This window comes from Butyricimonas hominis (genome assembly GCF_014287455.1).
In the GTDB taxonomy this organism is placed as follows: domain Bacteria; phylum Bacteroidota; class Bacteroidia; order Bacteroidales; family Marinifilaceae; genus Butyricimonas; species Butyricimonas muris.
Genome location: NZ_JACOOH010000007.1, coordinates 57672 through 115342, shown reverse-complemented (window position 1 = coordinate 115342; position 57671 = coordinate 57672). Strand labels below are relative to the sequence as shown.

Annotated in this window: 49 protein-coding genes, 1 tRNA gene and 1 other RNA gene (2 of these 51 cut by a window edge); 33 read left to right on the top strand and 18 right to left on the bottom strand. The window is 44.4% G+C overall.

Annotation, left to right across the window (positions count from 1 at the left end; all coding sequences use genetic code 11):
• The 3 genes from H8S64_RS15700 to H8S64_RS15690 form a co-directional block, all read left to right on the top strand.
• A protein-coding gene (locus H8S64_RS15700; protein WP_186977300.1) for an AsmA family protein crosses the window boundary here: on the top strand, positions 1-1903 show its 3' portion. 1172 nt of this gene lie to the left of the window's left edge; the window shows 1903 of its 3075 coding nt (coding positions 1173-3075); its start codon lies off the left edge, out of view; the stop codon is at positions 1901-1903.
• Positions 1904-1970: 67 nt separating this feature from the next.
• Positions 1971-2264 (top strand): nucleotidyltransferase family protein, encoded by a 294-nt coding sequence (locus H8S64_RS15695; protein ID WP_099290048.1) that lies wholly within the window; start codon positions 1971-1973, stop codon positions 2262-2264.
• A complete protein-coding gene (locus H8S64_RS15690) occupies positions 2257-2631 on the top strand; it encodes a HepT-like ribonuclease domain-containing protein (RefSeq protein ID WP_099289958.1) in 375 nt (124 codons plus the stop codon). The genes H8S64_RS15695 and H8S64_RS15690 overlap by 8 nt, the downstream gene beginning before the upstream one ends.
• Positions 2632-2692: 61 nt before the next feature.
• Here the strand turns inward: H8S64_RS15690 and H8S64_RS15685 are convergent, their stop codons facing one another.
• The 8 genes from H8S64_RS15685 to H8S64_RS15650 all read right to left on the bottom strand — a co-directional run bounded on the left by H8S64_RS15685 (position 2693) and on the right by H8S64_RS15650 (position 10766).
• Positions 2693-3871: an AIR synthase related protein gene (locus H8S64_RS15685; RefSeq protein ID WP_186977299.1), complete on the bottom strand. Its 1179-nt coding sequence runs from the start codon at positions 3869-3871 to the stop codon at positions 2693-2695.
• Positions 3872-4021: 150 nt separating this feature from the next.
• On the bottom strand, positions 4022-4705 hold the full coding sequence (locus H8S64_RS15680; protein ID WP_186977297.1) for a LytR/AlgR family response regulator transcription factor: 684 nt from the start codon (positions 4703-4705) through the stop codon (positions 4022-4024).
• A gap of 12 nt (positions 4706-4717) precedes the next feature.
• A complete protein-coding gene (locus H8S64_RS15675; protein WP_186977295.1) occupies positions 4718-5779 on the bottom strand; it encodes a sensor histidine kinase in 1062 nt (353 codons plus the stop codon).
• Between the two features lie 141 nt (positions 5780-5920).
• A complete protein-coding gene (locus H8S64_RS15670) occupies positions 5921-7141 on the bottom strand; it encodes an ABC transporter permease (protein WP_099289962.1) in 1221 nt (406 codons plus the stop codon).
• A 98-nt stretch (positions 7142-7239) separates the two neighbouring features.
• On the bottom strand, positions 7240-7998 hold the full coding sequence (locus H8S64_RS15665) for an ABC transporter ATP-binding protein (protein WP_186977293.1): 759 nt from the start codon (positions 7996-7998) through the stop codon (positions 7240-7242).
• A gap of 14 nt (positions 7999-8012) precedes the next feature.
• The gene (locus tag H8S64_RS15660; protein WP_186977585.1) at positions 8013-9170 is read right to left on the bottom strand and encodes an efflux RND transporter periplasmic adaptor subunit; all 1158 of its coding nucleotides are present in this window, start codon (positions 9168-9170) and stop codon (positions 8013-8015) included.
• Between the two features lie 18 nt (positions 9171-9188).
• Positions 9189-10529, bottom strand: coding sequence for a TolC family protein (locus tag H8S64_RS15655; protein ID WP_186977291.1), 1341 nt, complete (start codon positions 10527-10529; stop codon positions 9189-9191).
• 163 nt (positions 10530-10692) lie between these two features.
• A tRNA-Asn gene (locus tag H8S64_RS15650) sits at positions 10693-10766 on the bottom strand.
• 231 nt (positions 10767-10997) lie between these two features.
• On the opposite strand from H8S64_RS15650, the gene H8S64_RS15645 reads away from it, so the two are divergent.
• A complete protein-coding gene (locus tag H8S64_RS15645; RefSeq protein ID WP_186977289.1) occupies positions 10998-11330 on the top strand; it encodes a diguanylate cyclase in 333 nt (110 codons plus the stop codon).
• Positions 11331-11415: 85 nt separating this feature from the next.
• Positions 11416-12891, top strand: coding sequence for a catalase (locus H8S64_RS15640; protein WP_186977287.1), 1476 nt, complete (start codon positions 11416-11418; stop codon positions 12889-12891).
• 44 nt (positions 12892-12935) lie between these two features.
• On the opposite strand, the gene H8S64_RS15635 is transcribed toward H8S64_RS15640, so the two are convergent.
• Entirely contained in the window at positions 12936-13319 is a 384-nt protein-coding gene (locus H8S64_RS15635; protein WP_099289968.1) for an MmcQ/YjbR family DNA-binding protein, read from the bottom strand.
• Positions 13320-13358: 39 nt separating this feature from the next.
• Here H8S64_RS15635 and H8S64_RS15630 point away from each other — a divergent pair, with 39 nt between their 5' ends.
• Positions 13359-13496 (top strand): CRISPR-associated endoribonuclease Cas6, encoded by a 138-nt coding sequence (locus H8S64_RS15630; RefSeq protein ID WP_301332221.1) that lies wholly within the window; start codon positions 13359-13361, stop codon positions 13494-13496.
• On the opposite strand, the gene H8S64_RS15625 is transcribed toward H8S64_RS15630, so the two are convergent.
• The 3 genes from H8S64_RS15625 to H8S64_RS15615 form a co-directional block, all read right to left on the bottom strand.
• The gene (locus H8S64_RS15625) at positions 13489-13776 is read right to left on the bottom strand and encodes a hypothetical protein (protein ID WP_186977283.1); all 288 of its coding nucleotides are present in this window, start codon (positions 13774-13776) and stop codon (positions 13489-13491) included. The genes H8S64_RS15630 and H8S64_RS15625 overlap by 8 nt on opposite strands.
• A gap of 75 nt (positions 13777-13851) precedes the next feature.
• Positions 13852-14253: a transfer-messenger RNA gene (gene ssrA / locus H8S64_RS15620) on the bottom strand.
• A 116-nt stretch (positions 14254-14369) separates the two neighbouring features.
• Positions 14370-14924, bottom strand: coding sequence for a manganese efflux pump MntP (locus H8S64_RS15615; protein WP_186977281.1), 555 nt, complete (start codon positions 14922-14924; stop codon positions 14370-14372).
• Between the two features lie 99 nt (positions 14925-15023).
• Between H8S64_RS15615 and H8S64_RS15610 the strand changes: the two genes are divergently transcribed.
• Positions 15024-16010 (top strand): GSCFA domain-containing protein, encoded by a 987-nt coding sequence (locus H8S64_RS15610; protein ID WP_186977279.1) that lies wholly within the window; start codon positions 15024-15026, stop codon positions 16008-16010.
• A 49-nt stretch (positions 16011-16059) separates the two neighbouring features.
• Here the strand turns inward: H8S64_RS15610 and H8S64_RS15605 are convergent, their stop codons facing one another.
• Positions 16060-16590 carry an SPOR domain-containing protein gene (locus tag H8S64_RS15605; RefSeq protein ID WP_186977277.1) on the bottom strand — a complete coding sequence of 177 codons (531 nt, stop codon included), beginning with the start codon at positions 16588-16590 and terminating at the stop codon, positions 16060-16062.
• Positions 16591-16736: 146 nt separating this feature from the next.
• On the opposite strand from H8S64_RS15605, the gene H8S64_RS15600 reads away from it, so the two are divergent.
• The 5 genes from H8S64_RS15600 to H8S64_RS15580 all read left to right on the top strand — a co-directional run bounded on the left by H8S64_RS15600 (position 16737) and on the right by H8S64_RS15580 (position 23962).
• Entirely contained in the window at positions 16737-18023 is a 1287-nt protein-coding gene (locus H8S64_RS15600) for an L-cysteine desulfidase family protein (RefSeq protein ID WP_186977275.1), read from the top strand.
• Positions 18024-18026: 3 nt separating this feature from the next.
• A complete protein-coding gene (locus tag H8S64_RS15595) occupies positions 18027-18707 on the top strand; it encodes a TatD family hydrolase (RefSeq protein ID WP_186977273.1) in 681 nt (226 codons plus the stop codon).
• Positions 18707-19450 (top strand): tRNA threonylcarbamoyladenosine dehydratase, encoded by a 744-nt coding sequence (locus H8S64_RS15590; RefSeq protein WP_099289974.1) that lies wholly within the window; start codon positions 18707-18709, stop codon positions 19448-19450. Before H8S64_RS15595 ends, H8S64_RS15590 begins: the two co-directional genes overlap by 1 nt.
• A 372-nt stretch (positions 19451-19822) precedes the next feature.
• Positions 19823-23035, top strand: a complete 3213-nt coding sequence (locus tag H8S64_RS15585; RefSeq protein ID WP_186977271.1) for a golvesin C-terminal-like domain-containing protein — start codon at positions 19823-19825, stop codon at positions 23033-23035.
• 18 nt (positions 23036-23053) lie between these two features.
• Positions 23054-23962: an ABC transporter ATP-binding protein gene (locus H8S64_RS15580; protein WP_186977269.1), complete on the top strand. Its 909-nt coding sequence runs from the start codon at positions 23054-23056 to the stop codon at positions 23960-23962.
• A 45-nt stretch (positions 23963-24007) separates the two neighbouring features.
• Here the strand turns inward: H8S64_RS15580 and clpX are convergent, their stop codons facing one another.
• The 3 genes from clpX to H8S64_RS15565 all read right to left on the bottom strand — a co-directional run bounded on the left by clpX (position 24008) and on the right by H8S64_RS15565 (position 27276).
• Positions 24008-25225 (bottom strand): ATP-dependent Clp protease ATP-binding subunit ClpX, encoded by a 1218-nt coding sequence (gene clpX / locus H8S64_RS15575; RefSeq protein WP_099289977.1) that lies wholly within the window; start codon positions 25223-25225, stop codon positions 24008-24010.
• Complete coding sequence (gene clpP / locus H8S64_RS15570; RefSeq protein WP_099289978.1) at positions 25225-25902, bottom strand: ATP-dependent Clp endopeptidase proteolytic subunit ClpP; 678 nt, start codon at positions 25900-25902, stop codon at positions 25225-25227. The genes clpX and clpP overlap by 1 nt, the downstream gene beginning before the upstream one ends.
• Positions 25903-25974: 72 nt before the next feature.
• Positions 25975-27276: an alpha-L-fucosidase gene (locus tag H8S64_RS15565; RefSeq protein WP_186977267.1), complete on the bottom strand. Its 1302-nt coding sequence runs from the start codon at positions 27274-27276 to the stop codon at positions 25975-25977.
• A 256-nt stretch (positions 27277-27532) separates the two neighbouring features.
• Between H8S64_RS15565 and rbp the strand changes: the two genes are divergently transcribed.
• The 10 genes from rbp (at position 27533) to H8S64_RS15515 (ending at position 40069) form a co-directional block, all read left to right on the top strand.
• A complete protein-coding gene (rbp, locus tag H8S64_RS15560) occupies positions 27533-27859 on the top strand; it encodes an RNA-binding regulator (RefSeq protein WP_099289980.1) in 327 nt (108 codons plus the stop codon).
• A gap of 325 nt (positions 27860-28184) precedes the next feature.
• Positions 28185-28769 carry an RNA polymerase sigma-70 factor gene (locus tag H8S64_RS15555; RefSeq protein ID WP_186977265.1) on the top strand — a complete coding sequence of 195 codons (585 nt, stop codon included), beginning with the start codon at positions 28185-28187 and terminating at the stop codon, positions 28767-28769.
• A gap of 92 nt (positions 28770-28861) precedes the next feature.
• Positions 28862-30022 (top strand): FecR family protein, encoded by a 1161-nt coding sequence (locus tag H8S64_RS15550; protein WP_186977263.1) that lies wholly within the window; start codon positions 28862-28864, stop codon positions 30020-30022.
• A gap of 153 nt (positions 30023-30175) precedes the next feature.
• Complete coding sequence (locus tag H8S64_RS15545) at positions 30176-33379, top strand: SusC/RagA family TonB-linked outer membrane protein (protein ID WP_186977262.1); 3204 nt, start codon at positions 30176-30178, stop codon at positions 33377-33379.
• Positions 33380-33451: 72 nt separating this feature from the next.
• Positions 33452-34993: a RagB/SusD family nutrient uptake outer membrane protein gene (locus H8S64_RS15540; RefSeq protein WP_186977261.1), complete on the top strand. Its 1542-nt coding sequence runs from the start codon at positions 33452-33454 to the stop codon at positions 34991-34993.
• A gap of 11 nt (positions 34994-35004) precedes the next feature.
• Positions 35005-35748, top strand: a complete 744-nt coding sequence (locus H8S64_RS15535; protein ID WP_186977260.1) for a DUF4843 domain-containing protein — start codon at positions 35005-35007, stop codon at positions 35746-35748.
• A gap of 14 nt (positions 35749-35762) precedes the next feature.
• Positions 35763-37283: a hypothetical protein gene (locus tag H8S64_RS15530; protein ID WP_186977259.1), complete on the top strand. Its 1521-nt coding sequence runs from the start codon at positions 35763-35765 to the stop codon at positions 37281-37283.
• Between the two features lies 1 nt (position 37284).
• Complete coding sequence (locus H8S64_RS15525) at positions 37285-37830, top strand: TlpA family protein disulfide reductase (protein WP_186977258.1); 546 nt, start codon at positions 37285-37287, stop codon at positions 37828-37830.
• A complete protein-coding gene (locus H8S64_RS15520; protein ID WP_186977257.1) occupies positions 37827-39332 on the top strand; it encodes a hypothetical protein in 1506 nt (501 codons plus the stop codon). The genes H8S64_RS15525 and H8S64_RS15520 overlap by 4 nt, the downstream gene beginning before the upstream one ends.
• Before the next feature lie 224 nt (positions 39333-39556).
• A complete protein-coding gene (locus H8S64_RS15515; protein ID WP_186977256.1) occupies positions 39557-40069 on the top strand; it encodes a DUF4494 domain-containing protein in 513 nt (170 codons plus the stop codon).
• Between the two features lie 182 nt (positions 40070-40251).
• Here H8S64_RS15515 and H8S64_RS15510 read toward each other — a convergent pair whose 3' ends face one another.
• The gene (locus tag H8S64_RS15510; RefSeq protein WP_186977254.1) at positions 40252-41229 is read right to left on the bottom strand and encodes a hypothetical protein; all 978 of its coding nucleotides are present in this window, start codon (positions 41227-41229) and stop codon (positions 40252-40254) included.
• A 335-nt stretch (positions 41230-41564) separates the two neighbouring features.
• On the opposite strand from H8S64_RS15510, the gene H8S64_RS15505 reads away from it, so the two are divergent.
• The 9 genes from H8S64_RS15505 (at position 41565) to H8S64_RS15465 (ending at position 54206) form a co-directional block, all read left to right on the top strand.
• Positions 41565-42125, top strand: a complete 561-nt coding sequence (locus H8S64_RS15505; protein WP_186977252.1) for a DUF3575 domain-containing protein — start codon at positions 41565-41567, stop codon at positions 42123-42125.
• Positions 42126-42133: 8 nt separating this feature from the next.
• Complete coding sequence (locus H8S64_RS15500; protein WP_186977250.1) at positions 42134-43672, top strand: OmpA family protein; 1539 nt, start codon at positions 42134-42136, stop codon at positions 43670-43672.
• A 49-nt stretch (positions 43673-43721) separates the two neighbouring features.
• Positions 43722-45305 carry an Mfa1 family fimbria major subunit gene (locus H8S64_RS15495; RefSeq protein ID WP_186977248.1) on the top strand — a complete coding sequence of 528 codons (1584 nt, stop codon included), beginning with the start codon at positions 43722-43724 and terminating at the stop codon, positions 45303-45305.
• A 106-nt stretch (positions 45306-45411) separates the two neighbouring features.
• Positions 45412-46437, top strand: coding sequence for a FimB/Mfa2 family fimbrial subunit (locus H8S64_RS15490; protein ID WP_186977246.1), 1026 nt, complete (start codon positions 45412-45414; stop codon positions 46435-46437).
• A gap of 18 nt (positions 46438-46455) precedes the next feature.
• Positions 46456-47865, top strand: coding sequence for a hypothetical protein (locus H8S64_RS15485; RefSeq protein WP_186977244.1), 1410 nt, complete (start codon positions 46456-46458; stop codon positions 47863-47865).
• A gap of 19 nt (positions 47866-47884) precedes the next feature.
• Positions 47885-50197 carry an FISUMP domain-containing protein gene (locus H8S64_RS15480; protein ID WP_186977242.1) on the top strand — a complete coding sequence of 771 codons (2313 nt, stop codon included), beginning with the start codon at positions 47885-47887 and terminating at the stop codon, positions 50195-50197.
• Between the two features lie 18 nt (positions 50198-50215).
• The gene (locus H8S64_RS15475) at positions 50216-51880 is read left to right on the top strand and encodes a hypothetical protein (protein WP_186977240.1); all 1665 of its coding nucleotides are present in this window, start codon (positions 50216-50218) and stop codon (positions 51878-51880) included.
• 365 nt (positions 51881-52245) lie between these two features.
• A complete protein-coding gene (gene aspA, locus H8S64_RS15470; protein WP_186977238.1) occupies positions 52246-53658 on the top strand; it encodes an aspartate ammonia-lyase in 1413 nt (470 codons plus the stop codon).
• Between the two features lie 65 nt (positions 53659-53723).
• Positions 53724-54206 (top strand): DUF3332 domain-containing protein, encoded by a 483-nt coding sequence (locus H8S64_RS15465; RefSeq protein WP_186977236.1) that lies wholly within the window; start codon positions 53724-53726, stop codon positions 54204-54206.
• Positions 54207-54315: 109 nt separating this feature from the next.
• On the opposite strand, the gene recG is transcribed toward H8S64_RS15465, so the two are convergent.
• Entirely contained in the window at positions 54316-56418 is a 2103-nt protein-coding gene (gene recG / locus H8S64_RS15460) for an ATP-dependent DNA helicase RecG (protein ID WP_186977583.1), read from the bottom strand.
• Between the two features lie 130 nt (positions 56419-56548).
• On the opposite strand from recG, the gene H8S64_RS15455 reads away from it, so the two are divergent.
• Positions 56549-57169 carry a hypothetical protein gene (locus H8S64_RS15455; protein WP_186977234.1) on the top strand — a complete coding sequence of 207 codons (621 nt, stop codon included), beginning with the start codon at positions 56549-56551 and terminating at the stop codon, positions 57167-57169.
• A 128-nt stretch (positions 57170-57297) separates the two neighbouring features.
• Positions 57298-57671, top strand: partial view of a cob(I)yrinic acid a,c-diamide adenosyltransferase gene (locus H8S64_RS15450; protein WP_186977232.1) — the 5' portion only. The gene runs 178 nt beyond the window's last position; 374 of the gene's 552 nt are visible here — the first part of the coding sequence; its start codon is at positions 57298-57300; its stop codon lies beyond the right edge, outside the window.

The window sequence follows — 57671 nt, the reverse complement described above, 5'->3', positions numbered from 1 at the left end:
TATCGAGGGACGGGTGGACGAGTTGATCACGAATCCCAAGGTAGACGCGAAAGTGAAAGCGGATGTGAATTTTTCGATATTACCCAAGATATTCCCGTTGGAGGAGGGCGTGACTATGAAGGGGAGTTTGAGCGCGGCTTTGAGAACCCATATTCTGTTGGCGGATGTAAAGAATAAGAATTACGGGAAGTTGGATATCCGGGGCGGTTGTCGTTTGCGTGACGTGTTGCTGGCAAGCGAAAAAGATAGTTTGTCCCTGCGTTCGAAATCCGTGGGGTTGGGATTCGGGACGAATATGGAAGATACGACAATCATGCAGGGAAAGAATTTGCTGAACGGAATATTCGGTTTTGACAGCGTGGATATCAAGTGGAAGGAAGCATTGGTATTTCACATGGATACTTCTTACGTGAAGGTGAAAACTTCTCCGTTGAGAGATACCTCGGCTGTTGCATCCATGTCGGCGGATGTCAAATTCGGCTGGATTGATTTGACGGTGGGGGATTCCGTGCGTTTCCGGATGGGAAATAGTAAAGCGAGTGTGGCTCTGGCTCCTTCGCCGGAGAATAAAAAACTGCCGTTGGTGAAGGCACGGGTAGATATGGATAGCTTGCGCATACGTGCCAAGGGAAATCGGTTACGATTGGCTTTTGCCGGATTTGATTTGTCCGCCGTTCCGGGTAAAAAAGACGAGCGACCGTGGAACGTGGAGGGGATAATCGGATTTAAAGATATGCGGGTATATACGCCGTTGTTCCCGTTGCGCATGAGGATGCCCGGAACGAAGATTACTTTGAAACCGGGGCATGTTAAATTGAACGGGGCAAGGCTGAGAATGGGTAAGTCCGATTTGTTGTTGACCGGGGAGGTGTATAATCTTGCCGGAGCGTTCTTGCGGCAAGAGGAATTGGAAGCGAAATTGAAAGTGAAATCAAAGATGATTGATTGCAATCAATTGATGAAAGCGATGGAAGTCGGGGAGGCAAACCGGGCAAATATGAAGTGGGGGATGGATGAGGAATTGAGCGAGGATGAGTTGTCAGATGTTGATCTGGCGGCAGATTCAACTTACGTGGCAGATTCAACGATGTCGGTATTCGTGGTTCCGCAGGGAATAGATTTCACGTTCGAGACGGATATTAATCGTGTGCTGTACGGGAAATTGGTTTTGGATAGTATTCATGGAGAGGTGAACATGAAAAATCAATGTATAGAGCTGTCCGATTTAAGGATGCGTTCTATGGCGGCGGACGTGAGGACGAGCATGTTGTACCGGGCGTCTTCGCCGGAGAGGGCTTATGCCGGGTTTGATCTTCAACTGGACGATATACACGTGGGGGCTCTGATTGATTTTATGCCTTCACTGGATTCTATCGTGCCGATGTTGAGGTCTTTTGACGGGTTGGTGGATTTCCACATGGCGGCGGAAACGGAGATGGATTCTTCGATGATGATTGATATACCGACTTTGCGGGCTGTCGCTCATATCGACGGGCAGGACTTGGTGCTGATGGACGGGGAAACGTTTGCCGAGATATCGAAAATGATGATGTTCAAGAATAAGGAACGCAATTTGATTGATAGTGTTTCGGTTGATTTCGCAATCAGAAATAGCACGATAGAGATTTTCCCGTTTATGGTCGAGATGGATCGGTACAAGGTAGCCGTTGGGGGTGAGCATAAAATAGATATGACTTTTAACTATCATATTTCTGTTTTGAAATCTCCCGTACCGTTTAAACTGGGCGTGGATATTCTCGGTTCCATGGAGAAGATGAAATTCAAGATAACAAAAGCTAAGTATAAGAACCTGTTTATCCCTTCCCGTAGAGCGAAAGTGGATAGTGCGCAAATTAACGTCCGCAACCGGATACAGGAGATATTACAGGCAGCGAGAAAATAAAATAATTAGACGAATATGTTTACAGGAGAATAATTCGTATATTTGTTGATACAAGTTTGTAATGATTATGAAGTCAATAAGTGAATATTTGCAGTTGTTGTCCGATTATATGAGGACGCATGCTTCTGTTTATCGCATCACACGAATGGGAATATTCGGTAGTGTGGCTCGTGGTGAACAGACTGAAACAAGTGATATTGATATTTGCTTTGAAGGAGATGCTCCGACTTTATTTACATTAGCTCGTATCAAGTATGAGCTGGAGGCTTTGTTAGGACGTCCCGTTGACTTGGTGCGTGTGCGTGAAAGAATGGATGAGGTATTGAAGCAAAATATTCAAAAGGAAGCTATTTATGTATGATGTAAAGGTTTTGCACTTGCTGGATAAAATCATAGAATCTGTGGAAATTATTCAGCAGAGAACAGTGGCAATTCATTGTGTAAATGATTTCTTGGATTCATCGGCAGGTACATTGTTATTAGATAGTATCTGTATGAAATTGATAGCGATAGGAGAAAGTGTTAAAAACTTGGATAAAGTGACAACCGGAAGTTTGCTTGTTCATTATCCCCAAATTCCGTGGCGAGAAGTAATGGGAATGCGTGATATAATTGTGCATCATTATTTTGAGGTTGATGCTGATGTTATTTTTAATACGATACAAGAAAATATTCCTTTATTAATGAGTTCATTAAAGCAGATACGAAAAGATTTATCTGAAAAATAGAAAAAGGATGCCCGAGAGCATCCTTTTTTATATATATGATGTTTAAGAATGAAACCCACGGTCAGTATATGAACTTCCCGAGTTCGCTGATAATCGTGAGCTTATTACCTTGTCCCTCGTCGTTGTCGTAGCAGCGACCGACGATCCGGGCGTCAATATTGAAACTTTTGGATATGGCGATGATGTCTTCCGCGATCTCTTCGTTCACGTAGATTTCCATGCGGTGTCCCATGTTGAACACTTTGTACATTTCTTCCCACGGGGTGCCGGATTGTTCCTGAATCAATTTGAAGAGAGGAGGTACAGGGAACATATTGTCTTTTACAATATGCAGATTTTCCACGAAGTTCATCACTTTGGTTTGGGCACCGCCGGAGCAGTGTACCATACCGTGAATTTGTTTCCGGTATTTGTCAAGAACTTGTTTAATAACAGGGATGTAGGTGCGTGTCGGGGATAATACCAGTTTCCCGGCATCAATACCCAAATCGGCAATCTTGTCGGTTAATTTGCACCCACCGGAATACACGAGGTCTTCGGGTAGAGAGTTGTCATAACTCTCCGGGTATTTTTGCGCTAGGTATTTGGCGAACACGTCATGACGCGCGGAGGTCAAGCCGTTGGAACCCATTCCGCCGTTGTATTCGGTTTCGTAGGTTGCCTGCCCGTAGGATGCCAGACCGATAATTACATCGCCTGTTTGAATATGGTCGTTGGAAATCACGTCGGAACGTTTCATGCGACAAGTGACCGTGGAGTCCACGATAATCGTACGCACGAGATCGCCCACATCGGCTGTTTCTCCCCCGGTAGAGTAGATGTTCACGCCTAATTTGCGGTATTCTTCTATCAATTCTTCCGTGCCGTTGATGATAGCTGCGATGACTTTGCCCGGAATCAGCCGTTTATTGCGTCCGATAGTGGAAGAGAGTAGAATGTTATCTACCGCACCCACGCAAATGAGGTCGTCAATATTCATGATGAGTGCATCTTGCGCGATACCTTTCCACACGGAAAGATCACCGGTTTCTTTCCAATACATGTATGCCAGTGATGATTTGGTACCCGCGCCGTCGGCGTGCATGATGTTGCAATAACTTTTCTGACCCCCTAAATAGTCCGGGATGATCTTGCAAAAAGCTTTCGGGAATATTCCCTTGTCAATGTTTTTGATGGCGTTGTGAACGTCTTCTTTGGATGCAGATACACCCCGTTGATTATACCTTTCGTCTTTTCTCATGCGATACAATTGAAAATTGAAAATTGAAAATTGAAAATGGATTTGAATAGAATCCGGTATATTCTAAATTTTCAGTTTTCTAAATTTTATGCTTCTAAATTATTTTGTTTGCAAAGTTAGGTATAATTTTCAATTTTCAATTTTCAATTTTCAATTAATTGCTCGTTTGTTGAGCAATTCCGTGAAGCGGTCTTTGTAGGAGTCCGATATCGGGATATAGACTTTACCGAAAATGATACGGTTGCGTTCGATCGTTTTGATTTTGTTCATGTTGACAATATACGAACGATGTACCCGGACGAAAGTATCGGCAGGCAGGAAATCTTCGATAGATTTCATGCTCATCAAGGTAAGGATACCTTGTCCGTCTTCGGTTTGGATGCGGATATAATCTTTCAATCCCTCGATGTAGAGTATATCTTTTAATTGAACTTGGACGAGTTTGTAATCGCTTTTCACGAAAATAGATTCCGGGGCGGGGTGGGTGCGCAATGCTTTGGTGGCTGCCCGCAGAAATTCCGAGTAATTGAACGGTTTCAGCAAATAATCCAGAGCATCTACACGAAAGCCTTCGATGGCGTACTGTTCGAATGCCGTGGTGAATATGATTTTTACTTTATTTCCTACCAGTCGGGAGAGTTCCAGTCCGTTCAGTTCCGGCATCTGTATATCCAGAAATATCAAGTCTACCGGGGTTTCTTCAACGACGGACAAGGCTTTGATGGCACTGTCACACCGGTCTACAAGATGCAGGAAAGGGGTACGACTCACATAACTTTCCAGTAATTCGAGAGCCAGAGGCTCGTCATCTACGATCAGGCAGTTTAGTGTCATGAGAGTTTGTGTTTAGAGGTGAATATTCAGTTCCGCGATGAAGCGGTCGTCTTCCGTGCGGGTGGAAAACAGGAAATTACCCGGGTAAAGTAATTCCAACCGGCGTTTCAAATTTTTTATTCCTATGCCGGAGCCGCTGCGATCGTTATCTTTCTTGGGAAAATTGCTGTTCGCGACGAGGCAATGTAGCCAATGGTCTTGGTGCAATTCCAATTGTATATGTATAAACGAGTCCTGCGTGTTGCTGACCCCGTGTTTGAATGCATTTTCTATCAGCGGGATAAAAAGCAATGGGGCTATCATGGCACCATTTCCGGTTTCGGGAATGGAAACATCCAGATGGGTGGTTCTCGAGAGGCGTAAGCTCATTAATTTGATATAACTCCGCATAAAATCAAATTCCCGATCTAAAGAGACCAGATTGTCGTTATTTTCGTATAGCACGTGGCGAAGCATCTTGCTTAAATCTTGTACGGCGTATTGTGCTTTGTCTTGATTGATTGCAATCAAAGAATAGATGTTATTCAACGTGTTGAATAAGAAATGCGGGTTGAGTTGGCTTTTTAGATTTTGTAATTCAGCCTCCGCTTGTGCTTTTTGAAGTTCTTGTTTTTCGCCTTCCGTTTTATACCAACCGCTTGTCATTTTAATCGCCACGCTAAGTCCCACGGTGAGTCCCATGAGTAGTATGTCGCGACTGATGAAAAGCAATACCGGCGGTTTGGGCAGTGCATCTTTGAGGGCTTTCAAGTTTTCCGGCATGGGTTCGCTCAAGTGTACCCGGTGGAAGTTCTGCCAACTATGGAGTAAAATGCCTAGAAGTATGATAAACAATAGATTTGTCAATATGAATTGTACAATCTTTCTGCGGAATAGCAAGCAATCTATCAGTTTGCCGTAATTAATGTAGAAGATAATTAGGCAGGAAAGCGGCATAAAACAATACCCGAGGTATCGGTTTAGGGTAATAGCTTGTTCCCCGCGATACATGAAGAAAGGGAGGGTAAAAAATATACCCCATCCAATCACGTGGATTGCGATTTGTAACACGTTCTTGTTGATCCTCTTGGGCATTATATTATTGTTGGTTGTCTGCAAAGGTAGAAAAATTAGAGTTTATAAGGTTTATAAAGTTCATAAAGTTTTTAAAGTTTATATTGTTTGAAAGAACCTGCAACTCGCCGCGGGCGAACGAATAAAGTTGTTTTACCAACTTTATTCGTACCGTATGGCGTCAATCGGGTTGAGGCGGGATGCCTTTTGTGCCGGATACCACCCGAAGAATATACCGGTAACGGTACAAACCAGAAAGGAGAGTACTACCGAATATAATTGGATGTATACAGGCCACCCGATCACGTATTTAATAACTAAAGAAGAGCCTATGCCGAGAACAACCCCGATGAGTCCGCCCGTGATGCTGATAATCACAGCCTCGATAAGGAACTGAAACAAGATATGGCGTCCCTTTGCCCCGATAGACATACGGAGTCCGATCTCCCGGGTTCGTTCCGTGACGGAAACGTACATGATGTTCATGATACCGATACCACCTACCAGCAGGGATATTCCTGCGATACAAGCCAATAGCACGGTCATAAGATCGGTCGTGGTACTCATCATGGAACTTAGTTCCTCTTGCGAGCGCACGTTGAAGTCATCTTCGGCTCCCGCGGCAATCTTGTGATTCTGCCGCAGGATAGCTGATATTTCTTCTATTGCCTCTTGCGAGTCTTCTTCCGTGACCGCGGATGCATATATTCCTTGAATATAAGTGATTGCCAGTAATCGTTTCTGTATAGTGGTATAAGGAGCGATAATCATATCGTCTTGATCTTGTCCCATGGAATTGTATCCCTTGGGTGCCAATACGCCGATAATACGGAATGGGGTTTTGTTGAACCGAATGGTTTTGCCGAGCGGTTCTTCGCCCTTGGTGAAAAGGTTGTCGACGACGGTTTGCCCCACGATGCAAACTTTGGCAGATGTTTTGATGTCATGATCCGTGAACATTTCACCCTCTCCGACACTGAATTTCCGAATGTCGAGATAATCTTGGTTTACCCCGTAGATTGAGGTCGGGGCGTTGTTGGCGCCGTAGATAACTTGACCGCTGGAGTTCACGGAAGGGGTACATTTATCAATCAATTCAACTTCCCGTACAATGGCTTCATAATCTTCCATTTTCAGCGTTTGCATACTGCTGGCGCTTTGACGTACACCCCCGAAGCGACCGTTACCGGGATGTACCATGATCATGTTGGAACCCATTTCCGATATTTGTTCACGAATACTACGTTTTGAGCCTTGACCGATAGCCAACATGGAGATCACGGATGCTACCCCGATGATGATTCCCAACATGGTAAGGAATCCCCTGAACTTGTTATTAGCAAGGGCTCGTAATGCGATTCGTATTAAATTTCCGTAATTCATGTATCCGTTTATGATTTAAGATTTGAGATTTATGATTTTAGATTAGATGACCAATGTTTTTATTAATCGTAAATCGTGATTCATAAATCTTAAATTAGTTAGTTTTCAATTGTTTCGTCGTTCTCTTTCGGTAGCGCTGCCAGTGCTTCCTTGGCAGAAGCGACATTCGGGTTGATGGTGTCTTCCGTGATATGTCCGTCCCGCAACACGATGTTCCGGCTACTGAATTGTGCTATTTCCGGGTTATGGGTAACGAATATAATGGTTCGTCCCTCCGAATGTAACCGTTGGAAAAGCGTGAGGATCTCGAAAGAGGTTCTCGTGTCGAGGTTCCCGGTCGCTTCGTCTGCAAGCAGGATTACCGGATCGTTCACGATTGCCCGTGCGATGGCAACACGCTGCTGTTGTCCCCCGGACATCTGGTTGGAACGATGGTTTACCCGGTCGCTCAAACTTACTTCTGCCAGTGCTTGCATGGCTTTTTCCTTGCGCTCTTTGGCAGAAAAGGTCGGATTGTAGAGCAACGGGAGTTCCACGTTTTCCAAGGCTGTCGTTTTCGGGAGTAAGTTGTAAGATTGGAACACGAAACCTATCTTGCGATTGCGTAATGTGGCACGATCATTTTTCCCCATGTCCCTGACGGCGATCCCGTCAAGGTAATAGTCACCCGAGGTAGGGGTATCAAGGCATCCGAGGATATTGAGCAGAGTGGATTTCCCGGAGCCACTGGTACCCATTATCGTTACGAATTCCCCCGGTTGGATGGAGAATGATACACCGCGTAAGGCGTGTACAACTTCTGAACCGACCGTAAAATCCCTCCTCAGGTTCTCTATTTTTATGATATCGTTTGTCATGTCTTTTGTTTTACTTATTTTCTTTTTTGTCCGGGACGGGGCGGCATGAACGGGTTGGATTCTCCGCCGTTATCGCCGGATGCCGAGGCTGCACGTGCGCGTTGTATTCCGACTACCATGCGAGCTCCTTCCTGTATTCCTTCTTTTACCTCCATGTAAATACCGTCGCTTACCCCCGTTTTAATGACTTTCGGGACAATGCCTTCTGCTGTCAGTAGCCATACCGTTTTTTCTCCTCTTCCGGCTTCCGGTGCTTGCATGGCTTCCGGCGTGAAGCGGAATGCTTTCAGCGGGGCAAGCAAAATATTGTCTTTTTCCATCGTGTACACGGTAATGTTTGCCGTTAATCCCGGTTTCAGCTTCAAGTCCGGGTTCGGTGCATCAATGACAACTTCGTAAGTAACCACGTTTGACTCGGTCGTCGGGTTCAGGCGTACTTGTGTCACATCGCCCTCGAACGTATCTTCCGGGAATGCGTCCACGGTAAATGTTACGCGTTGTCCTTCTATTACTTGACCGATGTCGGCCTCGTCCACGTTGGCGATTACCTGCATCTTGCGCAAGTCGTTGGCAATCGTGAACATGGTTGGCGTTTCGAAGCTGGCGGCAACGGTTTGTCCTTCTTCTACTTCTCTCGATAGTACCACCCCGTCAATGGGAGAGTAAATTGTAGCGTATTCGAGATTCGATTGGGCTTTAACCAAGGTAGCTTGCGCTTTCTCGTAAGTCTGTTTTGCATTCTCGTATTGATATTCGGCTTCCTCGAATTCCGTGTCACTGATTAATCTCTTCTCGTGCAATTGTTTGAGGCGTTTGTAATTCTTTTGCTGGTATTCATACGAGTTTTTGCTAGACTTCAAGTTCGCCATCTCGGATTTTAATTCTGCCTCCAGCAATTTTCTGTCAAGTTCGGCTAGCAGTTGCCCTTTCTTTACTACTGAATTATAATCTGCGTAAATGCGTGAAATTGTTCCGGAAACTTGTGTACCCACGTCTACTTTGGTAATAGGTTCAATAGTTCCCGTGGCGGTGACTGTATTATTGATAGCTCCTCTTTTCAATTCGACGGTTTCGTACGTTACGGCTTTTTTATCTCCCGAGCGGAAGAAGAAAAAGGCTCCTACAATGACTGCAAGGACAATGATTATGGTTACAATCTTTTTCATTCTGATTATTGTTAATATTTTATACTATAATTCGATGGGTTGATTCCGGTAGAAGTTCAACAGTTTGAGCGAAAGAATAGCTTCGAATTTCGCTTGAATCTGTTCTTGCAGAGCGGAGAGATAGTTGTTCTTTTCCGTGAGTAACTCTACCGTGTTCTTCATGCCTTCGTTAAACTGTTCCTGCACGAGGTTGTAGCTCATCGTGGCGGACTTGACACTGTTTGTTGCCGCGAGATAACGGCTTTGCGAAGCTGTCACGTTCTGGTGCAGTGTTTCTATCGTTTTCCATAGTTCTTTGCGGGTATTCAGTTCCTCCAGTTGAGCCGTTTCGGTTTGTAGCTTTGCTTTTTCCACTGCCGATTTCGTTTGGCGGTTTCGAGAAATGGGGATACTTACGTTAATCCCCAAATTCTCGTTCAATCGGTTATTTATTTGTTTTGAAAAAGAATGATTCGATTCGGAATCATGGTTCGTGGAAACAGATGCGCTGAAAGTAACACTCGGTAAACGATCGCCGGCTGCTATTTTTTCATTCAATTGGGAGGCTTCCACGTTCAATTGACTGTTTTTCATCTCAGGCATTGTTTCAAGGGCAACCCGATAAACCTCGCTCAATGAAGGGACAAGGCTGAGGACTTGTGTACTGTCCAGTTCCGGGAAGTATATATCGAAGCTGTCATTCGGTTCCAGTTCGAGAATTTGTTTCAGTTGTAATTTATTTAGAGCAAGCGTGTTCTCTGCCATGGTCACGCTATATTTATCGTTACTGTTTTGTGCTTCAATCTGCGCGAAGTCGCTGATGGCAATGGAACCGGCATCCAGTAATTCTTTGGAGCGGGCTAGTTGTGCTTCCGAGGTTTCCAGATTCTGACGGTTTGTCTTTAATGATTCGTTCGCGTAAAGTATTTGTAAATAAGCCTCGGTAACGGCAATCTCGATATCATTTTCCGCCATATTTACTTGATATTCTTGAGCTTCATTTGTCATTTCCTGTTTGCGTATGGAACGGGTTAATTTTCCCCCGTTGTACAGTGTCAACCCGCTGTTTAGCGTGTAACTGCCCGTGTATGCGCTTTGTGATTTGAATTTACCGTCGCTTTGTTCTATCTTCTGGTGTCCCCAGCCTTGAGAACTGCTGAACGTGAGAGAGGGGAAGAGTTGGGCTTTGGCTTCCAATAAATCCACGTTACTGCTTTTTTGGCTTACTCGTGCCGATTGTACTTGGATGTTATTTTTCCGGGCATAATCAATACAATCCTTGAGAGTCCATGAAGAAGTGGGCTTTTCTTCTTGAGAAAAACCCACTAAGGACGGAATGATTATAAAAAGGATGGTTGCAATGTAAGTACGTCTTATTTTGTTCATAGCCTTTGTTCATTTTGTTTGATGCAAACATAAAGCATCCGACAAAGGCTTACAAATCATTTAGATGTTCGGGGAAAGCGACTCGACAAAAAGGGATATTTTATCGACGAATGGAATTGCACGTAAAGAAAAAAGCCCACAACAACATTGTGGGCTTTGCTAGCTCCTCAGGTAGGACTTGAACCTACGACCTACGGATTAACAGTCCGCCGCTCTAACCAACTGAGCTACTAAGGAATTTTCTCAAATCGTGGTGCAAATATAGAGCCTTCCGGGGAATTTGCAAAATATTTCGGCAAAAAAATATGCCCAAAATGTAAATAAAATGCAGCCTGTATAACGATATCCGTTATAATCAATAAAATAGCTTTTGAAAAAAAACTTTCAAAATAAGAATACTTGCGCTTTTAAGCGTGTAAAGCTGCGAAAAGTTGTAGATTTGCGGAATCAATCAAAAATATAACAGCTATGGATTACATGAAAGAATTGAACGTGGCGGTCACGGTATGCGATAAAGAAGGTAAGATACTTCAGATGAATGAGAAATCCCAGAAAACAAACCACGGTAATCTGGTGGGGCAAAACGTGTTTGATTGTCATCCGGAACCTGCACGGACGAAGTTGGGCGAGTTGATGGAACAACATGCCACGAACGCGTACACGATAGAGAAGGGTGGGGTGAAGAAATTGATTTATCAGACACCGTGGTACGAGAACGGGGAGTTCATGGGATTGGTAGAATTCTCTTTGGAGATACCGTTTGAAATGCCGCACTATATCCGGAAACCGAAAATAGAATAATATTTATCTTCGATTTGTAAAACATTTTAATGGTTTTATAGGTATACACTTTATAACTATAAATAACGATAATACCTATAGAACTATGGAACAAAAGAAAAAACTTACGACGGAAGCCGGAGCGCCGGTCGGTGATAACCAAAATATTCAATCGGCTGGTCCTCACGGTCCGGCATTGTTGCAAAATGTGTGGCTGCTGGAAAAGTTGGGGCATTTTAACCGGGAACGTATTCCGGAACGAATCGTGCATGCTAAAGGAAGCGGGGCTTTCGGAACTTTCACGGTAACAAATGATATCACTCGATACACGAAAGCGAGCATTTTTGCCCAAGTAGGTAAAAAGACCGACGTTTTTATGCGTTTTTCCACGGTAGCGGGAGAGAGAGGAGCCGCGGATACCGAACGGGATGTACGGGGTTTTGCCATGAAGTTTTACACGGATGAGGGCAACTGGGATTTGGTGGGCAATAACACACCTGTTTTCTTTATTCGTGATCCTTTGAAATTCCCCGACTTTATTCACACGCAAAAGCGTGATCCGAAGACGAACTTGAGGAGTAACACTGCCATGTGGGATTTCTGGAGTCTTTCGCCGGAATCGTTGCATCAAGTGATGATTTTGATGAGCGACCGGGGTATTCCCCAAGATCTGCGGCATATGCATGGATTCGGTAGTCATACATTTAGTTTCTATAATGCCAAGAATGAACGTCATTGGGTGAAATTCCATTTGCGTTGCATGCAAGGTATCGCCAATTTCACGAACGAGGAGGCAGAGCAAATCGTGGCAAAAGACCGGGAACATTCGCAGCGGGATTTGTTCGAGAATATCGAGAAAGGAAATTTCCCGAAATGGAAAATGTGCGTTCAGATTATGCCGGAGGAAGATGCTAAAACCTATCGTTTCAATCCTTTTGATTTAACTAAGGTGTGGAGTCATAAAGATTACCCGTTGATTGAGGTCGGAATTATCGAGTTGAATCGTAATCCGGAGAATTATTTCGCGGACGTGGAGCAGTCGGCTTTCAACCCGGCTAATGTTGTTCCGGGAATATCGTTTTCGCCGGATAAAATGTTACAGGGGCGTTTGTTCGCGTACGGGGATGCTCATCGTTACCGTTTGGGTGTCAATGCTGATTCGATTCCGGTAAATACACCTCGTTGTCCCGTGCATAATTATCATCGTGACGGGCATATGCGGGTTGATGGCAATAACGGCGGGGACGTGAATTACGAACCGAATAGCTTTGGTGGTCCCGTGGATGATAATAAATACAATCAACCGGCTTTTGATATTGAGGGTAAGGGGGATCATTACAAGCAAGATAAAGATTACTACACCCAACCGGGAGATTTGTATCGCTTGGTACCCGAGGATGAAAAGAAACGGATACACACGAACGTGGCTACAGCTATGGAGGGTGTTCCCGTGAATATTAAAGTCCGGGTAGCTGCTCGCTTTTATCAAGCAGATGAACGTTGCGGTAAAGGTATTGCCGAAGCCGCGGGATTAAATATGAACGATGTACTTGCCGAGGTGAAACGCCAACAGCAAGAATAATAATTGATTTATTCTGTACGAGGGTGACCTAAAAGTCACTCTCGCTAACTCTTTCTATTGGACTCTGTCAAAGAGAATTCCGGAAAGTTCTTCTGCACGAAACTTTTGGGTAGTTTCTTTATTACTTCCCTGTAAGAATGTTCGACGAGTTCCTCGATAAACTTGTCGGAAAGACTACCGTGCATGTAGACACCGTTCCAATGTTTTTTGTTGGAGTGATAAGCGGGGGTGATTTCCGGGTATTTTTCCCGTAGTTCGATAGCCCGGTCCGGATCACATTTCAAGGCGATTGTTTCGAAGGGCATGATATCTGCGTACGTGAACATTTTATTGAACACCTTGAATACCAACGTCGTTTCGTCAAACGGAAATTCTTCCGTCGTGTGTGGGAAAGAAAGACACAATTCTCTAAATTCTTCAATATTCATATTTGTCGTGTTGCTCGGGAACAAAGATAAAGATTTTTATTGAAAGGTTACATGTGCCAACTCGAACTCACGGGAGAACCCGGATTGTTGAAAATGGCATATTATGCCGGCTTGGGACGGAGCGATAGCCAAAGTTTCGAGTATATCGAGGTGTTGATCTATCGGGAATCTATTTGAGATAGTATATAAATAAGATAAATAGTGTAATCGTAATTAGAATAAGAAACAAGAAGAGAGAGCCGATAAAAGCAGACATGTGGTAATCCCTATCCTCTCGAATCGTGTTCACGAGCGGGGGAATGCTAATGGCCAGAAGGGGAACCAATACGCAATTGGCCAATAAAAAAGTTAGGCTTTCAATAGAGAAGCGAAAGGTGAAGAATGCCACAATAGAGAGTATGCCGGAAATAATACCGGCAATCAACGCTTTTTTGATGGCAGTTTTTGAAGGTTCCATACATGAATGTTTTGGAAGACAAATGTAATCATAGTAAACGAAAAAACGACCTACAAATGGTCGTTTTTCTTGAAAGGGTGGAGCAGCGGGGAATCGAACCCCGGTCCAAACACGGAATCAATATGCTTTCTACATGCTTAGCTTTTTGTTGGTTTTCGAATATAGCCCGGAAAAAAGCACCCAAACTATACCTTAGCTTCTAAAGTTTCATCAGCGTCGCGAAGCAAGACGTTGACTAACCTCGTATTGCCTGCACCCCGGATGCTGGTTGGCACAAGGTGGGACCGCCAGCGGGATGTCCTGTCTCCACTACCTTGAGCGGAGATTAAGCCTCAATCTACTGTGATTCGATTAGGCAGCAAGAGCGTAATTTCTTTCGCCAATTAAAATTTTGCGTCCGGGATTAACGGGCCGGCTTCACTACGCCCGACATGCTTACATACCTATTCATCATGCTGTCAAATCCACGTCTGCCCCTTCGGTATGCAGGTACAAAGATAGGAAATAATTGAAAATTGAAAGTTGAAAATTGAAAATAATTTCTTTCCGACGATCACTAAATCATAAATCGTAAATCATGAATCATAAATTCCTTACTCCGTCAAGTGTTCCACGAGGATTTTGATACCGATGGCGATGAGGATGATGCCACCGAGAAGTTCGACGTTGATGCCTTTGATCTTGCCGAAACGATATCCGCAGATAACCCCAAGCAAAGAAAGGGTGAAGGTGACAAGGGCGATTATGAAAGCGGGGAAATAAATACTTGTTTTCAGGAATGCCATACTGACGCCGACAGCTAGCGCATCAATGCTGGTGGCAATGCCAAGGGTGATAAGAGTTTTGTTGGAAAAAGACGAGATGGTTGTTTCCTCTTCCTCGAATGATTCGTAAATCATTTTGCCTCCCAGAAAACCAAGCAATACAAAGGCAATCCAATGGTCGAAAGAGGTGATGTACGAGCTGAAGCTAACCCCGAGCAACCAACCGAGTAAGGTCATGCCTCCTTGAAATATTCCCATGGTGAAGGCAAGGCGTAATGATTGATTCATGCGAAACGGTTGCATAACGATCCCCCCGCTGATACTTACAGCGAGGCTATCCATTGCCAACCCTAAGGCGATCATTAATACGGAGATAATACCCATGCATGAAATTTTTGACAAAAGTATAAAAATGATGGCGAAATTAAGCGCAAAAAATGTAACTTTGTAGATAAGGAGAGTTTATTTATAATAAGAATAGATATGAATTTGCAGACGAAGGTTAATATTACGGCACCCGATTTTATGATAGATTACAGTTCCAAATTGATGATGTTGGGATCGTGTTTCGCGGAGAATATGGGAGGTAAGTTTTCATATTACAAATTTGATGTTGATGTGAATCCTTGCGGGATTGTTTATAATCCGCGATCGGTAGCTAATGTGCTCCGTTTGATCGTGGAGGGGAAGAAATTCGGGAAGGAAGATTTGATGCAGGTCGGGGATAAGTGGGTGAGTTTGTTCCACCACGGGGCTTTTTCTTCGACAGATCAAGAGGAGTGTCTGGATAAGATTAACCGTCGGTTGGCTCGTGCCACTGAAGAGATTCGCTCCGTGGATTTACTGGTGATCACGTGGGGAACGGCATGGGTATACCGACACACGGGAAAAGACGTGGTCGTATCGAATTGTCACAAGATCCCCTCGCAGGATTTCGAGCGTTATCGGTTGAACGTGGAAGAGATCGTGAAAGAGTACACGGAATTGATCGGGAGTTTGCAGAAGGTGAATCCCGGAATGCGGGTATTGTTTACCGTGAGTCCTATTCGGCACTGGAAAGATGGGGCGCATGGAAACCAGTTGAGTAAAGCAACCTTATTGTTGGCAATCGACCAATTGCGGGAAAAGCTGAATAACGTGTATTATTTCCCGGCTTACGAGATCGTGCTGGACGAGTTGAGGGACTACCGATTCTACGCGGATGATATGTTGCATATGTCCAGCCTCACGATTGACTATACTTGGGAGAGATTCCTGTATAGCTTTATCAGTCCGGAGGTGTTGGGACTGATGAACCGGATTGGAAGGATAAACAAGGCGGTAGCTCATCGACCTTTTGATCCGGCGTCAAATGATTATCAACGTCTGGTAAAGAATTTACTAACGGAAATAGTAGCGATTTCCCGTTCTTTCCCGTCAATTGATTTTAGTGAAGAAGAAAGAAAACTGAAAGATTCGGTAAGCAAGTGATGATTATCCGTGTTTCATGGCACTTGGGTACGTGGATGGTAGCTGTGATTTAGAGAGAGGGCATTAGTTCTTGTGGTGTCAGCGGAATCGTGTCTTGTTCCACCACGGGAGCGAGTTCTTTCAAATAGATCACGGTCTTCACGGGATAAGCCCCGGCATATTTCTTACGAATACGTTTTAATGCGGGGATAGTCTCGATGCGGGTACGGAAGTTGCCGACACGGATTTTAAAGTCGGGATCCGTGTATTGCAGATAGGCACGAATATCCGGAAATTCTTCCTCGAATCGTTGCGTGTAACTTTTCAACGTGTCGATGTTGGTATTATAAGAACTGACAGATAATATTTGGATACGATAGCCTTGGAAAGCCTGTTCCTTCCTGTTGACGGAAAGATTCAGTTTCATTAGCTGTTCGATTTTCGGGTCCCCGTGGAGCGTAACTTTCCCGCCCGTGATAGAGTCTGCTTGAGAGAGTTGTTTGAAAAAGTCTACATCCGGTTTCACCGCGGGTATAGTGTCTGTCTGTGCCCAAGTTTGATGGGTAATGAATAATATTAAAATAACAAGTATTGATTTCATGAATAAATGTCTATCGTGATACAACTAATTCGACTTCAATCGACAAAGATAGTATAAATTGTCTTTTTGTGGTAGAAAAATAGATAAATAACACTATTTTTGTAGCCGTGAATATGAAACATTCTACATGAATAAAATAGGAAAAGATGAATCAAGTAACAGATCAACAAATCATTGAAATATTGAGAAGAGAGGCCGTTCCGGCCTTGGGGTGTACCGAGCCAGTAGCCTGTGCTCTGGCTTGTGCAAAATGTAAAGAGGTATTGGGAGGCGTGCCCGAGCATTTGGATGTACTGGTTAGTGGCAATATTTATAAAAACGGCATGGGTGTCGGGATTCCCGGAACCGGAATGGTAGGTCTTCCTATCGCCGCTGCTTTGGGAGCGGTTTGCGGGAAGTCCGAGTACGGTCTGGAAGTATTGAAGGACGTGAACGTGGGGGATAACCTGCAACGTGCCAAGGATTTGTTAAGTCAGGTTACGGTTTCTCTGAAAATGGATGCCCCGGATAAATTGTACGCCGAGGCATTGGCAACCAAGGGAAATGATAAGGTGAAAGTGATTATTGCTCACACGCACACGAATATCATTCTGGTGGAAAAGAACGGGGAAGAGCTTTTCAAGAGAGAATTTAAGTTAGATACGACAAAGAAAGAAGATAAGGGACCGGAGTTAAGTGTGAAACGTATTTGGGATTTCGTGCACGAGGTAGACGTGAAAGATATTGAGTTTGTTTTGCAAGGAGCCGAGATGAACAAGGCCATTTCTGCCGAGGGGTTACAATCTGAGTACGGTTTACAAATTGGTAAGACGCTGAAAGAGAATATAGATAAGGGATTGTTGGAGGACGATTTGCTGAACCGCACATTGATTCGTGCGACGGCAGCGTCGGATGCCCGTATGGATGGGTGCCCGAAACCGGTTATGACAAATTCCGGTAGCGGTAATCAGGGGATCACGGTGTATTTGCCCGTGGTGGTGGCTGCCGAAAAGTTCGGGGCTTCACGCGAGCAGTTGGCTCGCGCCTTGGCATTGAGCAACCTGATCGCGGTGCATATCCACCATTACATGGGACATCTTTCTGCTCTTTGCGGGATTTTGATTGCCGGTACGGGAGCTGCTTCGGCTATCACTTACTTGATGGGCGGTACTTACGAGAATATGGTCAACACGATCAAAACGATGTGTTCCAACTTGACCGGAATGATGTGTGACGGAGCTAAACAGGGATGTGCCTTGAAAGTTTATTCCGGGGTATCTGCTGCCGTACAGGCGGCTCTGTTATCCATGAACGGTATAAAAACAAATAATGACGGGATAGTAGAAGAGGATATCGAGCGAACCATTCGTAACGTGGGATTGATTGGAACCAAGGGAATGGAGGAGACGGATAAGACGATCCTGAACATCATGTGCAACAAGGAAACAAAATAGTTTTTGAATTTGAACCCGTACGTGAATATACACACGCATCATGTCGGTGAAGGAATCAATGTCTTGGATGTTGGAGAGGGAAAAGCGTGGATTGAAGACGAGAAAAGACGGGGGATAGAAGAGGGGCAGGAAGTTTTTTACTCGGTAGGTGTTCATCCGATGAAACTCGGGGAAATTGGAGAGGATGCTTTGACGTGTGTAAATGACATGCTTTGCACGGGGAGAGTTATCGCGATCGGAGAGTGCGGTTTGGACCGTCGCTCTCCGGTTTGTATAGAGGAACAGGAACGGGTGTTGGAAAGACAGGTTGAATTGGGCGAAAAGTTTCGGAAACCTCTGATTATTCATTGTGTAAAGGCGTATTCTGAGTTGATAGCTATTCGGAAAAAGATGAAATCTTCGATTCCGTGGATTATTCACGGGTATAATAATAACGAACAGATATTACGACAATTGTTGGAACACGGGTTTTATATTTCCGCGGGGACGGCACTTTTAAATGACCGCTCCAACGCTTTTCATTTGTTACGACATGTTCCTTTGAACAGGTTGTTTTTGGAGAATGATGACAAGACGGTGGGGATTGATGTTATTTACAGCGTGGCATCCGGTATATTGGGACTTACCGTGGAGGAATTGAAGAGGGTGACAAGGGATAATCTAAAGAATGTTTTTGCGATATAATTATGGATTGGCTGAGTAGAACGGAATTGCTCTTGGGACAGGAGCGGTTGGGACAGTTGAAAAACGCGCACGTGTTGGTTGCCGGATTGGGTGGTGTAGGGGCGTATGCCGCCGAGCAATTGTGTCGGGCGGGGATAGGCGAGTTGACGATTATTGACGGTGATAGTGTAGACGTGACGAATAAAAATCGGCAGTTACCGGCATTGGACAGTAATATCGGGAAGGCGAAAGCGGAAATCATGGCTGCCCGATTCCGGGATATCAATCCGGACATCCGGCTTCACGTGATCAATGATTTTATCAAGGACGATCGGATGATCGAGATATTGGAGATGGCGAAGTATGATTACGTGGTAGACGCGATAGACACATTAGCTCCCAAGATTTTCCTGATTTACCATAGTCTGCAAAAGGGATATCGTATCGTGAGTTCCATGGGTGCCGGGGGAAAAATGGACCCGACACAGGTATGTATTGCCGATATTTCCAAATCTTATAATTGTAATCTTGCCCGTATGCTTCGCAAAAGGCTTCATAAGCTGGGTGTTTACAAGGGGGTGAAGGTCGTGTTCTCGCCAGAGGAAGTTGCTCCGGAAGCTATTGTATTGAGCGAGAGTGAGAATAAGAAATCGAACGTGGGAACGATTTCTTACATGCCGCCCGTGTTCGGGTGTTTTTGTGCTTCGGTGGTTATCCGTGATTTGGCGGAGCCTGTTTCTAGTGAAGACCTAAAGAAGAACTAGTGAAGTCCTAGGGAGATCATTCCCCGGTGGCGGTGTTTATGTGCTTTTAGCGCATACTTTCTATATCTGAGATTATAGGATCTTCACAGGATAACCGGAGCAAGAACGGAGGAAGGGTATGATTACCCTAGGACTTCGGTATTATTATAGTGGGTCTTGGGTATTAAGCCGTATAGAGGTGTGTCGGCGAATAGCGATGAAATATCAAAATTAATAAAAATAACAATTTACTTGTAATTGATGTGATTAATGCATACGTTTGTAAGGGATGAATGCTGACTTTAAATGATGATAATAGACTGCAATCTATTTTTCAAGAACGATTTTATGGGAGGCGTGCGTTTCTAAAATGTGTTACTAAAAATTTTAACTATGAACTATCGAACTATTGGCTTGATCGCCCGTTACGAGGCGAAGGCTATCACGAGGGAATGGAGTTTCAAGGTTGTCACGGTATTGTGTGTACTGATTGTGGCCTTTCTTCACGTTATCACGCAAAGTAGTATCAAAGAACCGGAATGGATAGCGATATCCTTGCCTTCCGCGATTCCTTTTGCCAATGCTTATCTGGTAAATATCCTGCAAATCATTATCGCTATTTTCTGGGCGGGTAATTTTCTGCGGGAAGACAAATACGTGGATGCTAATTCATCTGTTTCGGCACGACCGTTTTCTAACATGGAGTTATTGCTCGGGAAAACGTTGGGTTTTATACTTGTTATTTTGTGTCTGGATATTTTGTTGGGGATCATCGCCTTGTCTATTCATTTATTGGCAAGTGATTCTCCTTTTGTTTTTTCTCCTTATGTATTTTACTTTTTAACCATAACTTGTCCGATTTTATTTTTTATCACGGGATTCACGATATGCGTGAAAGGAATAGCGCATAATTTTGCACTGGCTTGCGTCCTGTTGCTTGCTTTTCTTTATTTTGGCGTATTTTTCGGTAAAGGAGTGCTTTACGGTGCTTTCGATATTTTAGCCTTGGGGATGCCCAATGCTTTCTCGGATGTCACGGGATTTGCCGATTCGAGTAGTTTTCTGTTGCAGCGGTTCTCGTTTCTCGCTTGGGGATGCGGGTTAATTATTCTGGGAATAACTTTTATCTGTCGAATATCCAATAGTGCCAAGGCTAATTTCGCTACCGGGAAGTTCGGAATATTATTACTTGTGGTGGGGTTCGTTGTTTCGGGCTTTTATGTGGGTAAATATGTTCAAAGGGATAAAGAACGTGAGGTTGTTCGGGATGTATTCGTGAAATACCAGAATTTACCCAAGGTTAATGTCTTGGAGCATGATATAAATTTCAAACAAGAGGGATATGCTTACCTTGCCTCCAGTAAATTGAAAGTGTATAACCCGTACGAGTGGAAAATAGACTCTGTCGTGTTGTACTTGAATCCGGGGCTGGAGGTGTTGAAACTCGCTTCGGGTAAAGAGAATTTATCTTATCGGCGGGAGAGGCAAGTGATTGTTCTCGCGATGTCGATGCAGCCGGGAGAAACGAAAGAAATCGGGGTGGATTACCGGGGTGGTATCTCTCCAGCCGTCTGTTATGCGGAGGTGGTGAATATCGATTCTCTTGCGGCACGTTCACGTGGTTACTACATGTATAACATGGGACGTGATTATTATTATCTCCGCCCGGATTACACGTTGTTGACCCCGGAATGTTTATGGTACCCGACGAGTAAACCCACGGTGAACGTGAATGCACCTTACTTCACGGAGCGGGAATTTACTCGTTTCAAGTTGACCGTGAGTGGAGAGGATAAACGAGTACCGGTAGCCCCGGGAGAAGAGAGCAGGGAAGGTGATAATATTTGTTTTACCGGTAAATTCGGGGTGTCCGGGTTGACTCTTTGTATCGGTGATTATGTGCGAAAGGGGATTCAGTATGAAGACGTGTTCTATGAAGTTTTTCTGTTGCCGGGACACGAGTATCTTCTTTTTAAGGAGTTAGACATGGCAACACTTTTTGAACAGTGGAGTTTAGTATTTATGTTTGAAAAGAATAAAGCGTATGTATATGATAAATTGAATCTTGTCGAAACTCCGGTTCATTTTTGCGCGTATAGTAGGGATTGGAAGAGTAATAGCGAATATGTACATTCGGGAATCGTGTACCGTCCGGAAAGGGAGCCTTTATTCCGGTTGCCATTTAAACCCATGCATGACGAGAGAGAGGGTTTTAACCCCTCCGAGGAGTTTTGGAGGATGTATAGGCTTTTCTTGGATAATAATGTAATGGTGGATGTTCCGTCCGGCAATATGTTTTTGGGGCGATTCGTGAAACGTGCTCCAAGGGATTTCGTGAAAAATGTAAATGACATTTCTTCTTTGTTACAAAAAGACCATTATAGTGTACTTTCTACCGAGTTCGCGGGAATTGATCTTTTGTTCCACGAAATGCAGAAGGGATTGGGAGAGAAATTTGATAATTTTGCTGATAACTTTGCAGTCAGGTGTTTCAATGATTATAGTCTTGAAGAAATATTACGGGAGTCAAGTCGGGATATAAAATTGAATCTTGCGATACATCTTAAAGGTTATAATTTTTTAAAGACTCTTTTGTGTTCTGTTCCTTACGAGGAATTTGAAAGTTTTAATACCGATTTTATAGAAAATCACGCCTTTCAATGCTTTAGTTACGAGGAGTATTGCGAGGAGGTGAAACAACGATTTGGCATTGATTTTCTTGAGTTGACCCGGCAATTGTATTGCGAGAGAGGTTTACCCGCTTTTTATTTTAGAGATGTGCGGTTAGATGCGGTGGAAACATCGAAAGGTGAAGAGGGGCATGTGTTTAGTGTTAAAGTATGGAATAAGGGGGAACTGGATGGAATAGTTTCGATAAGTAGTTACAGGGGAAAATCACGGGATTATATTGTTCCGGCAAATGCTTGCAAAGAGATTAAATATTATAATGAATTCGGGGTGAGTGAAGGGGTTAGGATAAGTACGAACTTCGCGATGAACAATCCTTCGTTATTTTCTTTTGAAGATTTTCCTCAAGGAAGTAGGATAAGTGAGCCGATTGAAGGAATTTTTGACGCGGATACGATTGTTTTTGCTCCGGAAGCGGGAGTGTATATCGTGGATAATACAGATCCGGGGTGCCGTGTTGTCGAGGATAGGCGTGTCCTTGATAAAGTGTATGCTAAGAGTGAATCTAGTTACAAGGGTACTCGTTGGCGTGAGGCGGCTATGGGTGACTCGTACGGGGAACCGGTGAAAAGTTATTTAACGAAAAGATCAGGGGATGGTGTTTCTGCGGTTGAGTGGGAAGTGAATTTACCCGAGTCAGGGAAGTATGAATTGTTTGTTTATAATGATAATAGTGTGGATGCCGGTCTTGTAAAAAGTGGATGGCTAACGGCTCCCCGGGTGCAAACGTATCGGTTTGCTCATGCCGAAGGGGAGGAAACGATAGAATTATTACCGTTGGAAGAGGCGAATGGATGGGTTTCGATGGGGGTATATCAATTTAATGCAGGTATGGCAAAGATTAACTTGTCCGGACAGGGAGCGGATCCCAATCAATCTATCGTGGCAGATGCCGTGAAGTGGGTTAAAGTAAAATAATACTAATACTATATAACTATGAAAATAAGAATTGAACATCTTGGGAAAATATATGCCGGTGGTAAAGAGGCTTTACGTGATTTGAATTTAGAAATAGAATCCGGTATGTTTGGTTTGCTGGGACCGAACGGGGCGGGTAAAACGACTTTGATGCGCATAATGACGTTATTGCAGAATCCGACTTCCGGCACGATATTTTTTGATGATTATGATTTATCGAAAGACAGGAAAGCGATTCGTTCTATGCTGGGGTATTTGCCACAGGATTTTCGTACTTTTCAAAAGTTTCGGGCTTGGGAGTTTTTAGATTATAGTGCGGGACTTGCCGGTATTGAAAAAAAGAAACGGGGGGAGCTTGTTGACGAAATGTTGAGGAAAGTGGGACTTTACGAGGAACGTGACCGTTGGGCAAATCGCTTGTCCGGGGGTATGAAACGTCGGCTAGGCATAGCGCAAGCGATTATCGGGAATCCCAAGATTATCATTGTCGATGAACCTACAACCGGACTCGACCCGGAAGAGCGTATCCGTTTCCGGAATATTCTGTCGGATATAAGTGATAAAGATGCGACGATTATATTATCGACACATATCGTGGGGGATATTTCCAGTAGTTGCAAGAATGTTGCTTTGTTAAATCACGGGCAATTAAAGTTCATGGGTACCCCGGGGGAGATGCTCGGACAGGCGAGAGGGAAAGTTTGGGAACTGTTCGTCATGCAAGACGAGTATGAAGCGATAAAAGGGAAATATCCCGTGATCATGACGGTTCCCGAAGACGGGGGACTGAGAATCCAAATTGTGGCAGAAGAAGTTGCAGAATATGCAGACGTGAAGTCAATAGAACCGAATCTGGAACACGCTTACGTTTATTATATGGATTTCGTGTTGAAAGACAAGATGGATATGCAGGCTAAGCGTTTGTAAGTAAAAAACGAGATTCATTCCGAATCTCGTTTTTTTTGGGTAAAATCACGCCCGTAATTTCTGGGCAGTAAATTTGTCGAGTTTGCTCTCGGCGTATTCTTTGGTGACCGTGATGGAGTCGCAGTGTTGCGAGGGAATCTCGAACATCAAGTCGGTCATGATGGCTTCGCAAATGGAACGTAGTCCGCGGGCTCCCAGTTTAAATTCAATAGCCTTGTCAACAATGTATTCGAAGACATCTTCGTTGAAGTTCAACGTGATATTGTCGAGTTCGAATAGTTTGATGTATTGGCGGATGATCGCGTTTTTGGGTTCCGTGAGGATGTTCCGCAGGGCTTGGCGATCCAGTGGCTCCAAGTAAGTCAATACCGGAAGACGCCCGATGATCTCGGGAATCAACCCGAAAGACTTCAAGTCTTGCGGGGCGATGTATTGCAACATGTTGTCACGGTCGAGAAGGAAAGTTTCTTTGCTTGCCGTGAATCCTACCACTTGGGTGTTCATACGTTGGGCAATCTTTTTCTCGACACCGTCGAATGCTCCGCCACAGATGAAGAGGATATTCTTGGTGTTTACCGGGATCATCTTCTGGTCAGGGTGTTTGCGTCCGCCTTGCGGGGGTACGTTCACGATAGAACCTTCCAGTAGTTTCAATAAACCTTGTTGCACGCCTTCGCCGCTGACATCACGGGTGATGGACGGGTTGTCGCCTTTGCGGGCGATCTTGTCGATCTCGTCAATAAAGACGATACCTTTTTCTGCCGCATCCACGTCGTAGTCGGCTGCTTGCAATAAGCGTGTCAGGACGGATTCGATGTCCTCGCCCACGTATCCCGCTTCCGTCAGCACGGTGGCGTCCACGATAGTGAAAGGCACGTGCAGCATTTTGGCAATCGTGCGTGCCAGCAAGGTTTTCCCCGTTCCCGTGCGACCGACCATGATGATGTTGGACTTCTCGATCTCCACGTCGTCGTTACCGGGCTTTTGTGTCAATCGTTTATAATGGTTGTAAACAGCCACGGCAAGGTGTTTTTTCGCCTCGTCCTGACCAATCACGTATTGATCCATGAATTGTTTGATCTCTATCGGTTTCTTGACCTCGATATGATCCATGTCTAAAGGGGTGGAATGGCCTCTTTGTTCCTCTTGCACGATGTCGTACGCCTGTTGGGCACACATCTCGCAAATGAAACCGTCCATCCCGGCAATCAGAAGATCCACTTCGTCACGTGATCTTCCGCAAAACGAACATTTATCTTGCATTATTTATGATTCCGAGTTAAAACAGTGTCAATCATTCCGTATTCTTTCGCTTCCACAGCAGTCATCCAATAGTCGCGGTCTGAGTCTTTTTCCACTTTTTTCAGCGGGTTACCGGAATGATCGGCGATGATTTGGTAAAGTTCTTTTTTCAATTTCATGATTTCCCGTGCCGTGATCTCGATATCGGATGCCTGACCTTGGGCACCGCCCATCGGTTGGTGTATCATGATGCGGGAGTGTTGCAGCGCGGAACGTTTTCCTTTGGTGCCTGCCGTCATCAGCACGGCACCCATGGATGCGGCCATACCGGTACAGATGGTTGCCACGTCACATTTGATGTATTGCATCGTGTCATAGATTCCGAGTCCGTCGTACACGCTACCGCCCGGGGTGTTGAAATAGATCTGCACGTCTTTGGTTGGATCGGCTGATTCCAAAAATAACAATTGCGCCATAACGATATTTGCCACGGTGTCGTCAATCGGTACCCCGAGGAATATAATACGGTCCATCATTAATCTTGAAAAAACGTCCATGCTTGCCACGTTCAATTGGCGCTCCTCGATGATCGTCGGGGATATATAGCTGGCAGTAGCTGATTCGATACGATGTAGATTCAGGCTACTGATTCCTTTATGCTTCATGGCATATTTCTTGAATTCGTCTTGTGAAAACATAAGTCCTGTTTTTTTAGTTATTCGGCTGCTAAGTTACGAAAAAAGGGTGAGAAAAGATACACTTCGTTGGTTTTATCGCCAAACAATCTCTATCACGTGGTCAATGTCCGCGGGGATTTCTTCCAGTTGGAGCAAGATGCCTTCTTTCGTTTTCTTGTATTTTACCGGGGTTTTATCTTTGAAACGTGCAATGCTTTTGACTTTTTTACCCGTGATGGGAAGTAGGAGTTCGGTTTTGTCCAGATTAAGGATGTGAACATATAATTTATTATCTTTTTGCGTGGTTACTCCCCACGGTTGATGGGGGACAATACCTGCCCGGGTGCCGTAGAGTGTTTCGCCGTAAGTTTTCATCCATTCCCCGATTTCTTTCAAACGCGTGACCGAGCCTTCGGGAAAATCTCCGCCGGGGCGGGGGCCCACGTTCAGGAGAAGGTTGGCGTTGTTGCCGGAGGCACCGACCAGCGTGTGAATAAGTTGTTTGGTCGATTTGAAGTTCCGGTCATTGATGTTGTATCCCCACGTGTTGTTCATGGTTTCGCAGCTTTCCAACGGGAGGGTGCTGATTTCGGCATCGGCGGAGTAACCTGCCTTGTTTTGCCCGGGAAGGTCACGCTCGAACATCTGGAAGTCTTCGCCCTCGAAGGGTGCTTTGTGGTGATTGTTACCGATGAGGCACCCCGGTTGCAGGCGGTGGACTAACGTGTATTGTCTTTCCAGTTGCCAGTCTGCGTCCGGTTTGTCCCACCAGCCGTCGAACCAGATACCCCCGATAGAACCGTAGTTCGTGAGCAGTTCGGTGAGTTGGGCATCCATGAATTTCAAGTAGTCTTCCCATGTTCCGGAAGGCGTGCGCCCGGTGTTGCGCCCGGTACGTCCCCACGGGTAGTAGTCGGGACGGTGCCAGTCGATATGCGAGTAATACAGGAATAGTTTCAGCCCGTGCTTTTGGCAGGCTTCGGCGAGTTCCTTGATGACGTCCCGTTTGAACGGGGTTGCTTTCACCACGTTGTAGTCCGATTGTTTGGTGTCGAACATGGAAAAGCCGTCATGGTGCCGTGACGTGAAACAGATGTATTTCATCCCGGCGTCTTTGGCAGTGCGTACCCATTCGTCGGCGTTGAATTTGGAAGGGTAGAAGCCGTCCGCCAGTTTTTGGTATTCTTCTTCATTTAGGTTTTTGTTGGTAAGCACCCATTCCCCGTCCGCCAGCATGCTGTATATTCCCCAGTGGATGAACATACCGAATTTAGCGTCCCGGAACCATTGTCTGTTTTCCAAGTTTTCTTTCGATGGGGTATACTTCTCTTGCGCGAGGCTGAATGATGATATTCCACCTAATAATAAAAGCGTGATAATGAATATTTTTCTCATGATATGGTTTTGATTAAATTTTTCACGAAAATAGTAAATGTGTGTTTATTATCAAATATTCGGGGGTAGGATAGAATTATTTTAAAATAAATACATGAAAAAGCTTGCATATCCGAATAATAGAGATACCTTTGTTCCGAATTGAGTTGATTCCTTTGTTTTAAATCACTTTCCTAACATGTATTTGTATCGTTAAGTAGACTTTTATTCAATGCACACCTCAATCACTATTAATTAATTATTAAAATTGTACTTGATGAACATTTACATTTCAAATTTAAGCTATGGCGTTGATGACGCTGATTTAAGCACATTGTTTGCAGAATACGGAGAGATTGTATCTGCTAAAGTTATTATGGACAGAGAGTCAGGAAGATCAAGAGGCTTCGGTTTCGTTGAATTGGCTGACGATACTTTGGGACAAAAAGCGATCGACGAATTGAACGGTGCTGAATATGACGGTAAAGTGATTAACGTTAATGTGGCTAAACCGAGAGAAGAAAGATCAAACGGTGGTAACCGCGGAGGTTATAACAGAGGTGGCGGTAATCGCGGAGGTTATAATTCAAACAGAAGATATTAATATATCGATATGGTACAGAAGAGAGGCTTGGTTTTCAAGCCTCTTTTTTTGTTTTAGGTATAACCGCTTTTCTTTGATGCTCCTCTAGGGCTTCGCTATGGTTTGTCTTGACTATCTACATAGCATGAACATAGCATAAACACAGCATGAACGTAGCATGAACACTGGTGGGCGTTTTTGCTGTGACTCAGCACCGAATGGGCTTGGATTATAGTAGGGGGCATCCATCGTGATACAATGGACTTTCGATAGGTCTGCACCAAATGTGGGAGTATTTTTATATATTAATGCGATTCTGTCTGCAAAAACCTTTATATTTGTCCGTATGAATGGCGAGATTGGCGTAATAGAGAAAGTTTTTGCCGCGATTAAGAGTGGTGATCAACGGGCATTTGAACAAATGTTTCGGATGTTTTATATTCCCTTGTGTGACTATGCTGTTATGATTCTAGGAGAACAAGCTGAAGCGGAGGATGTGGTACAGGATCTTTTCATGCATATTTGGAAGAGTAGAGCGAAAATGGAAGTTCAGGAATCGGTGAAATCTTATCTTTTTACATCCGTGCGTTTCCGTGCGTTGAACGTGTTGAAGCATAAAATAGTGGAGCGGAAACACGGGGCATTGTTGACGGAGTTTATTGAAAACTTGCAATGTTCCGATTATTCGGAGGAAGAGGTACAACGTATCGAGCAAATCAAGGAGGTTTTGCAAACTTTACCCTCTCAGTGTCGGGTTGTCTTCACGATGAGTTGTCTTGACGGGAAAAAGTACAAAGAGATCGCGGAAGAATTAGGTATATCGGTTAATACCGTAAAGTCGCATATTATGAAGGCTTACCGGGATATTCGTGCTCGTGTGGGTGGAGAAAGTTCTCCTTTGTTGCTTTTTATCGCTTTACAAATCAATTGATAAATAAGTTTTTGTTTTTTTTCTGAAAAAAGTTCGTTTTTGACTCACCTTTTTTTGAATGATGGTTGTCGTATGTGAAACAAGATAGAGTTATGAACGATTTTTTTATTCATAAATGGGAACAGCTTATTTCCTTGTGGCGGGGAGATGGAGAAGATAATATTGAGGTGAGTGGTGATAATGGGGAAACGGAGAGAATGTTGCGGGAGCAATTCGAGGTCAGGCAAGCGATACGTGGCTTGGAACACTGGAGTTTTGACGTGGAACAAGGATGGCGAAAGGTACGCCCGCGCTCCCTGCGTTTGCGATTAGTGCGGCTCTCAAAATACGCGGCAATGTTGGTCGTTATTTTTTCTTTAACTTATTATTTTGTGCGTCCGGGGGATGAAAAAAAGAAGAGCGAGATGGCACAATCCGACAGGATAGAGCCGGGAAAATTGCAGGCGGAGTTACAGTTGGCAACGGGGGAACGTTTGGTGCTGGATGTACATCAGGTTCTTCATAAGCAAGAAAATAACGGGATTGAGATCGTGAATGACACGGCAAACGGGAAGGTATATTATCGAACTGTCGGTGCTGCCGTCGGCGATAGTATGAAGTTTAATACTTTGGTTGTCCCTAAGGGGGGAGAGTATTCTATGGAATTGCCTGATGGGACGGTCGTGTGGATTAATTCCGAATCTTCTTTAAGGTTCCCGGAAACTTTTGCTCGGGAATGCCGGGAGGTGTATTTGAAGGGAGAGGCCTATTTCGAGGTGAAAAAAGATAAAGACAAGCCTTTTCACGTGTATACGGAATCGGGAGATGTTCGGGTGTTGGGTACAAGTTTTAACGTGAGTGCTTATCCGGGTAACAAGTCATGGCAGACGACATTGGTCGAGGGGGCAGTGATGATTGTCCGGGGGCAGGAAAAGGTCTTGATGAAACCAAACGAACAATATGAGATTGACGAGAGAACGGGAGTGGGGGTGTTGAAGCGGGTTAGCCCGGAACTTTACACTTCGTGGCGGGATGGAAAATTTTATTTCAAGGCATATACTTTCGAAGAGTTGGTCGAACGATTGGAACGATGGTATGATTTCAAAATGTTTTACATGAATGAGAATATTAAATCACGTCGTTTCTCGGGTGTGGTGAATAAACATCAGCCGTTGCAAGAGATGTTAAAGTTTCTTGAGATGACTTCGGATGTGCGTTTTAGCGTGAAAGGGAACGTGGTGACGGCAAGTTTGGATATAAATAAGGAGAACTGATACGGGTAAAAAAGAACGAGAGATTGCGGCTCCCGTTCAGTCTTTAACCCGTGAGGATTAAATAAATAATAATGTAATTACAAATCTATGAAAAAAAATGATGATGTCGGTTTATTCTATTGGAAAAGTAGGATAAAAAAAATGTTATTGCCTATGAAGCTGATTTGTTTTTGGATTTTAGTCGGGTTGTTGCAAGTGCAGGCAACGACTTACGGACAAGCGGAAAGTGTGTCGTTCGAGAAGAAGCAATTGACGATAGATCAAGTGTTCAACACGATAATGACACAGTTGAAGTACGATATTTTTTACAGTGACGACGAGATCGACGTGACGAGGGTGGTGGAGATTCCGGCGTTAAGCGTGAACGTGGAGGAGGTTTTGCGGGTAGTGCTTGGAGAACGTTTCACGTATCGGTTTATTGGTAAAACGATCGTGATTTCTCCCAAAGCAGCGACGCCACAGGTCAAGGAAAGTGTTCGTGTCAAAGGATGGGTGTATGACGAGAAAAAGGAGGCTATGCCGGGAGTGACGGTGAAGGTTGCCGGAATACCTTTGGGGACTTCGACGAATGAGAAAGGATGGTTCGCGATCGATTTGCCGATGCAAGAGGGAAAGCTGGAATTTTCTTTCGTGGGGTATAAGACGAAGCAGATAGATTTCACGGCAAAAACGGACACGTTGCGAATCGTGATGGAGGAAGAGCAGCAACAAGTGGATGAGGTGATTGTAAACGGGTATTTTACCCAAAACAAAAATTCCTATACCGGGTCGGTAACTTCGGTAAAAGGAGAAGAGTTGTTGAAGGTGTCTTCCACGAATATTCTTAAGGCATTGGCTTTTACTGTTCCGGGTTTGCATTTGGTAGAAAATAACGAGCAGGGATCGAATCCCAATGCTATTCCTGAAATCATTATCCGGGGAACAACGGCTTTGGCGGTGAACGGGGAGTACGGGTTGAATACTCCGTTGATTATTCTCGACGGGGTAGAGATTTCGTTGGAGAATTTGTACGATTTGGATATGCAGGATATTGATAATGTCGATGTTTTGAAAGATGCTTCTGCCAAAGCGATATACGGGGATAAGGCAGCTAACGGTGTGATCGTTATTACCCGTAAACGGGTGACAGATTCGAAATTGCGGGTTCGGTATAATTTCATGCCGGATGTGCAGTTTCCGGACGTGTCTTCGTTCGATTTGTGTAACGGTTTGGAGAAGTTGGAACTTGAACGGTTGTGTGGAATATATGATTCCCCGAATGGAGAGTATGACGAGTTGTACTGGCAGCGCAGGAATGCGGTGGAACGGGGTGTACTTACCGATTGGAAATCTATTCCCTTGCGTAATAGTTGGTCGTTCGATCATTCCGTTAATATTTCCGGTCGGGGAAGTGGAGTGGATTATAATGTATCTCTTCGTTACGGGGATACCCGAGGTGTCATGAAAGGGGACTTCCGGCAACGCTACGGGATAGGTATTAATCTGGCTTATTATTATAAAGATTTTCTAACGGTTTCTTATCGTTTGGATATTAGTAAGACGGATACCAAGGATTCTCCTTACGGTACTTTTTCAGATTGGGTAATACGTAATCCTTACGAGATGCCGAAAGATGAATACGGGGATTGGGTTAAGAGTTATAATGCCAAGTTAGACCGTAATCCGTTGTATGAAGCGTCGTTGGAAAGTTTCCGGAAGTCGAAAAGTAAAACGATCACGAATAGTTTAAATATGCGGGTGGATATATTGAAAAGACTTTACGCTAGTGGTAATTTCAATTATTCATTAGGTGATGAACAGTCGGATGATTTTGTTTCTCCCGAGTCTTTCCATTTTTTGGGTAGAGATGCAGATCAGAAAGGTAGCTATACCATTGCGGGGAGAGAACGTAACAGTTGGTCGGGAAATTTGACACTTTCTTATAACTGGACTATTGATGATCAAGGTTCTTTATTAAGTTTGAATGTCGGGGGAACCATGAATAAAGACAAGTCGTACAACTTTAGTTTTGCGGGTATCGGATTTTTGAAACCTATTCTGAATGATATGGGGTTTGCTGCCGGATACGATTCAGGGGCTCCTTCCGGGGCAGAAGCAGTCAGTACCGGTGTCGGGATATATGGGAACTTGAATTTTATTTACCGGAACCGCTATTTCGCGGACGCTTCTTACCGGAGTTCTGCCAGTTCCAGCATGAGTAAGGATAATCGTTGGGCGCCCTATTGGGCAGTGGGAGCGGGTTGGAATGTCCATAATGAAAAGTTCCTCGAAGGGTCCTTTGTTAATATGTTGCGGCTAAAAGCCAGTTATGGGCTTACCGGTAGCAATACGTTGTCAACTTGGGAAACCCGTACTACTTACCGTTATATGAAGGAAAATCAGTTTATTACCGGAATCGGAGCCAAGCCTATAACGATGGCTAATGAATTTCTGAAAGCCTCGAGAACGTACGAGTGGAACATGGGTGTACAGTTTTCTCTTTTTGATGACCGCTTACAATTGGATATGAATTTCTATAATAAGAAAACCAAGGATATGCTTTTAGCGATTTCTTATCCGCCTTCCGTCGGAGTCCAAACTTTGAATAGTAATTTGGGAGAACAGGTAAACAAAGGATATGATTGGAGTTTGTCCGGTGCGATTTTGAAAACTAAAGATTTGCAATGGCGGTTAACCCTGAACGGTCAACACAATCGGGATAAAATCAAGAAAATCAGTAATTCACTGAAATACCGGAATGATGAGAATCGAGAGCAGATGGTGGATCAAGATTTGGTGAATAAAGGAATAGTCAGGGGAATGGCTCCCAAAGTTCAGTTCGAGGAGGGGGAATCATCCACCGCTATTTATGTTGTACGTTCATTGGGTATTGATCCGGCAACCGGTAAGGAGATTTTGGTAAAAAAAGACGGAACACTGACTTTTGATTATGATCCTGCCGATAAGGTGGCGATGGGAAACACGATTCCCGATTTGGAGTTGTCGTTGAGTACTTCTTTTAGCTGGAAAGGTTTTTCCGTGTTTGCCGGAATGAGTATTACTTGCGGCGGTTGGATATATAACGGGACTCGAGCATCAAAGGTTGAGCAGATTGATCCCACTCATAATGTCGATCGTCGGGCTTTTTATGAACGTTGGCATAATCCGGGTGATGTAGTGCATTATATCGGGTACGATCCCATGAGTTTTGTTTATGCCCAAAGTGAGCGGTTTTTAGAAAAAAGAAATGAGTTTTACTTGTCTTCCCTCGGAATTTATTACGAATTTAAACCGGAATGGGTAAAGCATATTTATTTGAAGCGGTTGCGTATAGGAGTGAATTTCTCGGATGTTTTGCGGCTCTCCACCGTGAATTGAACGAGGAACTTCTTATCCTTATATGCGAGGATTTAATTTTACGATCAGTCCGACTTTTTAATTTGACAAGTTATGAAAAAGTATATGTTTCTGTTTATCATCGTGTTCGGGATCAGTTCGTGTAACAGTTTTCTGGATGTAAAACCCAAGAGTGAAATTTTAGGTGATAAGTTGTTTGAAACCCCGGAAGGTTTTGAAGATGCTTTGTACGGGGTGTATACAGGTTTGACACAAGATGCTCTGTACGGGAAAATATTGTCATGGTATTTGCCGGACTTGCTTGCCGGGTATTATATCAAGGAAAATGCAGGTCAACAGTGGGAATTGTTATTGTTTAGTTTTAACTACACGGGAATTTCAGATCGGGGTATGTTTGATAATATCTGGACTAAAATGTACGAGAATATTAATTACGTGAATAGCATTATTCAGAATGTTGATGAGCATAAAGGATTTAAATATTACAAGTTTTATAAAGGGGAAGCTTTGGCTTTACGTGCTTTTATGCATTTTGACTTGTGTAATTGTTTTGCCCCGGCATATCGGGAAGATACCCGTAATTCTCCGGCTATTCCGTTTTATGAAACCTATGAGCCATTAGTATACCCGTTCCGTACTGTGGAGACGATTTATAGGAAAGTGATAGATGATTTGAAAATGGCAGAGGCTTTGCTGGAAGATGAACCGAATTATTTGGCACGGGACAGGAAAGGAATCCCGGGGATCAATGCTTTTATGACCGAACGGCAGTATCACATGAATCTGTATGCCGTACAAGGATTGTTGGCAAGAGTGTATCAGATGCGGAACGATTTGGACAGTGCTATGCTCTACGCCGAGAAAGTAATCCGTTCTGAAAAATTTGACTTTGCCGATAAAACTAATATGGCTTACGAGTATGCTTCTTGTATTTCCAAGGACGAAACGCTCTGGGGGATTTACCCGTTGGCAGAATATGTTGTGCAATTGCAGGAGAATTTCGATTATCCGGATGATGATGTTAATGTTTCGTTATTGCCTTTGAACGGTTTTTGGCTTTATCCCGATTATTACCCTGAAGGGATGGGAGCGGTAGATTATGGTTTTCAAATGCTTTACAAGGTACCGACTTCCGACGGACGACAGGATTACCGGTATAATGGCTGGTTCCGGCAACGTAAAGGCGTGACCGGAAAGCACAGGCGGTTTTATAAAATCTACAATGATACGGGTAAAACTTCCAAGCAAAGGGGAATCAGTATGATGCGGATTTCCGAAATGTATCTGATTATGGCTGAAGGTTTATTAAAGAAGGGGCAAATCACGGAAGCGAGAAAATATTTTGATACTTATACCAGTGCTCGCGGGTTTGTCTTTAAAGAGGGTGAAGCGACATTTGACATGGACCTGATCAATAAAGAGTACCGTAAGGAATTTTTTGGAGAGGGACGGGAATGGTTTAATCGTAAACGACAGAATCTACCCATTTATTCTGCTTATATGAGTTTGGGACAGCCATTCCCGGCTTCAGATGAGAAATATACTTGGCCTATACCTGAAGATGAGTTCGAATACAGGGATGGAGGGAAAGAGGGGGTATATCCATCTGAAACAGATGAACAACAAAATAATTAATAGTAAAGGTTATGAATAAGATAAGATTATTATTATTCGGGATAATAGGTTTCGGGAGTTTGCTATCGTCTTGCGATACCGACTATATGAAGTATGAAGAGGTTAAAGACCGGGTATATTTTTCCAAGTTTTCAGGAGTGGGAACGTCATATAGTAGCTTTCCTTATTGGGAACAAAGTAATCAGTTGTCTAGTACCAGTTGGCTGTTTGTAATGGGGTATCCCATTGATAAAGACCGGGAAGTCCGGATTGAGATTGTTGATAGCCTCACGACAGCTATAGAGGGAGAAGATTTTATATTTCCTGAAAAGTTTGTTATTCCGGCAGGGAAAGTTTCTGTTTATTTACCCGTAATTACTTGGAATCGACGGAAAGAAGGTGATACTCGTTCGGATACATTGAGCGTGGGGATTGCTATTATTGAAAATGAGAATTTTATACCCACGATGGGAGATACATTGAAATTATGTTACGTGCATGGTGAAATAAGTAAACCTCGTTTTTGGTTTGATCAATATTTCGGACCTTTTTCTCCGGGATTGATGTATAAATTTCTTGACCAGTATCATTCCTTGAAAGAAACGAATCCGGAAGCGTATGAATTGCTCTATGCTTATGTCGGGGAATATTGGGATATCAGTGTTTGGCCGAGTCCTGTCGAGTATTTGATTTCAAAATATATTATGACTCCGTTGTATTACTATTACGAGGAACATCCTGAACCCGGTGTTGTTATTCCGCCCATGTATAAATAATTAGAGAGATAGTTATGAAAAAGATAGTTTTATATATTTGGATAGTATTGATGGCATGGTTGGTGCCCGGTGCTTGTATAGACGATAAAACTTCCGGTTTTAAAACGGATGGATCGCCTATCGTGATTTCGGTACAAGATACGGTGGTGTATCAGGATTTCGGTTTTCCTTTAGTGATAGAGCCTGAAATTACCCAATTGCTTCCCGATTTACCCTTGAAATACGAGTGGAGATGGATGGCAATGGACGGAGGAGAGGGAAGTGATTCTTTGAGATTCATTAGTGGAGAGAAAGTCTTTGAGCATGAATTTTCTCGAGCCGGTGTTTTTAAAATTCGATTAAGGGTTGAAAATCAGTATGGAAGTAGTTTTAAGTATTTCACGGCTAATATTCGGGCTCCTTTTGAACGGGGGCTTCTTATCCTGAGTAATGACGAAGAGGATAACGGGCGGCTCTCTTTTGTCCGTTTGAAAGAGGAAAACGAGTTGCTGGATAAGGAGAACACGGATTTTAATTCGAATGCTTTCGGGCAAGCAAATCCCGAAATCATTTTGCGGGGAGCTAGAGATGTAATCTTTGTACGCACTGGGAAGGATTATCCGTATAGTTATGTATTGGCAATCTCTTCCGAACCGGAACAGAAGATTTATTTTCTTAACGGGCGATATTTTTTGATGGAAAATATCGTGGATGTGAAAAAATTCTACCCGGAAGCCTATCCCACGGTATTATGTGGTAATGGAGATAATGCTGCCCGTAAGATGATGTTCGGTACTAACGACCGGATGGGACATCCGGGGGATTGCGGATTTGTACATATGGAAAGTTTTCTCGCCTATCCCGGTGAAACCTCCGGAACGTATGATAAAATAATTGTTGGAGAATATAAAGATGAGGATTGGGGATTGACGACTTATCTTGGATGGTTTATTGATAATATTCATTCAAATGTATGGGGTATCGAGTATGGAAATAGTACATTTACCAGTGGAGAACGATTTACTGGTAAACAGGTCATTAATGGTGCATATATTGATAAATCAGGAAAAATAGTATTGGTGGCTGTCGAGAAAGATGATCCGCGAAAAGTCAGTATTCATAAAAGTGATTTCTATAGTTGGGATTGGGATACCCGGGAAATTGTGTTTGAATCTGATCCTTATATTTACACCGTAGACGGTGATTTGAACTTGACTGCCGATAGCCGGATGGTTTCTAACGGGAAATATCAATACATTTACTATTATCAAGGTAATAAGATTTATCGTTGGGTATATATGGCGCAAGAGCCTGAATTGCCTACTAAGCCCGAACTTATTTTAGATGATCCCGATGATGAAATCACTTGTATGGAGATGAGTCCGAACCGGGAACACATGTGGGTATGCGTGTATAACAAGAATGCGGATACTGAATTGAAAGGAAAATTGTTAATAGTTAATCCGGCTACTATGACGGTAGAGAAAACTATCAAGGGTATTTCAGACCGGGCAATTAAAGTGATGTGGAAACCCGTGGAATTTAATGAAAAGTAGTATGTTTTGTAAAAAGGTACACGTGTTAGGCTTTCTTTTTGTATTTCTATTCGGTTTATTGCTGGTTGGAAATCCTGTTTTTCCGAAGATGATTTCCGGAATAGAGATACAAAAAGAGCGTTTGAAAGCGGGGTGTCCCGCTCTTAATTTCCGCTATAAGGATAATAAAGGACGTTGGGTGGGGTTAAAGGATTTTAAAGGGAAGTATGTTTACATTGATATATGGGCCACGTGGTGTGGTCCATGTAAAGCGGAGATTCCTTATTTGAAACAACTGGAAAAGGAAATGAAGGGTAAAAAAATAGTGTTCGTGAGTATGTCTTGTGATGAGGATAAAGCGGTGTGGGAAAAGTACGTGAAAGAACAACGTTTAAGTGGAGTACAGTTGTGGATGGGGAAGGGGAAAGATATGAAAGATTTCTATCAAATTCAATCCGTACCCCGGTTTATCCTGTTGGATAAAAAGGGTGATATCGTGGATGCATTCATGACTCGCCCTTCTGATGAAAAAACAAAAGAAACGTTGATAAAATTGAAAGGTATATGATGAACGGTAATTTGAAATGTTGTCGGGTTTTATTATTCATGATAGGATTGTTGCTTTGCGCGGGTGGAAAAGTCGGGGGAACGGAATACGTCGTGTTGGTGGGGAAGAATGTGCAAGCTGACCGGGAGTGGAAAAAAGTGGTAGATAAATTGGTCGAAATTCATCAAGCTCAAGTTGTGGAATACGGGGAGTTCACCTCGGAGGCTTTATCCCGGTTGAAAGAACTGGCTCCTCGGTACGTGGCGATAGTAGAGAAGCCGGAACGGATAAATCGTCAATTCGTTATAGACTTGAACCAAATGAGCCGAAAGGTGGACGATGACATTTATACTGATTTCTTGTGGGGAATAATTACCGGTTATGATGCAGATGCCGCTTTGGCACTTGTGGAAAGGGCTCGGACACCCAAAGAGGTGAGATCTGCATGGTGTTTGAGGAACGATGATTTTCGTGATGGGAAGTATTTTGAAAAGATGGGACTTTGTGATCAAGGTGGCGTGTGGTATGAAAAAAATGGAGAAGGTGATACCGTGAGTCGTCATGTCTTTGAAGAGCAAGCTGGTATGAGTGAACGGATGGTGCGTTGGGTGGAAACTGCGCAACCGGATCTGATCGTTTATCAAGTAGAAGAGTTGGGTAATCGGATGCCTTTGTTACAAGGAACCGAGAATGAAGGGGAGATTGTGGTTCCCCGGGAAGGTAAATTGTGGTTGGGTGACCGACGTCTAAAACCGGGCGGGCAATCCCGAGTCTATTTCGCGCAAATGAGCGGGGGGCGAACTCACGCTACTCGTGAGAGTATTCCTGTTGCTTGGATGAATGACGGGAGCGTGACAGCATTTGTCGGTTCCACAACTTTTTCTTTTCATGGACGCGGTACGTGGGGAACTTTGAAGTATTGGTTGACGGATGCCGGACGGTTTACGTTGGCGGAAGCCTATTTTTTGAATCAACAGGATGTCTTGTGGCACCTGAATGAATGGGAGCCGGAATTACTTTATAAGCCTTGCCAATATAGTGATGATCGGATAAAAATGGTACGGCTTTGTTACGGGGCTTATAGTGAACTGCAGGAAAAAGAACCGAACAATCCGGCTTTGATAGATAAATTCGGTTATTGGTACGAACGGGATATTTGGGTCTATTACGGAGATCCGCTTTGGGATGTGCGAGTGAAGGATCTCTCCCATGACCGCCCTTACACGATAACCTCTCGTACAAGAGGGAAAAAGTGTGTTGTAACGATTAAGGTGTCGGCGGATTATACATGGGATAGGCTATGTGGAGAGCTTTTTTCAACTTATGGTATGGGGGATTTGCATTGTGCGGTGGGGAATCTGCCGATTTGTTATTTCTTCCCCGAGCGACTTAGAAATCCCCGGGTAGCAATCTTGCGAGAGATGAATTGGGAGATTAGTGTAAATAAGGACTTTCTTTTTATTCGGGATGCGTTTTTAGAACCGGGAAAGACTTATCGGATTGAATTGGACGTGGATAAATAGAGCGGAAAGAACAAGAGATTGACCGTCCAACTCTTGAATGTTGTGTGGAGTATAGCGAAGGATCTCGTGAAAAACGCCATTGGCGGGAGATTCTTCGCTTCGTTTTGAGTGGAAACGATAGAAAAAAGTCGTTGCTATGAGTTTTTATTTTTTTGAGAGAGGTGCGTTTTGGGCAGAATTATTTTAATTTTGCTGTCCGATTAAACAAATTAAAAACAGAAGAAATGATAGCAAATTGGTTTGAAGCGAAGGTGAAATACGTGAAAGTGGGTGAGGACGGGAAAGAGAAGAAAATGTCCGAGTCGTATTTGTTGGATGCCATGTCTTACACGGAGGCGGAGAGCAGGATCACGGAGTGTTTGAGAGAGATGATTCAGGGGGATTTTTATATTGCCGCGTTGAAGAAGTCGAACGTGACGGAGTTGGTGGAGTCGAATGACGGGAATGACGACAAGTGGTACAAGGCGAAGGTGAACATTATTGATGCCGACCAGATTAGCGGAAAAGAGAAGAAGTCCGGTCAGTATTTCCTGATCGCGGGGTCAGATTTGGAGAGAGCTTTGGTTAATTTGCAAAAGAGTCTGTCTACTTACGTGGTTCCTTTCGAGATCGCTTCTATTGCCGACACGACAATCATGGACGTGTTCCCTTATTTCTCGGATGACGCGGAGGAGAGGATTCCTTCGAATCTGAAACCTCTCGGTGAGATGGAGGCGAATACCGAAGAATTCGAATAGGGAAAAACTGCCGTAATCATATGGTAATCCTTGGGTTATACTACCTCTTCTTTCTTACAGCTATGATATAGAATGCTTGTAGCAACGATTTTTATCGGGGATACAAGTGTTTGCTAGGGGTGTTGTGAGCGGGAAGAGGTAGTTTTACGATAGGATTACTTGGGGAAAACCCGAATGAGGGCTTACTCTAAAATATTGTCCAATATTTTGTACTGTGCGTTGAAAAACAGCCTTCTCTCGAAACGTCCGCTTTGGGAGAGTAGGGTGGAGATGTTGCAAAAGGAGTTTATCCATTCTTTCACCTTGGTGAAGTCTTCCTCGGAATTCTCTATCATGGAGAAACTGAAGTTGCTTTGAAACGTGGCAAAGTGTCTGTTACCGGATTGATAATAGTTGCTTGTAAAGCCGATATTGACGGAGGAAACATAGAAGGTCGTTTCCGGCGGATATGGGATTGCGGGTACACGGGTACCATTTAATGTCATTTCGATATTTGATAAGAGCTCGTGAAGTTCTTCCTTTATATCTTCTTTTTCTCGTGTCGTGATAATGTTCATTTTGTAGAAATTGTCAATTTCTCTGGCTAATATCCAGATTAATGAATTATCCCAGACGTAGAAAACTTCTCGAAAGTTGTATGTGTCAATGTATTCTCCTGCAAGGGTAGATAATTTGTGGGGAAGTTCCCATGAAGAAAAATGATTGAATTCTTCCGACCGGATGAAGTAATTTCCCCATTTGAAGAACATGAATTTCATAATCATGGGAAAATGGATGAAAAATTCCAGCGGTAGGACGTGGTAAACATTTCCCATTTGTCCGGGAATGTCCCGGTTGATGTATTCGATTCGTTGGATGTTTTGCTCTATCATGTCACACAAGCAATCCATGGAATGAAATTTCAAGGGGATTTCCAGCACGACGGGATGCCATTGATGGTTTTCTGCTTTGTAAAGTAGTCTGTCGATAGAGATATTCAGTTCTTTTGCCAATATTCCCATTTCCCGGATAGAGAAATTCACTTTTCTTGCCAATCTCCTGTAAATGGATTCCTTTTCTAATTTTAGAATGTCGGATACCAAATTTATCAGATCTGCCCTTTTGGGGATTTTCTTGTATAATTCATCAATGAATTCGTCATGGAGATCCTTCTTTTTCATCATGGTTTGTATTTATTTGAAGATGGAATATGTTAAATTCAATATCAAAAATAACTATAAATACGGAGTTTTTTGATAAATATTAGCTTAAAATGCGTTTAAGTATAATATTCGAGTGTCATGTTTTTCTTTTCTCCGTTTAGGAGAAATTTTCCGGTATTTTTCCTCTGTTTAGGAGGAAGTTACTGAATGGTTTCCTATCATTGAGCGGGATAGAAAAATTGTTCGCCCGAAACTTCTCCGGGATGTTCAATTCCGGTGGTAGGAGTTGGATAAAGTTGTCTTTTTCAAGCGATAACAATGGTTTACATTTGCATTAAGAAAATTAAATCTGTATGCAAAGTAAAAGATTTATATTATTAATCATGGTGATTTCGTTCTGCACGTTAGCCCGTGCTCAAAAAATCGCATTGAAAAATAACCTGCTGATGGACGGTATGGCATCTCCGAATCTGGGTGTGGAATTCAAGGTCGGGGTGCGTACCACGTTGGATGTTCCCGTCAGTTGGAATTTGTGGAGTTTCAGCAATGATAAGAAGTTCAAGCATTTTGCCGTGCAGCCGGAATTACGGTGGTGGAAATGTCAACCGTTCACGGGACATTTCTTGGGTGTTCACGCTCATTACGCTTCTTATAACGCGGGAGGTATCGGACCTTTCAGAACGATAAAGGATAACCGGTACGAGGGATGGTTGGCGGGTGTCGGCGTGAGCTACGGTTATAACTGGATATTCGCACCCCGCTGGTCGCTGGAAGCTACTGTCGGGACAGGATACGCTTATATGTCGCACGATAAATTCCCGTGTGGCAAGTGTAAACCCAAGATCGGGCATAAGACCGCGCATTATTTCGGGTTGACGAAACTCGGGTTGACTCTTGTGTTTCTGATAAAATAATACAGACTATGAAAATCGATGGTAAGATGAGGTTTAAAATGGTGGCTCTGGCTGGGCTCGTGTTGCTTTTTATGGCTCCTGTCGCTTTAGTTGCCCAACAGAAAGTGTCAGACGTGCGAGTGGTGGTGCGTGACGTGCGGCAGGAGCGTGACAGTATACGTGTTGTGCTTGATATTGAGGCTATCGGGATTTCTGTCCCTGCCCGAGGTCAGATGTACCTTTTCCCGGTGATTCGTTCCGGGATGAACGAGAGGAAGCTGCTGCCTGTCGTTATCAGCGGCAGGATTCAACAGGCGGTGGTGAACAGGGTTGAAAGGCTTTCGGGGCGTGTCGAACCCGTGTACGCGTCTTTCTCCGCGAGGGGGCAAAAGTTTTTTCACGAGAGGATAAGTTACAGTGCGACGATTCCTCTCGAAAGTTGGATGAGGGATGCGAATGTTGCCATGGCACAGGAACGGCGCAATTGCAGGGGTGAGTTTCATCACCTTTCCATGGAGGTTATCGCTGATAGAATCCGTTTTGCGGAAAGGCCGACACGTGTAATTTACGAGCTCCCCGTGGAACTTCCCGTCCCGCCGCGGGAGGAGATAAAGATCAGAACGGAGTCCGGCGAGGCACAGATTATCTATACGGTAGGCAACGCGGAGATTAAACCCATGTTAGCCAATAACCGGAACGAGTTGGATAAGATTCGGCAGAGTATTGAAAAGGTGAGAAAAGTACAAGGAGTGAAAATTAACTCCGTTACGATTTCTTCTTACGCGTCACCCGAGGGGACGTGGGAGTATAACCTTAAACTGTCGGAACGGCGGGCGGCTTCGCTCACGGGGTGGCTTCGCGGGAATTATGATCTCGCGGGAATCGCTCTTTCTTCGCGAGGTTACGGGGAGGATTGGGAAGGACTTGAAAAATTAGTTCGGGAAGATCCGGTCATGCCCGAGGGCGAAAAAGGACGAGTGCTCGAAATTATCGGGAATACGGATGTATTTGACGGGCGCGAGAGGCTGTTGATGCAGTATAATGAAGGACGGACTTATCGTTATATGCTTGCCAATCTTTTTCCCATGCTTCGCCGGAGTGCCTATCGGATTACTTTCACGGTTCCCGAATACTCGATCGAAACCATAAAGGAAGTGTTCAAATCTTACCCGAGTATGTTGTCTTTGTACGAGTTTTACCTGCTTGCCAATCAATATGAACCCGGTAGCACTCAATTCAAGGAGGTTATCGTGCAGGCGGCAAGGATATTCCCGGAGGAAAAAAGCAGCCGCATCACGATGGGCGTGTTTAGTTACTTGTCAAATGATGTGTCGGCGGCGTTGAAGTTCTTGCAGGGACTGGAGGATGAGCCCGAAGCATGGATCTATTTCTCTGCGTTCCATGCCCGCAATAATGAGTTGGACAAAGCGGAATATTATGCGAAGAAGGCGGCGGCTACCGGTAATACCGATGCGGCAGCACATCTTAGATTGATTGAACGATACAAGGCAGATGAAAATGTTTATCAGGAGAAATTGAAAGATTGGGAAATGTATGGAATGGATTGATTCCACGATGATTGAAAATATAATTATTGTCCATTAAAAACACGACTAAATGAAGATGAAAATGATTCTAATGTCAATGTTGGCGATAGCGGCATTGACCGGTTGCAGTAAAAGTGATAGCGATAATGATCCGCCGATAATAAGTGATGCGGATGTTGCTTATCTTTCCATTAAAATTGCAACGCAAAACACATCAGCCCGTTCTTCGGGCGAGGAAAGCGGAACGAACGAGAGTGACTTGAAAAACCTTTATCTGTTGTTCTTCGATGAGGCGGAAAATATAGTGGGAATCCCGGGTACGACGGATTACCTTGTGAAGATTCCGAATGCTTCTTCAAGCCCGTCAGCCGTTAAGGTCTCTGCGGCGGCGACCAAACTTTTGGTGATAGCCAATCCCGGCGACAAGTTGGAGGGAATGTTGAACGATATTAACGTAACGACGACTTTTAGCACGGTTAACACGGCAATCAAAGAGGCTACCCGAGAGGAGATCACGGATGTCGTTCTGCCTATTGCCAAAGGTTTTACCATGATTAATAGTGGCGATGAAACCGGGAAAGATGCCGGGGATAAGATTTCCGATCCTTTGATTGACATCAGCGGTAAAATTCAGAAAGTGACGAAGGACGTGGATGACGACGAGGCAAAGGAGGCTGCCGAGAAAACAGGTAACAGGGTGCAGGTGAAGATCGAACGTCTGGCTTCCAAACTGGAACTCAGTCTTAAAGGTAATATAGAGGTAAAACCTGACGGGGCAACATTTGTTTTCGGTAACTGGACTTTGGATGCCGTGAACAGTACGTTCTATCCTTTCGCGGAGAAGGCGCTACTTTCGGTTACTCATTCGAATGATGGAAGTTATACCAGTAATTTTTACACGGTTGACCCGAATTACACGAATGATGTCGGTATCGTGAATGCCACGGTAAATAGTAGTACTTATAATCCGGTATTGGTGTCGCCGTACACGTGGATGGCTACCGCGGATAAGACTTATTGTATCGAGAATACGATGTCTGCCGCCGAACAGAAGTTCGAGAATGCTACCCGTCTGGTGATTAAAGGCACGTATTATCCACCGGGACGCGCTAGTGGGGGCGACTGGTTTAATTTTGCCGGGAGTAATTTCACTGATTTTGCGGCATTGAAAGCTGCTTACAATGCTGTCGATGTCGGACCGAATTTGAAGGCTGCCTGCGAGAAAATGTACACTAAAATAAAGGAGTACGCGGATGCGCACAGCGAGGTGACTCTTACCGGTACTTCGTTCGCCACTCTTTTGGAAACGGATTTGTCACAAATCCCGAATGGCGGAGAGGTTATCAAGGATGGTAAGAATCCTGTTATCCGTTGGTACCAGAACGGGCTTTGTTATTACTATTACGAAATACGTCATGATAATGAAACAACGCAGGAGATGGCTTTTGCCAAATACGGCGTCGTTCGTAATAACTGGTATAAATTGACCTTGGGTTCCGTGAAAGGTGCGGGAACTCCTTGGTATCCGGATATTGACAATCCGGGACCCGGTGATCCGGACCCGAAAGATCCGATTGACGGGACGGTAGGATATATCGGTATCACGGTTGAGGTAGCACCGTGGATCGTTTGGGAAAACGAAATAGGGATTTAGGGATTTTTGATTCGGTGATTCCTTGATTTAGTGATTGACGATTCAGTGATTCATGAAATACGGTTTGTATGGTTGGAATCATTTAGCATGATAAAATCTATAATGAATGAATGGTATGAACGTGAATAATGTACATCGAGACAGGTTCCGGTTGCTTCCGATTGTTATCTTGTCGCTTTTCTTCGTGTCGTGCGAAAGTATCAAGGACGATATGGATGATTGCGGGATATATCTGGAATTTGTCTACGATTACAATATGGAGTATGTTGACTCTTTCGAACTGCAAGTGGAGACGGTCAATGTATTCGTGTTTGACGGGAAAGGGCTGTATCTTTTCAACAGACACGTCGGGCGTAAGGAACTTGTCGGGGGAAAACGGATGTTTTTCGGGAATGATTTCCGTCCGGGAGAATACAAGATACTGACGATAGGAGGGTTGACAGAGCATTTTAAGGTTGTCGACAAGGATGGTAATTTTTTATCCCCCGGGCAGACTATGCTGGAAGATGTCCGGATAACGCTGAACCGGACGTCCGGGACGGTATCTCACGGATTCTCGCCTTTATGGGTGGGACAGACCATTGATATTCAGAATAAGTCCGATTTGTCGGTGTTTCCGGTGCATCTTGTCAAGAATACCAATCGTTTTACGTTGTTGCTGGATAAATCGGAAAAATATGCCGGAGCAAGAAGTGGGGCGGCAGCGTATACTTTTGAAATAGAAACCCCGGAAGGGGCGGTGTACGGTCATGATAATATGCCAAGGCTAAGGGAAAACGTGAGGTATATTCCATACGAACTGACAACGGGGAGCGAGCCGGGAGTGTTGTCCGCGGGACGTCTTAACACGGTCAGGCTGGTGTACGGTGAAGATTATAATTATAAACTTACCGTGCGTGATGCGCGAAGCGGAAGCGTGTTGTGGGATTACGATCTGATGTCTTTACTTGAAGAGATAAAACCCGCGAAAGGGTTGGACGGTAATGACTTGTCCATGCAGGAATTTCTCGACCGCCAGAGCGAATGGCATCTGGTGCTTCTGTATAAAGAGGGAAGTGGGCCCGATGGTTTTGTTGCCGTGGGAATCAAGATCAATAACTGGATAATATGGTTTAATGATATAGGTGTCTGATTTTATATTGAAGTGTTTATGAAAAATAATATCTTACATATTGTCTTTACGCTGGTTTTTCTCGTTTCCTGTATCTCGGAACGATCGGAAAAGGATGAAGATATGGCGGGCGGTACGCGGGGAATGATGTCGATAGAGGTTCTTGTGGATGGAGCTGACGAACATGATTACGTTCATACAGCCCGTTTTATCACGTTCGATGACGTTTCGGTTTTCCCTGTTATCGATATCAACGAGGTCGTTGCTTTTGACACGAAAGAGCAGGACGCCAAGAAGTTCGGTACGACGTTGGAAGTCAGTTCGAACCCGGATAAAATGCTTGTCGTGGTCGTGAATGAGCCGGGGACAATGACTGCCGCGTTGGAAGCGGTGACTTTCCCGTCCGAGTTGGAGGATTTGATTTTTCAGATGGGGGACGCGTTTAATTTTAATCACACGCTCCCTGCTTCTTCGGGGCTTCCGATGACCGGGGTAAAACGGAAAATTACAGTAACCGAGGGGAACACGACACGGGAAAAGATCAATTTAGAACGGGGGGTGGCACGGGTAGAGCTTTGGTTGAAAAAAGAGGATGCCGTTGCTTTTGCCCGACTGACCAATTCTTTCCGGGTGCTGTTGGAGAAGACCTACACGGGAGGATATCTGGTGGCAGGGACAGAGGCAGACGGCACTCGTTTTCAAACGGGTGCGGACGTGGAAAATAATTTTGGACGGATGTTGATTCCTGCCAGTGATTACGAGTATGTCGGTTGGTTTTACGGGGCAAGTAATCCTTTGGAGTTGGATGATACCAAGCAATTGATATGTGCGTTTTACACTCCCGAACGAACTTGCTCTGCCCCGGGAGATGTTGATAAGCTGGTATTAGATATCATAGGATTAAGTACTCCCGACGGGTTGAGGGATTCCCGTACGATCTTGTCGGAATTTTCCCCGGAAGGAGGGGGGAATGTGCAAGCACTCACGGAGATCAGGCGTAATAACGTGTACCGTATCGTGGGTATCGTGAAGGAGAAAACCGTGCAGTTCGAGCATACCGTTATTCCGTGGTCGGACGCGGGGCAGGGGATTATTATTGATCCCCAGTGCTTTTTGCGGGTAAGTCGGGATAATCTTTATATCAGTAATGACGGAAAGTCGGTTATAATTACAACCGAGACCAATTACGACAGGGCTGACCGCGGGTTCCCGAAAGGGATACAACTGGGAACAGTAAGTTATTACGATAAAAATGGCGATCTACTTGCACCTTCTCATGTTCAGAGTGATTGGTTACAAGTCGCGATGTCGGAAGTTGCCGGAAGTTTGTTGCAAAAGTTGACATTTACGGTTTCCGGGAATCTAAGTAGTGTTGATATAGGATGTTACGCCGTTGTAGAAATCAAGGCGGGAAATCTGACCAAGGAGGTACGGGTAACTCGTTCATAGTATAATAAATATGTGATAAATGAAGCGATTTAAAGTATTATCGAAACTGTTTTACCCGGCTGTTTTATTACTGCTTGGTGTGGCGGGGTGTGTACCGGAGAAACTGGATGCACCTGCCGGAGTATCGGGTGAGGTGGTGGCCATGGAAATGATTATTCCGGGTTTTGATGTGCCTGTAACCCGCTCGATAGAAGGTTCCAAGGGGGAGGCCGCGGTGCAGACGATAGACGTTTTGATTTTCGATCAATCGACTCCTGCCGCGAAATTGCTCCAAAGTATCAAAGTGAGTAATTTTACGCAGGAACCGTCGGGTTCGGATTACAAGATAAAGTATAATCTGGCGTTACCGAAAGACGAGAATGCCGCTTTGATCGTAATTGTCACGAATGCTTCGGACGAGGTGGATAAGGCATTGACAGATTATCCGGTCAATTCGGAAAAACAAGACGTGTTAGGAGCGTTGAAATTTACCACGCGACCGGATGCCGACGGCTCCTATAAATGGAATGTATCGACACCGGGTTATACCCCGATACCAATGTACGGGGAAGTCCCCGTCGATGGGATTGCACCGGGAAAAACAGTCAGCATATCATTGACTCGTATGCTTGCCCGTATTGACGTCGAGAACGAGGTTAAGGGGAGCATTTTCAGACTTGAGGAAATACACGTGGTGAATTACAATACTTCGGGTTATATTGCCCCGGCATGGAACGCATCCAACGGTAATATCATAGCGGATTATTACACGAATAATAATAATCCTATGGTGCCGAATCCGGTGGGTAAGCAGTCCGGAACCTTGGATGATGCGATGATGTATGAATATAAGCAGGTTGGCGATGTTGCCGGACCTTTGTTGGCGGGAGAGATCTACGCCTATGAAGCCGCGAGGAACTCGGAAGCCGATCAAGTGAACGGAACTTGTCTGATTATCAAAGGAAAGTATTTGGGGAAGGATTACTATTATCGCATTGATTTCACTCGTGAGTCGGCGGCGTCTACTGCCGCGGACTATATGCCTCTGTACCGCAACTACAAGTATATTGTCACGATAACGGCGGCAGAGGGAATCGGCTACGAATCATTCGATCAGGCGCTTCGCTCGAAAAGTGTGTTGTCAAATCTGAAAACTTCTATTCTGGTCGTGGATATGTCCGGGATAAAGCATATTGTTTATGACGGACAGTTCTTTATGGGGGTGGAAACACGGGTAATTGATATGCCATACGGCGTGAGCAGGCAATTGAAACACCGGGTGAGTTCCGATTATCACGGGGATTGGAATGCTGTCGTGCTGGAACCGAACGCGCACACGTGGCTCCGGCTTGCCGACAATAAGCCCTCGACGAATGGGGCTGACATTAACCAGACAGGGGTGGAAATCAATGTTACGGCGATTACCCCGCCGGGTAATCCCGAGGATTACGTGAGCGGTAAAATCGTGTTTACTGCCGGGAGGCTTATCGACACGCTGACGGTCCGGAGAGTTCCGGTCGCCGAATTGTTTGCCCGTAGTAACGTGGTTCTAAGTTCCGGGGTATTGACTTTTGCCATTACGGAACAGGATAACCGGACGATTCCGGCTTGGTCGCAGGGGCTGTTTTTTAAATGGGGATCGCTTGTCGCACTGGCACCGGGAGGGAATCCTTATGATCCGACGGTACAAGTCGTGTATGCCCCGTCGGGGTTGAATCCGTCAGACTGGAAAGGCGGGCTTGGCGGTTGGGATAAAATACCGTACGGTCACCCGAATTTCGGCTTTACCTCGTCTTCCGCGGCGGATGATTCTTTTAAAGAGTTTTTTAATAACACGGGTTTCGACGAGGCAACGGGCATAGGGGATATATGTCGTTATATTTCCAGTGGAAAGGATGGAAAAGGTTGGGTGGAAGGAAAATGGCGTATGCCTACTTCTGCCGAATTGGAAGCATTGTATAATGAAACGGGGGTAAAAACAGCGAATAGAGGTAGTTTTAAAGATGTCACGTTAAACTTGAACGCCAATTCCGGTAGTTATTTGAATGGATCGTTTGATCCGGAAAGTGGTTGGTTTCTGGGGGCGAACGTGTCGGCTTCTACTTCAACGCCTGCCAATGCGGGGACACCGCCTGCCGGAACTGTTTTTCTGCCTGCCGCGGGACACCGCTATCCCAACGGGAACGGTAACGTGGTACAAGTCGGGGCTTACGGGTATTATTGGTCGGCGACGCCTTACACGATTAATAGCCGGTACACGGTGAACTATCTTTTCATGGAAAAAGACGGGATGCTGTTTTACGATGCCGACTTGTCGTATGCTTTTCCGATTCGTTGTATCAGAGATTATTGATGGATAAATATATATGATATGGAAACACCGAAGTATATGATGAAAAAGATATTCTTTCTTTTGTTGGTATTGTTGGGAATGAGGGACGGTGTATCGGCACAATCCTCTCATCTTATGCCTTTTTTCCGGTCGTTTTTGGACGGGGATATGGAGAATGTGAAACTTTTTGAGTCGAATCAGATCGAAGCCTCGGGAAGAAAAGCCGATAATACGTACAAGAGAGCAAATCAGGCGAAGCCGGTGAAAAACTTGGGATTGCGACTCACGCAAGGAAAAGAAGAGGTCGGGGCTTTTTATTTGCCCGATTATATTTTCTCCACGAAAGACGGTTTACTGATTGAGTTCGAGTATATCATGATGTACACGAATCCGTCGGAAAAGGGTTTGACGGACGGTATTTGTATGTTTCTTGTCGATGCGACTACCAATCAATATATTGGGGATAATCTGAAATACGGAGCGGAGGGGGCGGGGTTTGGTTATACTCACAGGGCGTCGGTTCACCAGAGCATAAACAAGGGGGTATTGCCGATAACCGGAATGAAAGGCGGGTATCTCGCCGTGGCGCTGGATCAGGGTAATTTTAAGAATTGGCGTATGGAAGACTATGAGATGAGAAACGGGATTCCTTATGATGATAATTTGACTACAATAGCTAATGCGCAGCCTCTAAAATATAACACCAGAAGTAATGTAACCATTCGGGGGGCTGCCGGTCGAGGAAAAAAAACGATAACAACTCAACAGAATACGCATGAAGTACCGGAAGGCAGTTGGGGATTTCCGGTACTTATCACCCGACACACGGGATGGAGTATTACCGGAGGGCTTGAAGATGAACATTCGAACGGATTGAGAAATGAAGCCGGATTCGAGTTGAACACGACGAGCGGGCAGTATGAACGGCATGTTGCTCCCCGGATTGATAAACCGTTCAATATTTCAGGCGGAGGTGTGTTTTCCCATTCGGATGAAAGTACATACCGAAAGGCTATTATCGCGTTGGAACCCAATGATAACGGGGGTGGTTTTAAGATCACGGTGACGATACAACACGGAACAGAAAAGACGATCGTGATAGAGAATTACACGTATCCGTCTTCTTTGAGTTATGCTGAAAATAGTTTGCCAATCCGGATTGCGGGCGGAAGTCCGCCTAAACCGATATGGTATACCAACCCACCGGTAACAAACCTTACCCTGACTACGCCACAGAGATTATGTATCGGGTTTATGGCATCGACCGGACAACTTACGGCGCATACCAATATTATCAAGAATTTGCGTATTACTCCTCTCTACGGGGCACGCGCGGAAGATGATATTTACGAGCATCGTCGAGGACCTGCCACCGTGAGGCCATTGGATAATGACGTGGCGTACAGGGGTGAAGGCAGTACTCCGAATGCCGGAAAAGATAATCTGAACCCGAGGAGTTTCAGAATATGGAAAAATGATAAGGAATGTCTTGGGAGTGAGGTATTCGTGTATGAAGCTCCTAACGAGGGCAAATGGGTATATAATCCGGAGCTGGCTGAAATGATGTTTTTCCCGGTCAAGGGTTTCAAGGGCGAGGTCTCGATCATGTATGACGTTAAGGGAAAGTACGCACCTTATGACGATGAGTTGTTTCGTTCTTCTCTGGCGAAAATCGTGATTCATATAGATGATAATCAACCTTGAGTTCGCCTTCAGCGAGTTGCAGGTTGCTTCTCTAGCGTTAGTAACTTGTAACTCGCCGAAGGCGAACCCTACTCCCCAATCTTTTGTTTGTTTTTTCGGAAACGTTTGTAAAAAAGCCTTTTTCTGCACTTTAATTTGTTAAATTTTATTTTATTATATTGATATTCAATATTATAACACTTGTAAAGTTACGTGTAAATTCTTGTCTAAAATTTGGCTTTATACTATTAACTTTTATACCTTTGCCGGATTAATTTTCTCCGGGTCGTTTTGTATGAGCGAGGGACATTTAGTGAGTTTTTGACGATCGGGTGAAACTTGAAAGAGATTCAAACGTATTTGGAAATAATTAATCTATAAGAATTATGAAGACAAGAATTGAACATGATTTACTCGGCAACAAAGAGGTGCCAATGGATGCTTATTATGGTGTTCAGACTTTGAGAGCGATCGAGAACTTCGCTGGGATTAGCGGTTACACGATCGGAATGTTCCCGAACTACGTGAAGGCTTTAGCGATGGTAAAATGGGCGGCTGCAAAGGCTAACTATGAATTAGGCTTGATTCCTTCCGATATAACGAATGCTATTACGGCAGCTTGCGAGGAGATCATCGACGGTAAATTGATCGATCAATTCCCCGTGGATATGGTACAAGGTGGTGCCGGAACTTCCACGAATATGAATATCAACGAGGTTGTAGCTAACCGTGCGTTGGAATTATTGGGACATCAAAAAGGTGAGTACGACTATTGTCACCCGAACAACCACGTGAATCTTTCTCAATCCACGAATGACGCTTACCCGACATCTTTCCACTTGGCTATAATTTTGACCAATAAAGAAGTTGTGGCAGAGATCAAATTGTTGGTTGATTCTTTCCGTAGAAAAGCGAAAGAGTTCGAGCACGTGTTGAAAATGGGACGTACCCAGTTGCAGGATGCCGTACCGATGACTTTAGGTCAGGAGTTCGAGGCATACGCTTACACTTTGGAAGAGAATATCGAGCGTTTGAACGCAGCCGCTAAGTTGTTCTTGGTTGAGAACATGGGTGCCACGGCTATTGGTACGGGTATCAATTCAGAACCGGAATATGCTGAAATCTGTGCTCGTGAATTGCGTATTATCAGTGGTGAAGAGTTCGTGTTAGCACCGAACCTGATTGCCGCTACGCCTGATACCGGGGCTTGTGTATCCTATTCTTCCGAATTGAAACGTTTCTGCGTTCAATTGTCCAAGGTATGTAACGATTTGCGCTTGTTGTCCAGCGGTCCGAGATGCGGATTGAACGAGATTAACTTGCCGCCGATGCAACCGGGATCTTCTATCATGCCGGGTAAAGTAAATCCGGTTATCCCTGAAGTGGTAAACCAAGTTTGTTTCCGTGTAATCGGTAACGATACGACCGTGATGATGGCTGCTGAAGCCGGTCAGTTGGAATTGAACGTGATGGAACCGGTGATCGTGTACGCTATATTCAACTCTATGCAGATGTTGATTAAAGTTATGGATCGTTTGAGAGTTTTGTGCGTTGACGGAATCACTGCTAACGCTGAACGTTGCAAGGATATGGTAATGAACAGTATCGGAATCGTTACCGCGTTGAATCCGACGCTGGGATATGAAAATTCTTCTCGTATTGCCAAGAGAGCTTTAGCCGAGAACAGAAGTGTTTACGATTTGGTACTGGAAGAAAAGTTGTTGACTAAGGAAGAGCTAGATAACGTTTTACGTCCGGAATTAATGATTGCACCGAAAAAATTTTATAAGAAAAAGTAACCTAACATGTTTAATTTCGTAAATATTGCTGTATCTTAGCAAAACTAAATTTTAAATATAAGGTTATGAAGAAAAGTTTTAATCGGTTTGTTGCAGTTGCTTTAATCGCTGCTTCATCAGTTGCTTTGAGCGGATGTTTCGGCTCTTTCGCGTTGACATCCAAATTACACAATTGGAACGGTAGCGTTTCTGATTCTAAATTCGTGAACGAGTTGGTATTTTTGGGATTATGCATCCTTCCGGCATACGAATTGTGCTGCTTGGGTGATGCTTTGATCTTCAACTCTATCGAATTCTGGGGTGGTAACAATCCTGTTGCCATGAAAGCCGGAGATATCGAGAAAGATCAAGTGATGTTTGCAGGTAAATCTTACACTGTAACCAAAACTATGAACAAAATGGAGATCTCTAGCGAAGAATCTGACGCTGTTGCTGAATTCCAATATTATCCGGAAGAGGATGCTTGGTATCTGATGAACGGTCAAGAAAAACAAAAATTGATGAAAAACACGAAGAAGATGATGAAAGCAGTTGTTGCTCTTCACTAATTTTTCGGAATATAGAGAATAAAAAAGGACGTCGAAAGGCGTCCTTTTTTGTCGTGTAACTTACCGAAGGTAAATGCAACTTGTAACCTGCAACTCGCCGAAGGCGAATTTAGCTGATGTATCGCCAATTGATTTTTGTCTTGAAGAGCCGTTTTACTTGTGTGGCGAAGGTTTGGTTTTCTTCTTTTTGCAGGGAAGGATCATCTTCCAGAATAATCGTGGCGGCTTGGGCGGCTTCATTTAGTATACGTCCGTCCTTTCCGAGGTTGGCTACCCGCAGGTTGCAGGTGAGTCCACTTTGCTGGGTGCCCTCGATATCTCCCGGTCCGCGTAGCTTCAAATCGACTTCTGCTATTTCGAAACCGTCGTTCGTGGAAGTCATCGTTTCGATGCGTTTGCGTGATTCGTTGGAAAGTTTGTACGAGGTCATAAGAATGCAGTAAGATTGATCTGCACCCCGCCCCACGCGTCCCCGGAGTTGATGAAGTTGGGACAGACCGAAACGTTCGGCGCTCTCGATGACCATAATGGAGGCGTTCGGGACGTTCACGCCGACCTCAATGACGGTAGTGGCTACCAATATCCGGGTTTCGCCGGATGCGAAACGCCTCATGTGTTCGTCCTTGTCGGCAGGTTTTAATTTACCGTGCACGATGCCTACTTTATAGCCGAGCGGGTCGAAATAACTCATCACGTGTTCATAGCCCTCTTCCAGATTACGGTAATCCATTTTCTCGGATTCGGAAATGAGCGGGTAGACAATGTATGCCTGCCGTCCGAGTTCCAGTTCCTTCTGGATAAATTTGTAGACTTGCAAGCGTTTATTCTCGAAAGCGTGGTGAGTCGTGATTGGTTTCCTGCCCGGTGGCAGTTGGTCGATTACGGATACGTCCAGATCCCCGTACAGTGTCATTGCCAACGTTCGAGGAATCGGGGTGGCGGTCATGACCAGCATGTGGGGCGGAATCGTGTTCTTCTGCCAGAGTTTGGCACGCTGGGCGACGCCGAACCGATGTTGCTCGTCGATTACGACAAGCCCGATATTTTTGAAACTAACCACATCTTCCAGTAGGGCGTGAGTTCCAATCAGTATTTGTAACCTGCCGTCGGAAAGGGCATCATGCAGCACATCCCGCTCTTTCTTTTTGGTAGAGCCTGTCAATAGCCCCACGCTAATGGGGGTATTTTTCAAAAGTTCGGAAATCGTTTCGTAATGTTGTGTGGCAAGGATTTCGGTAGGCGCCATGATGGCTGCTTGAAAACCGTTATCCAGAGCGATAAGCATGCACATTACGGCAACCAGTGTTTTCCCGCTTCCCACATCGCCTTGTAGCAGGCGATTCATTTGTTTCCCCGACCCGCAATCGGAACGAATCTCCTTGATTACCCGTTTTTGGGCATCGGTGAGGGGAAAGGGGAGGTGATTGCGGTAGAAATCATTGAAGTAATTCCCCACCACGGTAAACGGATGGCCTTGGAATGCCGCTTTCCGGTTGAATTTGAGTTTTAATATATTGAGTTGGATATAGAACAACTCTTCGAACTTCAGGCGATACTGGGCATTGCGCAACATATCCGGGTTCTCCGGGAAATGAATATTGTACAGAGCCTCGTGCAGGTAGATCAAATTGTGCTTTTTGATAAACCATGCCGGGAGGGTTTCCTGTATGCGGCCGTTGATAGCTTTGAAGATATTTGCTTGAATCTTGTTGATTACGCGGGAGGTCAGATAGCTTTTTTTCATCTTCTCCGTGGTCGGATAGATAGCTTGAAAACCCACGAGTTGTTTGGCGTTTGCCTCGTACAAGTCAATTTCGGGATGCACGATATTCAATTTGTGGTTGAACACGGATGGTTTCCCGAATATCAAGTATTCTTTCTCGGGTAGGATTTGGCTGGTCAAGTATTTGTAGCCGGTGAACCAAACCAGTTCCAGTTCCCCCGTGCCGTCGTACGCGGTGGCAACCATACGGGTCTGTTTTCCAGTTCCCACGGCGGACAGGTTCATGATTTTGGCTTTGACCTGTATGTACGGGAGGTCGGACGTGAGTTCTCCTATGGTATATATCCGGGTGCGGTCGATGTACTTGTACGGGGTATAATAGAGCATATCCTCGTAACTCCGGATGCCCATTTCCTGCTCCAATAGCGATGCCCGTTTTTCTCCGACGCCCGGGATAAACTTTATATTCAGTCCTGCCAGTTCCAAAATGCTCAATTAAATTTAATAGTATCGAATTTCACGAACGAAAGTAAAAAAAATAGATGACTTTAGTTGAGCATGTCGGGAATAAATTTTATTTTCGTAGGATAAATAATATAGATTAATTGTTCGTCGGGAGATGTATAATTATTTGAAACAACGGTTTAAGCATGCTATTCGATTTCGTCACAAGAGAGGGTACGGGGTACATTCCCCTTTTGTGTTTGACTTGATCACGAACGTGATAAAGGAAAAGGCGGAGTATTATGATTTTGCGCGTATCGAGGCAATGGGCAATGTCCGGGAGAAAGAACGAAAGTTATATCGGTTAATTTTCCGATTGGCGGATTATTTTTCGTTTCGGGAGGTATTATGCGTGGGAGTGGAGAACCCGTGGGTGTCCCGTTATTTAGCTGCGGTCTCAAAGCAGATGAACGTGTTGAACGGGGGACATGATTGTCCCGGGGCGGAATACACGGGACGTGTGACTCCCGCGGAGATGAAAGGAAGGGAGATAGACTTGCTGTTTTTAGGACGTGCATTCGAGGCGGATTGGCATGAATCTTGGGAAGAGGTTTTGCGGGAACGCAAGAAAGGACCTTTGTGCGTCGTGATAAAAGACATTTACAAAGGTCGGTTTAATTCCCTCGTTTGGCGGCAATTGCGTCAAGAAGGAACGGTGTCGATCGATATGATGTGGTACGGGATTGTTTTTTTCGATGAACGGTTGCAAAAGGGGAGGTATAATATGATAATTTAATTGAAAATTGAAAGTTGAAAATTGAAAATGAATGGATTCGGTGATTGAAGAATTGCTGAATTTGAGATTATCGAATGAGTGCGGGGACAGTGGGAATCATAAATCTAAAATTTAAAATCTAAAATTGAATGAAGGTTTACACGAAAACAGGGGATAAAGGAACTACGGCATTAATCGGGGGAACTCGGGTACCGAAAAATAATATACGTTTGGAAGCGTATGGCGGGGTAGATGAGTTGAATAGTCATTTGGGAATGATCCGGTCGTACCCGATTGACGAGGTTAGTGTGAAAGAGTTAATAGAAATTCAAAACGTGTTGTTTGTCGTGGGTGCGAACCTCGCGACGGATACGTCGGTGAGTAATATGCAAAAAAAGATGCCCTGCACGGAAGAGGATGTGGCTTTTCTGGAGCGGGCAATTGACCGGATGGACGAGGAATTACCGCCTTTGCAATATTTCGTGCTGCCGGGGGGACATCCTGCCGTGTCGGCTTGTCATAT

What these genes read in the sequence shown, in the direction of transcription:
- H8S64_RS15675 (WP_186977295.1), bottom strand. Translation starts at nt 5,779, where the DNA reads ATGCCCAAGAGGATCAACAAGAACGTGTTACAAATCGCAATCCACGTG.
- H8S64_RS15530 (WP_186977259.1), top strand. Translation starts at nt 35,763, where the DNA reads ATGAAAAAGATAGTTTTATATATTTGGATAGTATTGATGGCATGGTTG.
- H8S64_RS15690 (WP_099289958.1), top strand. Translation starts at nt 2,257, where the DNA reads ATGTATGATGTAAAGGTTTTGCACTTGCTGGATAAAATCATAGAATCT.
- H8S64_RS15535 (WP_186977260.1), top strand. Translation starts at nt 35,005, where the DNA reads ATGAATAAGATAAGATTATTATTATTCGGGATAATAGGTTTCGGGAGT.
- rbp (WP_099289980.1), top strand. Translation starts at nt 27,533, where the DNA reads ATGAACATTTACATTTCAAATTTAAGCTATGGCGTTGATGACGCTGAT.
- H8S64_RS15490 (WP_186977246.1), top strand. Translation starts at nt 45,412, where the DNA reads ATGAATGGTATGAACGTGAATAATGTACATCGAGACAGGTTCCGGTTG.
- H8S64_RS15525 (WP_186977258.1), top strand. Translation starts at nt 37,285, where the DNA reads ATGTTTTGTAAAAAGGTACACGTGTTAGGCTTTCTTTTTGTATTTCTA.
- H8S64_RS15695 (WP_099290048.1), top strand. Translation starts at nt 1,971, where the DNA reads ATGAAGTCAATAAGTGAATATTTGCAGTTGTTGTCCGATTATATGAGG.
- clpX (WP_099289977.1), bottom strand. Translation starts at nt 25,225, where the DNA reads ATGCAAGATAAATGTTCGTTTTGCGGAAGATCACGTGACGAAGTGGAT.
- H8S64_RS15465 (WP_186977236.1), top strand. Translation starts at nt 53,724, where the DNA reads ATGAAGAAAAGTTTTAATCGGTTTGTTGCAGTTGCTTTAATCGCTGCT.
- H8S64_RS15480 (WP_186977242.1), top strand. Translation starts at nt 47,885, where the DNA reads ATGAAGCGATTTAAAGTATTATCGAAACTGTTTTACCCGGCTGTTTTA.
- H8S64_RS15600 (WP_186977275.1), top strand. Translation starts at nt 16,737, where the DNA reads ATGAATCAAGTAACAGATCAACAAATCATTGAAATATTGAGAAGAGAG.
- H8S64_RS15685 (WP_186977299.1), bottom strand. Translation starts at nt 3,871, where the DNA reads ATGAGAAAAGACGAAAGGTATAATCAACGGGGTGTATCTGCATCCAAA.
- H8S64_RS15585 (WP_186977271.1), top strand. Translation starts at nt 19,823, where the DNA reads ATGAACTATCGAACTATTGGCTTGATCGCCCGTTACGAGGCGAAGGCT.
- H8S64_RS15565 (WP_186977267.1), bottom strand. Translation starts at nt 27,276, where the DNA reads ATGAGAAAAATATTCATTATCACGCTTTTATTATTAGGTGGAATATCA.
- H8S64_RS15670 (WP_099289962.1), bottom strand. Translation starts at nt 7,141, where the DNA reads ATGAATTACGGAAATTTAATACGAATCGCATTACGAGCCCTTGCTAAT.
- H8S64_RS15515 (WP_186977256.1), top strand. Translation starts at nt 39,557, where the DNA reads ATGATAGCAAATTGGTTTGAAGCGAAGGTGAAATACGTGAAAGTGGGT.
- H8S64_RS15545 (WP_186977262.1), top strand. Translation starts at nt 30,176, where the DNA reads ATGAAGCTGATTTGTTTTTGGATTTTAGTCGGGTTGTTGCAAGTGCAG.
- H8S64_RS15640 (WP_186977287.1), top strand. Translation starts at nt 11,416, where the DNA reads ATGGAACAAAAGAAAAAACTTACGACGGAAGCCGGAGCGCCGGTCGGT.
- H8S64_RS15455 (WP_186977234.1), top strand. Translation starts at nt 56,549, where the DNA reads ATGTATAATTATTTGAAACAACGGTTTAAGCATGCTATTCGATTTCGT.
- aspA (WP_186977238.1), top strand. Translation starts at nt 52,246, where the DNA reads ATGAAGACAAGAATTGAACATGATTTACTCGGCAACAAAGAGGTGCCA.
- H8S64_RS15610 (WP_186977279.1), top strand. Translation starts at nt 15,024, where the DNA reads ATGAATTTGCAGACGAAGGTTAATATTACGGCACCCGATTTTATGATA.
- H8S64_RS15550 (WP_186977263.1), top strand. Translation starts at nt 28,862, where the DNA reads ATGAACGATTTTTTTATTCATAAATGGGAACAGCTTATTTCCTTGTGG.
- H8S64_RS15645 (WP_186977289.1), top strand. Translation starts at nt 10,998, where the DNA reads ATGGATTACATGAAAGAATTGAACGTGGCGGTCACGGTATGCGATAAA.
- H8S64_RS15625 (WP_186977283.1), bottom strand. Translation starts at nt 13,776, where the DNA reads ATGGAACCTTCAAAAACTGCCATCAAAAAAGCGTTGATTGCCGGTATT.
- H8S64_RS15615 (WP_186977281.1), bottom strand. Translation starts at nt 14,924, where the DNA reads ATGGGTATTATCTCCGTATTAATGATCGCCTTAGGGTTGGCAATGGAT.
- H8S64_RS15520 (WP_186977257.1), top strand. Translation starts at nt 37,827, where the DNA reads ATGATGAACGGTAATTTGAAATGTTGTCGGGTTTTATTATTCATGATA.
- H8S64_RS15680 (WP_186977297.1), bottom strand. Translation starts at nt 4,705, where the DNA reads ATGACACTAAACTGCCTGATCGTAGATGACGAGCCTCTGGCTCTCGAA.
- H8S64_RS15505 (WP_186977252.1), top strand. Translation starts at nt 41,565, where the DNA reads ATGCAAAGTAAAAGATTTATATTATTAATCATGGTGATTTCGTTCTGC.
- H8S64_RS15495 (WP_186977248.1), top strand. Translation starts at nt 43,722, where the DNA reads ATGAAGATGAAAATGATTCTAATGTCAATGTTGGCGATAGCGGCATTG.
- H8S64_RS15540 (WP_186977261.1), top strand. Translation starts at nt 33,452, where the DNA reads ATGAAAAAGTATATGTTTCTGTTTATCATCGTGTTCGGGATCAGTTCG.
- H8S64_RS15485 (WP_186977244.1), top strand. Translation starts at nt 46,456, where the DNA reads ATGAAAAATAATATCTTACATATTGTCTTTACGCTGGTTTTTCTCGTT.
- H8S64_RS15475 (WP_186977240.1), top strand. Translation starts at nt 50,216, where the DNA reads ATGGAAACACCGAAGTATATGATGAAAAAGATATTCTTTCTTTTGTTG.
- H8S64_RS15555 (WP_186977265.1), top strand. Translation starts at nt 28,185, where the DNA reads ATGAATGGCGAGATTGGCGTAATAGAGAAAGTTTTTGCCGCGATTAAG.
- H8S64_RS15580 (WP_186977269.1), top strand. Translation starts at nt 23,054, where the DNA reads ATGAAAATAAGAATTGAACATCTTGGGAAAATATATGCCGGTGGTAAA.
- H8S64_RS15500 (WP_186977250.1), top strand. Translation starts at nt 42,134, where the DNA reads ATGAAAATCGATGGTAAGATGAGGTTTAAAATGGTGGCTCTGGCTGGG.
- H8S64_RS15655 (WP_186977291.1), bottom strand. Translation starts at nt 10,529, where the DNA reads ATGAACAAAATAAGACGTACTTACATTGCAACCATCCTTTTTATAATC.
- H8S64_RS15605 (WP_186977277.1), bottom strand. Translation starts at nt 16,590, where the DNA reads ATGAAATCAATACTTGTTATTTTAATATTATTCATTACCCATCAAACT.
- clpP (WP_099289978.1), bottom strand. Translation starts at nt 25,902, where the DNA reads ATGTTTTCACAAGACGAATTCAAGAAATATGCCATGAAGCATAAAGGA.
- H8S64_RS15635 (WP_099289968.1), bottom strand. Translation starts at nt 13,319, where the DNA reads ATGAATATTGAAGAATTTAGAGAATTGTGTCTTTCTTTCCCACACACG.
- H8S64_RS15510 (WP_186977254.1), bottom strand. Translation starts at nt 41,229, where the DNA reads ATGAAAAAGAAGGATCTCCATGACGAATTCATTGATGAATTATACAAG.
- H8S64_RS15665 (WP_186977293.1), bottom strand. Translation starts at nt 7,998, where the DNA reads ATGACAAACGATATCATAAAAATAGAGAACCTGAGGAGGGATTTTACG.